Source organism: Shewanella sp. 5_MG-2023 (assembly GCF_030547465.1).
Lineage (GTDB): Bacteria > Pseudomonadota > Gammaproteobacteria > Enterobacterales > Shewanellaceae > Shewanella.
In genome coordinates this window covers 115,344-168,314 of record NZ_JAUORC010000007.1, presented here as the reverse complement: position 1 = coordinate 168,314, position 52,971 = coordinate 115,344, and the positions used below count along the sequence as shown (strand labels likewise).

41 protein-coding genes and 6 tRNA genes (1 of these 47 cut by a window edge) are annotated in these 52,971 nt (G+C 40.3%); 37 read left to right on the top strand and 10 right to left on the bottom strand.

Annotated elements, in window-relative coordinates; translation table 11 throughout:
• Positions 1 to 224: 224 nt before the first annotated feature.
• Positions 225 to 301: transfer RNA gene (locus Q4557_RS05945), tRNA-Met, on the bottom strand.
• Positions 302 to 601: 300 nt separating this feature from the next.
• Here Q4557_RS05945 and rlmKL point away from each other — a divergent pair.
• The 5 genes from rlmKL (at position 602) to rmf (ending at position 7,223) form a co-directional block, all read left to right on the top strand.
• Positions 602 to 2,749 (top strand): bifunctional 23S rRNA (guanine(2069)-N(7))-methyltransferase RlmK/23S rRNA (guanine(2445)-N(2))-methyltransferase RlmL, encoded by a 2,148-nt coding sequence (gene rlmKL, locus Q4557_RS05940; RefSeq protein WP_102476872.1) that lies wholly within the window; start codon positions 602 to 604, stop codon positions 2,747 to 2,749.
• A 17-nt stretch (positions 2,750 to 2,766) separates the two neighbouring features.
• Complete coding sequence (locus Q4557_RS05935) at positions 2,767 to 3,018, top strand: glutaredoxin family protein (RefSeq protein ID WP_102437661.1); 252 nt, start codon at positions 2,767 to 2,769, stop codon at positions 3,016 to 3,018.
• Positions 3,015 to 4,940: an ABC transporter ATP-binding protein gene (locus Q4557_RS05930; RefSeq protein WP_102476871.1), complete on the top strand. Its 1,926-nt coding sequence runs from the start codon at positions 3,015 to 3,017 to the stop codon at positions 4,938 to 4,940. The genes Q4557_RS05935 and Q4557_RS05930 overlap by 4 nt, the downstream gene beginning before the upstream one ends.
• Before the next feature lie 25 nt (positions 4,941 to 4,965).
• Positions 4,966 to 6,867, top strand: a complete 1,902-nt coding sequence (locus tag Q4557_RS05925) for a DUF3466 family protein (protein ID WP_303411341.1) — start codon at positions 4,966 to 4,968, stop codon at positions 6,865 to 6,867.
• A 179-nt stretch (positions 6,868 to 7,046) separates the two neighbouring features.
• Complete coding sequence (gene rmf / locus Q4557_RS05920) at positions 7,047 to 7,223, top strand: ribosome modulation factor (protein WP_076539913.1); 177 nt, start codon at positions 7,047 to 7,049, stop codon at positions 7,221 to 7,223.
• A gap of 128 nt (positions 7,224 to 7,351) precedes the next feature.
• Here rmf and fabA read toward each other — a convergent pair whose 3' ends face one another.
• Positions 7,352 to 7,867 (bottom strand): bifunctional 3-hydroxydecanoyl-ACP dehydratase/trans-2-decenoyl-ACP isomerase, encoded by a 516-nt coding sequence (gene fabA / locus Q4557_RS05915; protein WP_303411338.1) that lies wholly within the window; start codon positions 7,865 to 7,867, stop codon positions 7,352 to 7,354.
• A gap of 73 nt (positions 7,868 to 7,940) precedes the next feature.
• Positions 7,941 to 9,680 carry a S16 family serine protease gene (locus Q4557_RS05910; protein ID WP_303411336.1) on the bottom strand — a complete coding sequence of 580 codons (1,740 nt, stop codon included), beginning with the start codon at positions 9,678 to 9,680 and terminating at the stop codon, positions 7,941 to 7,943.
• Positions 9,681 to 10,059: 379 nt separating this feature from the next.
• Here Q4557_RS05910 and Q4557_RS05905 point away from each other — a divergent pair.
• The 16 genes from Q4557_RS05905 to Q4557_RS05830 all read left to right on the top strand — a co-directional run bounded on the left by Q4557_RS05905 (position 10,060) and on the right by Q4557_RS05830 (position 28,306).
• Positions 10,060 to 10,150, top strand: a tRNA-Ser gene (locus tag Q4557_RS05905).
• 408 nt (positions 10,151 to 10,558) lie between these two features.
• Positions 10,559 to 10,837, top strand: coding sequence for a hypothetical protein (locus Q4557_RS05900; protein WP_303411334.1), 279 nt, complete (start codon positions 10,559 to 10,561; stop codon positions 10,835 to 10,837).
• Positions 10,838 to 11,823: 986 nt separating this feature from the next.
• Positions 11,824 to 12,795 (top strand): phosphoribosyltransferase family protein, encoded by a 972-nt coding sequence (locus tag Q4557_RS05895; protein WP_303411332.1) that lies wholly within the window; start codon positions 11,824 to 11,826, stop codon positions 12,793 to 12,795.
• Between the two features lie 521 nt (positions 12,796 to 13,316).
• On the top strand, positions 13,317 to 14,498 hold the full coding sequence (locus Q4557_RS05890; protein ID WP_102476056.1) for an HlyD family secretion protein: 1,182 nt from the start codon (positions 13,317 to 13,319) through the stop codon (positions 14,496 to 14,498).
• A complete protein-coding gene (locus tag Q4557_RS05885; RefSeq protein WP_303411329.1) occupies positions 14,488 to 15,540 on the top strand; it encodes a DUF2955 domain-containing protein in 1,053 nt (350 codons plus the stop codon). The genes Q4557_RS05890 and Q4557_RS05885 overlap by 11 nt, the downstream gene beginning before the upstream one ends.
• A gap of 223 nt (positions 15,541 to 15,763) precedes the next feature.
• On the top strand, positions 15,764 to 16,882 hold the full coding sequence (locus Q4557_RS05880) for an AI-2E family transporter (protein WP_102440283.1): 1,119 nt from the start codon (positions 15,764 to 15,766) through the stop codon (positions 16,880 to 16,882).
• Between the two features lie 20 nt (positions 16,883 to 16,902).
• Positions 16,903 to 17,553: an ion channel gene (locus tag Q4557_RS05875; protein ID WP_157936096.1), complete on the top strand. Its 651-nt coding sequence runs from the start codon at positions 16,903 to 16,905 to the stop codon at positions 17,551 to 17,553.
• 155 nt (positions 17,554 to 17,708) lie between these two features.
• Complete coding sequence (locus tag Q4557_RS05870; protein WP_303411325.1) at positions 17,709 to 22,499, top strand: response regulator; 4,791 nt, start codon at positions 17,709 to 17,711, stop codon at positions 22,497 to 22,499.
• 45 nt (positions 22,500 to 22,544) lie between these two features.
• Positions 22,545 to 23,567, top strand: a complete 1,023-nt coding sequence (locus tag Q4557_RS05865) for a two-component system response regulator (RefSeq protein WP_303411323.1) — start codon at positions 22,545 to 22,547, stop codon at positions 23,565 to 23,567.
• A 276-nt stretch (positions 23,568 to 23,843) separates the two neighbouring features.
• Positions 23,844 to 24,440: a hypothetical protein gene (locus Q4557_RS05860; protein WP_303411321.1), complete on the top strand. Its 597-nt coding sequence runs from the start codon at positions 23,844 to 23,846 to the stop codon at positions 24,438 to 24,440.
• Positions 24,441 to 24,704: 264 nt separating this feature from the next.
• Positions 24,705 to 25,349 (top strand): UvrY/SirA/GacA family response regulator transcription factor, encoded by a 645-nt coding sequence (gene uvrY / locus Q4557_RS05855; protein WP_102440278.1) that lies wholly within the window; start codon positions 24,705 to 24,707, stop codon positions 25,347 to 25,349.
• 51 nt (positions 25,350 to 25,400) lie between these two features.
• The gene (gene uvrC, locus Q4557_RS05850) at positions 25,401 to 27,233 is read left to right on the top strand and encodes an excinuclease ABC subunit UvrC (protein WP_303411318.1); all 1,833 of its coding nucleotides are present in this window, start codon (positions 25,401 to 25,403) and stop codon (positions 27,231 to 27,233) included.
• Positions 27,234 to 27,278: 45 nt separating this feature from the next.
• Entirely contained in the window at positions 27,279 to 27,827 is a 549-nt protein-coding gene (gene pgsA, locus Q4557_RS05845) for a CDP-diacylglycerol--glycerol-3-phosphate 3-phosphatidyltransferase (protein WP_076539933.1), read from the top strand.
• A gap of 183 nt (positions 27,828 to 28,010) precedes the next feature.
• Positions 28,011 to 28,086: transfer RNA gene (locus Q4557_RS05840), tRNA-Gly, on the top strand.
• Positions 28,087 to 28,101: 15 nt separating this feature from the next.
• A tRNA-Cys gene (locus tag Q4557_RS05835) sits at positions 28,102 to 28,175 on the top strand.
• A 45-nt stretch (positions 28,176 to 28,220) separates the two neighbouring features.
• A tRNA-Leu gene (locus Q4557_RS05830) sits at positions 28,221 to 28,306 on the top strand.
• A gap of 317 nt (positions 28,307 to 28,623) precedes the next feature.
• On the opposite strand, the gene Q4557_RS05825 is transcribed toward Q4557_RS05830, so the two are convergent.
• Positions 28,624 to 29,337 (bottom strand): SGNH/GDSL hydrolase family protein, encoded by a 714-nt coding sequence (locus Q4557_RS05825; RefSeq protein ID WP_303411316.1) that lies wholly within the window; start codon positions 29,335 to 29,337, stop codon positions 28,624 to 28,626.
• 27 nt (positions 29,338 to 29,364) lie between these two features.
• The gene (gene yqfB, locus Q4557_RS05820; protein ID WP_102440275.1) at positions 29,365 to 29,685 is read right to left on the bottom strand and encodes a N(4)-acetylcytidine aminohydrolase; all 321 of its coding nucleotides are present in this window, start codon (positions 29,683 to 29,685) and stop codon (positions 29,365 to 29,367) included.
• 140 nt (positions 29,686 to 29,825) lie between these two features.
• On the opposite strand from yqfB, the gene Q4557_RS05815 reads away from it, so the two are divergent.
• From Q4557_RS05815 to Q4557_RS05790, 6 genes are all read left to right on the top strand, one after another.
• Positions 29,826 to 31,205, top strand: coding sequence for a leucine-rich repeat-containing protein kinase family protein (locus Q4557_RS05815; RefSeq protein WP_102440274.1), 1,380 nt, complete (start codon positions 29,826 to 29,828; stop codon positions 31,203 to 31,205).
• A 60-nt stretch (positions 31,206 to 31,265) separates the two neighbouring features.
• Positions 31,266 to 31,853 (top strand): uracil-DNA glycosylase family protein, encoded by a 588-nt coding sequence (locus Q4557_RS05810; RefSeq protein WP_303411313.1) that lies wholly within the window; start codon positions 31,266 to 31,268, stop codon positions 31,851 to 31,853.
• 203 nt (positions 31,854 to 32,056) lie between these two features.
• A tRNA-Leu gene (locus tag Q4557_RS05805) sits at positions 32,057 to 32,142 on the top strand.
• A gap of 677 nt (positions 32,143 to 32,819) precedes the next feature.
• Positions 32,820 to 33,503, top strand: a complete 684-nt coding sequence (locus Q4557_RS05800) for a hypothetical protein (protein WP_303411311.1) — start codon at positions 32,820 to 32,822, stop codon at positions 33,501 to 33,503.
• A gap of 50 nt (positions 33,504 to 33,553) precedes the next feature.
• Positions 33,554 to 34,108: an Npt1/Npt2 family nucleotide transporter gene (locus Q4557_RS05795; RefSeq protein ID WP_303411309.1), complete on the top strand. Its 555-nt coding sequence runs from the start codon at positions 33,554 to 33,556 to the stop codon at positions 34,106 to 34,108.
• Between the two features lie 183 nt (positions 34,109 to 34,291).
• Positions 34,292 to 35,257: a hypothetical protein gene (locus Q4557_RS05790; protein ID WP_102476062.1), complete on the top strand. Its 966-nt coding sequence runs from the start codon at positions 34,292 to 34,294 to the stop codon at positions 35,255 to 35,257.
• A gap of 322 nt (positions 35,258 to 35,579) precedes the next feature.
• Here the strand turns inward: Q4557_RS05790 and Q4557_RS05785 are convergent, their stop codons facing one another.
• A complete protein-coding gene (locus tag Q4557_RS05785; protein ID WP_303411305.1) occupies positions 35,580 to 37,463 on the bottom strand; it encodes a metallophosphoesterase in 1,884 nt (627 codons plus the stop codon).
• Positions 37,464 to 37,592: 129 nt separating this feature from the next.
• The gene (locus Q4557_RS05780; RefSeq protein ID WP_076539954.1) at positions 37,593 to 37,868 is read right to left on the bottom strand and encodes an HU family DNA-binding protein; all 276 of its coding nucleotides are present in this window, start codon (positions 37,866 to 37,868) and stop codon (positions 37,593 to 37,595) included.
• A gap of 239 nt (positions 37,869 to 38,107) precedes the next feature.
• On the opposite strand from Q4557_RS05780, the gene Q4557_RS05775 reads away from it, so the two are divergent.
• The 3 genes from Q4557_RS05775 (at position 38,108) to rplY (ending at position 40,709) form a co-directional block, all read left to right on the top strand.
• Positions 38,108 to 39,535 carry a murein L,D-transpeptidase gene (locus Q4557_RS05775; protein WP_303411303.1) on the top strand — a complete coding sequence of 476 codons (1,428 nt, stop codon included), beginning with the start codon at positions 38,108 to 38,110 and terminating at the stop codon, positions 39,533 to 39,535.
• 150 nt (positions 39,536 to 39,685) lie between these two features.
• Positions 39,686 to 40,234: a DUF882 domain-containing protein gene (locus Q4557_RS05770; RefSeq protein WP_303411301.1), complete on the top strand. Its 549-nt coding sequence runs from the start codon at positions 39,686 to 39,688 to the stop codon at positions 40,232 to 40,234.
• Between the two features lie 187 nt (positions 40,235 to 40,421).
• Positions 40,422 to 40,709: a 50S ribosomal protein L25 gene (gene rplY, locus Q4557_RS05765; protein WP_076539958.1), complete on the top strand. Its 288-nt coding sequence runs from the start codon at positions 40,422 to 40,424 to the stop codon at positions 40,707 to 40,709.
• A gap of 67 nt (positions 40,710 to 40,776) precedes the next feature.
• Here the strand turns inward: rplY and Q4557_RS05760 are convergent, their stop codons facing one another.
• The 3 genes from Q4557_RS05760 to Q4557_RS05750 all read right to left on the bottom strand — a co-directional run bounded on the left by Q4557_RS05760 (position 40,777) and on the right by Q4557_RS05750 (position 47,220).
• The gene (locus Q4557_RS05760; protein WP_303411298.1) at positions 40,777 to 44,721 is read right to left on the bottom strand and encodes a translocation/assembly module TamB domain-containing protein; all 3,945 of its coding nucleotides are present in this window, start codon (positions 44,719 to 44,721) and stop codon (positions 40,777 to 40,779) included.
• The gene (locus tag Q4557_RS05755) at positions 44,721 to 46,517 is read right to left on the bottom strand and encodes an autotransporter assembly complex family protein (RefSeq protein WP_303411349.1); all 1,797 of its coding nucleotides are present in this window, start codon (positions 46,515 to 46,517) and stop codon (positions 44,721 to 44,723) included. Before Q4557_RS05755 ends, Q4557_RS05760 begins: the two co-directional genes overlap by 1 nt.
• Before the next feature lie 352 nt (positions 46,518 to 46,869).
• Positions 46,870 to 47,220, bottom strand: a complete 351-nt coding sequence (locus tag Q4557_RS05750; RefSeq protein WP_303411296.1) for a hypothetical protein — start codon at positions 47,218 to 47,220, stop codon at positions 46,870 to 46,872.
• On the opposite strand from Q4557_RS05750, the gene Q4557_RS05745 reads away from it, so the two are divergent.
• The 7 genes from Q4557_RS05745 to Q4557_RS05715 form a co-directional block, all read left to right on the top strand.
• Positions 47,219 to 47,365, top strand: coding sequence for a hypothetical protein (locus Q4557_RS05745; RefSeq protein WP_157936132.1), 147 nt, complete (start codon positions 47,219 to 47,221; stop codon positions 47,363 to 47,365). The genes Q4557_RS05750 and Q4557_RS05745 overlap by 2 nt on opposite strands.
• 232 nt (positions 47,366 to 47,597) lie before the next feature.
• A complete protein-coding gene (locus Q4557_RS05740; RefSeq protein ID WP_102520246.1) occupies positions 47,598 to 48,638 on the top strand; it encodes an isoaspartyl peptidase/L-asparaginase family protein in 1,041 nt (346 codons plus the stop codon).
• Positions 48,639 to 49,410: 772 nt separating this feature from the next.
• Positions 49,411 to 50,004, top strand: coding sequence for a hypothetical protein (locus Q4557_RS05735; protein WP_102439886.1), 594 nt, complete (start codon positions 49,411 to 49,413; stop codon positions 50,002 to 50,004).
• A gap of 80 nt (positions 50,005 to 50,084) precedes the next feature.
• Entirely contained in the window at positions 50,085 to 50,486 is a 402-nt protein-coding gene (locus Q4557_RS05730; protein WP_303411290.1) for an ACT domain-containing protein, read from the top strand.
• A 270-nt stretch (positions 50,487 to 50,756) separates the two neighbouring features.
• Positions 50,757 to 51,707 carry a GGDEF domain-containing protein gene (locus Q4557_RS05725; protein WP_303411288.1) on the top strand — a complete coding sequence of 317 codons (951 nt, stop codon included), beginning with the start codon at positions 50,757 to 50,759 and terminating at the stop codon, positions 51,705 to 51,707.
• A gap of 236 nt (positions 51,708 to 51,943) precedes the next feature.
• Entirely contained in the window at positions 51,944 to 52,243 is a 300-nt protein-coding gene (locus tag Q4557_RS05720) for a hypothetical protein (protein ID WP_303411286.1), read from the top strand.
• A gap of 598 nt (positions 52,244 to 52,841) precedes the next feature.
• Positions 52,842 to 52,971: the 5' portion of a transporter substrate-binding domain-containing protein gene (locus tag Q4557_RS05715; RefSeq protein WP_102439883.1), read on the top strand. It continues 794 nt past the right edge of the window; 130 of the gene's 924 nt are visible here — the first part of the coding sequence; it begins with the start codon at positions 52,842 to 52,844; its stop codon lies beyond the right edge, outside the window.

Sequence of the window (52,971 nt, the reverse complement as noted above, 5' to 3'; positions counted from 1 at the left end):
GCGGGAGCTGGATTTGAACCAACGACCTTCGGGTTATGAGCCCGACGAGCTACCAAACTGCTCCATCCCGCGTCCGAATAAAAACTAACTTGCTTAAACTTCTCTTTAGCAACCATGATTAAATGATTGTAGGAGCTGGGTTTGAACCAACGACCTTTGCCAGTTTATATTAGCTGAGCCCGACTATTTATATGCTAACTAATTGTCTGCTTACTAAGGTTAAATGGTTGCGGGAGCTGGATTTGAACCAACGACCTTCGGGTTATGAGCCCGACGAGCTACCAAACTGCTCCATCCCGCGTCCGTTTAAGCGGGGCAGACTATAACGGCCAATCTTGTTCTTGGCAAGTCATAATGACAACTTTATTACTGCTTGCTGACTTACTGAGCACCAATAGCAAAAAATAGCGGCTTTATAAGGCAGATAGCCCTGTTATAGCCGTAGTTTTGAAACAGAAATGAAAGTTTACTCACCAATACAGGGCTATATCGGTAATGTATTGTATAAAATGTGGCAATTAACAGACATTTTCACACCTAATATCGGTTTAGGTATATAATGCATGCTTAATTATATCTGTGAGTTGATGACTGTCTATCCATGTTAAATTTTTTTGCTGCTGCCCCAAAGGGGTTTGAATATAGCTTATCCAATGAGCTTAAAGAGTTTGGTGCTACTGATGTTAAGGAAAGCGTCGCTGGTGTGTATTTTTCTGCGCCGTTAGAACTTGCCTATCGAATTACATTGTGGACTCGACTTGCTAGCCGAATTGTTGTGGTTATCTATAAAGGTGCTTGTGAATCTGCTGAGCAACTTTATAACGCAGCTTACAGTATTGATTGGCCGTCTCACTTCTCAAACGATAGTACCTTCAGTATCGATTTTCACGGTACTGGCGGCTTTATTAATAATACCCAGTTTGGCGCTTTAAAAACCAAAGATGCGGTTGTGGATCGTTTTCGCGATGATGGTTTAGATAGACCTGATGTTGGACGCGTCAATGCTGAATTTAGAATTGATGCCCATTATCGTAATAATCAATTAACGCTTTCAGTTAATTTCTCTGGCGCTTCTTTACACCAACGTGGCTACCGATCAATAACCGGTGAAGCACCTCTGAAAGAAAACTTAGCCGCTAACATGCTTATAAGAAGTGGTTGGCAAGCAAATCCAATTACATTATTAGATCCCTTTTGTGGCAGTGGTACCGTTGTTATCGAAGCGGCATTAATGGCTGCAGATATTGCTCCAGCTCTTAAACGCGCCCGTTTTGGTTTTGAGCATTGGCATCAACATGACGATACCCTATGGCAAGGGATTTTAAATGAAGCAAAAGCCCGAGCCAGTCTTGGTAAAACTCGCTGCGCATTGAAGTTTTTTGCCTCTGATATTGACGGTCACCTTGTAGCGCTTGCAAAACAAAACGCAGAAAACGCCGGTGTTGCTGATTTAATTGAATTTAGTGTTTCAGATGCACTTGATGTTACTCCACCAGTAGAAGCGGGTTTCTTAATCTCAAACCCACCATATGGTGAGCGTTTAGGTAGCATTACGGAATTATTGAAGCTGTATTACAAGCTTGGCGATAAGTTTAAAAAAGACTTTGGCGGTTGGAAAATTGCCATGTTGTGTAGTGATATTGAATTACTCTCAGCATTAAAGCTAAAAGCCGATAAGCAAATGAAGATGTTTAACGGTGCACTAGAGTGTGGCTTTAACTTATATACTTTGCATGCTAAAAGCACTCGCCGTGAAATGCCGGTGTTGCCTGAAGGTGTTGATATTGCAGATATCTCGCCTGCTTTTGCTAATCGTATTAAAAAGAATATGAAGCAACTAACCAAGTGGGCTAAAAAAGAAGGTATTGATAGTTACCGCATTTATGATGCTGACTTACCTGAATACAATGTGGCAGTTGATAAATATGTCGATTATGTGGTTATTCAAGAATACTCTGCGCCTGCGACTATTCCTGAAGCGGTGACAAAGCGTCGTTTAACCGATGTATTACTTTCATTGCCTGCAGCATTAAATATGGACCCTGATCGCGTTACCTTAAAGACCCGTGAAAAGCAAAAGGGCACCAACCAGTATCAAAAGCTTGATCAACAAAAGCTGGAGATCATTACCCAAGAGTATGGCGCTAAGTTTAAGTTAAATTTAACTGGCTACCTTGATACCGGTTTATTCTTAGATCATCGTTTGACCCGTAAATTAGTTGGTGAAAAATCAGCGGGTAAAAATGTGCTGAATTTATTTTCTTACACAGGCTCTGCATCGGTACATGCGGCATTAGGTGGGGCTAAATCTGTCACTACAGTCGATATGTCAAATACTTACCTTGCTTGGGCAAAAGAGAATTTTGATTTAAATAATTTATCAGGTAAGCAATATCAATTCATCCAAGCTAACTGTATTCAGTGGGTGAAAGATTGTGAAGAGAAATTCGATCTGATATTTATCGATCCGCCAACTTTTTCTAATTCAAAAAGAATGGAAGATAGCTGGGACGTTCAACGAGACCATGCGGCAATGCTGGTTGATTTGATTAAAGTATTAAGCCCTAATGGCGAAATTATTTTCTCGAATAATAAGCGTAAATTTAAAATGGATATCGAGCTTTTAAGCCAATATAAAATGGACATTAAAAATATCGATAGTCAAACATTACCATTGGATTATAAGCGTAATCCGCACATCCATAATACTTGGTTAATTACCCATGCTAAGTCTCCTTACGCTAAATAAGCTTTAAGGTTAAAAGTATGAGTTCTAACCCAACAACAGACAGTGCAGGCCTAATTTTATATCACACAGATGGCTGTCATCTGTGTGAAATTGCTCAAGCGTTAGTTGAGCAATTAGGCATTGACTATCAACATATTGATATTTGCGATAATGACACACTGGCAAGCCGTTATGGCATCTCTATACCAGTGTTAGTTATGGATGAAAAAGAATTGTTTTGGCCCTTTGATGCCCAGCAGTTAACAGAATTTATTAGGAGCGTCGCTTGAGTTTAGTTCGTATTAATAATGGCTCTTTAGCCTATGGCTATACCCCGTTATTGAAAAATGCTGATTTCACTATTTTACCTGGTGAGCGAGTGTGTATCGTAGGCCGAAATGGGGCGGGTAAATCAAGTTTAATGAAAGTGCTGTCAGGTGATGTATTACTTGATGACGGTGAATTTAATATTGCCTCTGATGTGAATGTCAGTCGACTACAGCAAGATCCGCCTAAAGCTGAAACCGGCACGGTTTATAAATATATCTCTTTAGCATTAAAAGAAATTGGTGAAATGCTAGAGCGTTATCATAAGCTTTCACATGACGTTGCTACCGCTGAACCTGATGAAATGAACAAGATGCTCAATCAAATGCAGCGCTTGCAAGAGTCATTAGATCATAATAACGGCTGGCATTTAGATTCTCGTATTATTCAAAATTGTGAATTGTTAGGCTTAGATCCCGATAAACCCCTTAGTGAGTTATCAGGTGGCTGGCAGCGTAAAGTGGCATTAGCAAGAGCCCTAGTTAGCGAACCGGACTTATTATTGCTTGATGAACCGACCAACCACCTTGATATTGATACCATTGAATGGCTTGAAGAGTTTTTATTAAACTTTAAAGGCGCTATCGTGTTTGTCAGTCATGACCGTGGCTTTATTCATCGTATGGCAACACGCATTGTTGATTTAGATCGCGGCGTAGTGACATCGTGGCCGGGTAATTACCATGCTTATTTAGAAGGTAAGCAAGAGTGGTTGCGTGTTGAAGCGGAACAAAATGCCCATTTTGACAAAAAATTAGCAGAAGAAGAAACTTGGATCCGTCAAGGGGTAAAAGCCAGACGTACCCGTAATGAAGGCCGAGTGCGCGCCCTTAAAGCATTAAGAAATGAACGCAGTGAGCGCCTGAATCGTCAAGGTAATGCCAAGATGAACGTCAGTGATACTGAGCGTTCTGGTAAGTTAGTATTTGATATTAATAATCTTAATTACAATTTACCTGATAAAGATTTAGTTAAAAACTTCAGTTCAACGGTTATACGTGGTGACAGAATTGCCTTAATCGGGCCAAACGGTTGTGGTAAATCAACATTAATTAAGCTATTAATTGAGCAGCTTTCGCCGCAATCAGGTGAAGTTAAAGTCGGTACCAAACTCGAAGTTGCCTATTTTGACCAATACCGTGAAGCGTTAGATCCAGAAAAAACCGTTGAAGAAAACGTAGGCGACGGTAAGAAAACCGTTACGATTAACGGTCAAGATCGTCATATATTAAGTTACTTACAAGACTTCTTGTTTTCACCTATGCGTGCACGTACCCCTGTTAAGGCGTTATCAGGTGGTGAGAAAAACCGATTGCTATTAGCACGCTTGTTATTGCGACCTGCAAACTTAATTATTCTCGATGAACCAACCAATGACCTTGATATTGAGACCCTAGAATTGTTAGAGTCCTTACTAACTGATTTTAAAGGGACCTTATTGATTGTTAGTCACGACAGGGAATTTATTGATAATACCGTGACCAGTAGTTGGTGGTTTGCCGGTAATGGTAACTGGCATGAGTATGTTGGCGGATACAATGATGCCGTCTCTCAGGGCGCTAAATTTTATTCTGAGGAACAAGCAGCAACATCTGTTGTCCAAACTCCTGCGCCAGTAGAAACTAAGCCTGTAAAGCAGACTAAAGCTGCCAGTACAGCACCTAAAAAATTATCGTTCAAACTTCAACGTGAACTCGAACAACTACCGAGTAAAATGGAAAAGTTAGAACAAGAAGTAGAAGAAATACAAAATACTGTGGCTTCAGCTGATTTTTATAGCCAACCACAAGATACCGTCAACTCAGTGCTTAAAGCATTGGCGACAAAAGAACAGGAATTGGACACTTGCTTCGAGCGTTGGGAAGAACTCGAATCACTGAAGTAAGCGTATAATAATAATAGGAATTATAATGAAGTCGAAGTTTGATAAGGCATTATCTGTCGTTGCCTTGAGTGTGCTTGGCGCTATCGGAAGTGTACATGCCGCTCCAGTATATGAAATTGTAAACATTGAAGATTTTGATCTTAAAGGCACAGTAGACGGTACCCGAAGTGGTTACGCCATGGCTGTTAATGCCAACAATGAACTTGTAGGTGTTTCTAAAGGTAAGAAAAAACTATCTGTCGATGATGACGAAGATGACAATGACGTTATTGATGTAGAAGATGGTATCGCACCTGAAGAAACCATTATTTATTCAGTATTTTTGCCTCTGGTGGCAAATAACTTTACTTTCACAGCGGAAGAAAACGATGCTGAGTCAGCTTGGTATCCAAACTTCTATAGCGTTAATGGCACTACAGCACCAACCGATGTTGATGATGAAGGCGAGTTAATTATCAATTCGGTTGATACCTTTTTCTATGGCATGAATGACAACAATTACAAAGTTGGTTCATATACTGCGCCTGAAAAAACTATCGACTATGTTGGTAGTGATGAAGACCAAGAGTTTTGGTACTATCGCGATTTTGAGCTTCGTGGTGTCGCTGTCACGCCTGACGGAGAAGAACTTGAATTAGTACCATCTTACGAAACTTATATTCGTGAAGATGATGGTTTTGAAGTTGAGTTAGGTGGCTGGTCAGCGGCTGCGGCAATTAACGATAATAATTTGGTGGCAGGTTATGCCAGTACTGACATTATTGAATTCAGCTCAGATCGTATCGATAGTTGTATTGACGCAGATTTAGACGCAGATGAAGACTCGCCAGCGCCAGTTGAAATATGCGTACAGGCAGATCAATTCCCATCAAATGGTCGTCGTAACATTCAGTATCAAACCCGCGCCCACGTATGGCAAATTGCTGATGATAATACTATTCCTGCTGAAAACGTGATTGAGCTAGAGTTAGGGTTAACCCCTGATGAAGACTCTACTTTAGTGTATACCGCTCAGGCTTTAGGTATTAACAACAATGATGTAGTGGTAGGGCGCTCACACGTTTACCGTAATGGTAAAAAAGATGACCTTTATCAAGACGCTGCCTATTGGGTAAAAAATGCCCAAGGAGAATATGAATACCAGTGGATTGATACCGATATTTTCAAAGATGATGTATATAGTTCAATAGCTCGTGATATTAACGACAACGGTATCGTCATCGGTACTTTTTATAAATATGTCAGTGGAATTTTACGGGATAAGTTCTTCTATTACGATATTAACAACCCATCTGCTGAAATCGTAGTACCTAGTGACTTTCAAGATTCAGGTATTTCAGAGCTAAGTAGTTACCCAAAAGCCATTAATAATGCAGGTCAAGTGGTTGGTAATATTGAGGTCACTTATGATAAAGATAAGCCGCGACCAAAAGCAGGTTTTCTTTATAACATCGGTGATGATGAATTTGTGAACCTTAATGCGACTTTAACGTGTGAGTCAAAAGGCTATGAGCAAGATGCTGATGGCAAATGGACTCGTTATCCGGTTGAGGTTATTGATGGTGACGGCTCAATTTTAAGCTATGACAGTGAAATATATGTGGTTGAGGCCAATGACATCAATGAAGACGGCACCATTGTAGGTACAGCATTTATTCGTAAACCTTTATACCAATTTGATACCGATGGTAATTTGATTCTTGATGAAGACACTAACCTACCGTTATTTGAAATAAATGGTAATGGCGACCCTGTAACGTCTTATTTACCGCGTATGGTGGTAATGAAACCGGTATCAGGTAACGAACAAGCCTGTACTGAAAGTGATGACGTAGAAGATGAGCCCTATGTAAGAAAAGGGGCGGCTAGCTTTGCTTGGTTATTCGCTCTGCCGTTACTTTGGTTACGTCGTCGCAAGCTTAAGTAGAGAGCATTTTTTGAACTAAAAGTCGAGGATTATTCCTCGATTTTTTTTTGCTTTTTATCTCAATACTTTAATTAAAAACACATAATTTTGTCATATTTTTGCATTGATCTTGTGTGAAATTTCACCTATTTGTAATGCTGAAGCGAACGCTTCTTGATTAACAAAATGAGGATGTGTTAATGAAAAGACAAAAAAGAGATAAGTTAGATAGAGCTTTTTCTAAGGGATTCCAAGCAGGTATTGCAGGGCGCTCTAAGGAGCTTTGCCCTTACGGAACTTTAGATTCTAAATCTCAATGGTTAGGTGGTTGGAGAGAAGGCGTAGATGGACGTATGAGTGGTTTGTTTAATAAATAAATGAAAAGGCATCATATTAATATCTTTGCCCTCAGGGGGTTGATTGAGGGCAAAATAATGCCGTTTAGCTAAGTTAACCCGAAGCAACATTAGCTAACAGTGATTACTATTCATATTCAGTGAAATGCTTAAAAGGTCGAGGTATCCTTAAAAATACCGACTTTCAAATCAGTAGCCGAGTAAATCTCACGGCCATCCACTTCCATAGTGGCATCAGCAATCCCCATAACCAGCTTACGGTGAATCTTTCGTTTTAAAGTGAGCTTATAGGTGACTTTTTTCGCTTCCGGTAATACTTGCCCGGTGAACTTTACTTCGCCAACCCCAAGTGCGCGCCCTTTACCTTCTGCGCCTTCCCAGCCTAAATAAAAGCCAACCAATTGCCACATGGCATCTAAACCTAAGCAACCTGGCATCACAGGATCGCCATTAAAGTGGCAGTCAAAAAACCATAAATCAGGGGTGATATCGAGTTCAGCGACTATTTCGCCTTTACCATATTCACCACCGTCAGCATTAATGGTTGTGATCCTATCTATCATCAACATATTATCGACAGGCAGACGTGGTGAGTTAGGCTCAAAAAGGTTGCCATTACCACATGCGATCAGCTCTTTTTTAGTGAAACTGTTAGCTCTTTTCATTTAAATATTTACCACTTTATTACGAATAGGCTGACAAGATAGCGAACACGTGTAAGCTAAACAACTCCGATCACTATAATATCTTTAATTTCATTAATATTTTTTGTAAAAAGCTTAATTCGAGCTCTTCATCATCGTGGCCAGCCATTTTTTCTAAACGTGTTTGGACCTGGCCATAAATTGATTCAGCAGGAAAATCATTGTCTTCGTTTCTTACCCCTGCTGGAGCTTTCATTAATAAATCGATAGCTTGATCCATATGCTCAATTGCATGAATATGAAACAAGCCTTTTTCAACGGCCTCAATAACTTCGGTTTCAAGGTTTAGTTGTAGCACATTCGATTTAGGAATAATAACGCTGTGCTCACCTGTTAAGCCACGTCGCTTACATAAATGATAGAAGCCTTCGATCTTTTCATTCACACCACCAATGGCTTGCACCGCGCCGAATTGATCAAGTGCGCCCGTAATGGCAAATGCTTGGTTAATCGGCTGCTCGGCAATGGCAGACATTAAGCAGCAGTACTCAGCTAAAGAGGCACTATCGCCATCAATCTCTTGATAAGACTGCTCAAACACTATATTGGCATTTAAATGCAAAGGTACATCGCGACCAAAAATACGGTACAAGGAAGCTGAAAGGATCATCATACCTTTAGTATGAATATTACCGCCCAACTCTGATTTCCTCTCAATATCAATCACTTCACCGTCACCATAATGGACAGAGGTAGTGATCCTTGCCGGCTCGCCATAACTTGAATCATCAGTGTCAATCACAGTTAAGCCATTAATCTGGCCGATTATTTCACCGCTCGTTTGCAGATTAATGAAATTATCATCAAAGTTTTGTGCTGAATAAACCTCAGAACTGTCATGGCGTGACTTTGACTGTCTAAGAGCTTTTGCTATGGCAGTTGAATTGAGCGAAGCACTATTAGAGTATGCTTTAGCTTGAGTCAGTACCGGAACTATTTGCAGCATTGATAAACTTAAGCGTTGCTGATGCTCAGTAAGTTTGGCGCTGTAATTAAATAGCGGTATCAAGCTTGATGGCTCTAATTGAATGTTATAGGCATCAGCTAAACTATTTAGCCATTGCAGATACTGAGTTTCATTATATTTAGTTAAATCAATTTCTGAGTTAACCTCGCCAAGCAGTGGAAAGTTTTTATAAAAAACTCTGTCTTCAGTTCTTAAATGAGTAAACAAGTTAGCTGAGCCCATTAGCACAATTTTACAATTGAGTGGGATTGGCGCGATATCGTTGCTAATTTTATATTGTTTATGCTCGAGGATCTGCATGACAAAATCCCACAGGCCTTCACGTTTCCATAAAGAGTTAGCATCAATAAAAACGAAATGGTTGGAGGCTAAAATGCCAGCTTTATACTGGCTAGACTTATCAGTCTTATGCATTTTACCGACTAGATCAGCGCGGCGAATAGAGCCACTAACATAGCTGTAAAGGGTATTTTGATGCGCAACAGTGCCAACATTCTCTGCCGGTAACTCAGCCTGCCAGCGGAAATTAAAATTGTGATTTTCATCTTGGCTTTTAGTCGCAACCAAAAAGGAATCTGATGGCGTATTAGCCTGACTCACAAGGGCTTTAATAAACAGTTCACGCTCAATACCCGCAAAATCAGCGACAAATAAATGTTGGTGTGCAAGTTTAGTCATTAAATTAAATGCATCTAAACAACGCTCTTGTCCCAACAATAAATGGCTTAGATAAGCAGTAGAAGGTAAAGATTGAGGTAACGTAAACTGAGGAGCAAGTTTGGGTATAGAAATTAAAGTTGTGGTCATAGCTTTAAGTATCAGAAATAGTTAAAGCGATTTTAGCATATATTATCGTCATATCATTGAAATGTTCGATGCTTTGCGGATTATCTATGGGCTTGCTGGAAAAATATGACACTGGATTGCTATATTCAAGGCCATTGCTGCTTCTTATTTGGGGTTTAGCGTAATTCTTTAAACAAAATGTAATCGCTAAAAGCGTGTTTGTTGATAGAAAAGGTGAGGGAATCCAGTGGTGTAGAAGGTGATTTTTACTCACCTGATTAGCAAATGAGCCAACAAAGGTGGAAAAATGTCTTAAAAGCTTATTTGATGAGCATTTGAATGTTTTTTTATAAATTCCGGTTTACAACGAGGTCTGATACTTATATTATTCTCGGCGTTCGGAGAGATGGCAGAGTGGTCGAATGCACCGGTCTTGAAAACCGGCATGGGTTTGTAGCCCATCTAGGGTTCAAATCCCTATCTCTCCGCCATATTTAAGATGAAAGGCTCATCAGAAATGATGAGCCTTTTTTCGTTTAACTTACTAAAAATATTGAAGATTAATACTATCAATTCAAAACTACTTTATTGTCTAGTGTTTGAAGTGCCTGTTTTATAGTCACTTATCTTCCTTGAGAGGATTGACTCAGTCAATATCCCTGCTTTTCGCATCAGCAGAGCTCCTATTAACGTGTACCTCACACGTATCTGTTTAGCCACATATTTACGTGATAAAGGCTTTCCTTTTGATGTAAAAGTATCTTTGTTAACCCTAGGCTTTGCTGAAGCCATATTAGCAATATAGGCGCTATATCGATGTAGCAAGTACACTCAAAAAAATCATCAATGCCATAGATCATCAAATCTGTATTAATGACTTTATTCGTTATGTTGATGAAGTGATTAACAGTCTTCGCAGTGAGTTTGAGAAAAACAAGTCGGCCATCAGTACAAAGCCAGCAAGTTTTAGTATCCCCATCAGAGACACTAAGCTGCCACAACACAGTGAAACTTACTCAGTAGCCAAACCACTGCCAGTTATGAGCTTGAATAATGCATTGGCAGCATTTGTTACCTCAAAAGAGAAATCAGGTTTTAGTCCACTACTTATTAACCAGCATCTATTAACCAGCTTGCGCAAAGACCCCGTCACTTCGTTGAGTTGCTGCCCAAAATAGGAAATCGATCATCAAAAAGATACCTAAGCTATTTGCGTTAACGATATTACTTCGGCTGATGCCATGAAGTATCGTGATGAGCTACTCATGCAGGGTTAACGCTATAAAGAATACTTAGCTGGCGTATTTCAGTTTTAATTCGTATGGTCGATGACATAGTAATTGAGTGGAAAAAGAGGCATTAGCACGTTATATATATGAAGTAATTTCAGTTTCTGAAAAACAAAATCATGATAGTCAATTTGAAGTTCCACAGGGTAATAAAACTCAAGATAGACAATAAAAAATAAGAAGTTCTAGAGGTTAGATTTTAAAACTGAAATTAATTAATTTTATGATTAAGATCAGCTTTAATTGGTAATTTCGAAGCTTGTCGCGATTTACTCATATTGAAGTGAATTGAACTCAACTCTTAGCTACGACTTATGGTTGAAATAATTATCATCTTGAGTCGTTAATTTGCTTTAATAAAATATATATATATAGTGTGTCTATTTTTGAATGAGTCACTTACTTATTGATTATATGAGATAATATCTGTTTTTATCTGTGGCATTTTTTTTATCCGCTTAATTGTTCATTGGCTGAAACTGTGTAGTGCTACAGGCAAGGTTGATGTTTATCCTGTTTGTTGATATTTGTAGATTTGATAATTTACTAATCTGATTTAGACTTAAAACTGTCATTTTTATGGCGTATTTTTAATTTAGGCTGTTAAAGGGTTATTTGTATTTTATTAGACCAAGCTACAATTGATAAAGCTTGCTGTTATGGCTAAATTCAATAAATTTCATTAGTTAGAGTCGAGTCTTGAGGGATCGAATCTGAACTTTACTCAAACAACATAGGTTAATGATTCGGTATGTATTGGGCGGCATAGTAGTTGCGGCTACGGACCAATACTCTATGAGTATTTAGTAGAATTTAAGCTTAACAGCGTCTGCTTTGAAGCATCAGGCTGTAATCTATGAACATTGGAGTTTGCTATGAATTATAAGTCCTTTTGTGATTTGAGTGATGATATTAAAAATAATATTCACAAAATCAATCAACAAGACTTTGATTTAATTGTAGGTATTCCAAGAAGTGGAATGGTACCTGCATATATGGTGGCGTTATTGCTCAATGCTAACTGTATCGATTTACCTGCTTTTATTCGCAATGATAAGTTAGGTAAAGGCATTACTCGTGATGCCAAAAAAGCCTTAAACTTCCCCCATGAAGCAAGCAACATTTTAATTGTCGATGACAGCATTCTAACTGGTGGTTCGATGATAGATGCGCTAGCCAAAATACCTAGCAGCTTCCAAGGCAAGGTGACCACAGCTGCGATTTACACCACTGCGCTTGTCAGTGACAAAGTTGATATCTTTTTTGAGCATGTGGACTTTCCACGGGTTTTTGAATGGAACTTATTTCATCATCCTATCGTGACTGAGGCTTGTGTCGATATTGATGGTGTCCTGTGCCAGGATCCAACTGAGGAACAAAATGATGATGGGGAGAAATATATTCAGTTTCTCGCTGAAGCGACTCCTCGATTTATCCCAACCATGAAAGTTGATGTGCTGATAACTAATAGGTTAGAAAAATTTCGACCGCATACTGAGCAATGGCTGGCAAAACATGGCGTTAATTATAACAAACTAGAAATGTTAGATTTGCCTTCAAAAGCCGCAAGACGGGCCCAAGTAGATTATTTTTCCCATAAGGCAGACTACTTTAAGCGTAGCCCAAATGTGTTATTTATCGAAAGTGATTATCAGCAAGCAATTGAAATTGCTAATCGGTCTAACAAGTTTGTTTATTGTGTTGATACAAACCAAATGATTGCGCCTAATGGTCTTAAGCGGTTTAAAAATAAAAAATACCTTGCTGAGACGATTAGAATGCAATTTTCAAAAATTAAGCCATTAAGAGCGATATACAAAAAAGTTAAAAATTTGGCTAGGGCTTAATTTATAAGCTCTAAACCTTTATCTGGCGTGAAAAATGGGCAGATTATTACCAGCTGCAGATGTTAGATTTTTAGTGGTGAAATTAAGGTCTTGATTTGTCTAATTAGGATTTTTCATTCTGTAGGAATGCCTTTTGAGTTGATCTTTATACTTGCTTTGCTTTTTTAATATTAGGCAATTAAAGCCAAGCAGCTTTTAAAGAATACACTTAATTTAAAATAGATTCTTAAGTAGTAATAGTAACAATATACATCGCAATTTAATGCAATTCCCCCGGCAAGGGCCTTCTCAAACGGCCGTTCAAATCATTAGTTAAAATCAAAATGTTAAATCAATAACTTAAGTAAAGGGCTTAAACACAGCTTTCTTGCTTGTTCATTGAGCTAGAGTGTTGAGTTTTGAGCAAAAATAATCCTATACTGACGTTAATGTAACAACTCTACTATTTATTAACATTATTGGCTCATGCAAGCCGTTAATTTAAAAAAGTAATGCAATTGATTTCAATGCAAGGGAAGGGTATGGCAGATAAGCATAACGATATTTCATCCACTGAATTACCGGCAAATACACCGGAGCAAGCCGTTTTATCAACGCCTACAGATGACATTCATGTTGCTAATGGCGCAGCGGATAAGTCCAAAAATCAGAAAATAAGAAAAGCGACCAATATCATACTGATAGTGGTCGCTTTTTTGTTTGTATTCCATCTTATTGCTGATCGTTATATTCCTTCAACTGATTTAGGTCGAGTTCGCGGTTTTGTGGTCCCCATTACCCCGCAAGTCTCAGGGGAGGTAATTGAAATTTTAACCACGCCAAATACCTTGATCCGTAAAGGGCAGGTGCTTGCGAGAATTAACCCAAGAGATTATGAGATTGCATTATTTACCGCTGAGCAAAATGTGACGCAGGCTGGGCAAAATATGGGAGCTTTAACCGCTAATGTCACCGCTGCAAAAGCAAAGGTTGTTAATGCGGAGGCAAACTTTACTAATGCAAAAGTACAATCTAAGCGTATTTTTACCATGGTTGAGCAGCAGGTGATGTCAGAGGCTGATGCCGACAATGCTAGAGCGGAACTTGCTAGCGCAGAAGCGGGTGTCGCTAGTGCTAAAGCAGATTTAGCCAAAGCAGAAGAAAGGTTGGGCTCAGAAGGTGAAAACAATACCGCGGTAAAATCAGCGTTATTGGCCTTAGAGCAAGCTGAACTTAACCTGGCACGCACCGAAATTAAAGCGCCCACCGATGGCGTGGCATCAAACTTTCGTTTAAAAGAAGGTTTTTATGCTAACGCTGGTCAACCGGTAATGACCTTTATTTCATCTGAAGATGTGTGGATTGAAGCGAACTTTAGAGAAAATAGCTTAGGCAATATGCAAGCGGGCGATAAAGTCGAGTTTGCACTGGATTATGCTCCGGGTGAGGTTTTTACTGGGAAAGTAGCCTATATCGATTATGGTGTTGATTGGGGACAAAGTGAACAAACGGGAAAGCTGGCTCAAACAACAGGCCAAACAGGTTGGTTAAGGCAGTCTCAACGATTTCCTGTAACCATTCATTTTGATGACGAAGAGGCTAAAGGGTTGCGACGTGTCGGCGGTCAAGCGGATGTCATGGTGTATACCGAAGAAAGTTCACTGATGAACTTATTTGGTAAGTTTTGGATCCGAGTCGTTAGCTGGTTCTCCTATGTCAGATAGCGAGCTAGCCTTTAAAGCCATTAATGCTCAATTTGCTGAGGCGATATTTACCCGTCGAGTATTACGCTTCACTTTGGGGATAGGCATTGCAGTGGCCATAGCTGCGGTGTTTGATTGGCAATTAGCTTTTATACTACCGGTGTTTGTCGCTAAGTTTTTAGTTGATAGAGTGGTGCCGACAGTGCAAACCATTTACGAATTGCTTATTTCAATGGTGGTCACTATTGCCATTGCTTGGATGGTGAGTTTTGGGCCGGTTCAATATCCATTTGTACTGTTGCCATTACTCGCATTAATGATGCTATGGGCCTATTACCTGTTTTCTGATCCCAAGTGGAATTTTTTCGCCACTATATTAATTGTCTCGACATTAGTATTACCCTATTTAGGGGTTTTACATCCAGGTGCGGCGATTTTTTTTGGTGTCGGCTTAAGCTTTTCAGGCGTGGTGGCGGTCATCATTTTTACTTTATTGCATATTTTGTTGCCTGATTTAGCACCAGAAAAAGAAACTCATTCTGAGTCAGAATTATCTAATGACGAGCGGCTTTACGAGTCAGTTAGGGCATTAATTATTTCATTTCCGGTGATCACCTTTTTCTTTTTATTTGAGGTGACCGGCGCATTACTGACCATGATATTTATTGCAATTTTATCTTTGCAAACGGCCGGCACTAAGAGCGTTAAAGTGAGTTTGTTTTTATTACTCACTAATGGCATAGGTGGTGTGCTGGCGATTATTTTTTATAACATGTTAGTTGTCGTGCCTGAGTTAGCGTTTTATATCGGGCTCACTATGATAGCTGCGTTATTTTTTGCACAAAAAATTTATGATGATCCTGCTAAAGCGCCTATTTTTGCGGGGATATTTTCAGCCTTGCTAGTGGTTGTCGGCTCGACGGCTTCGTCAACAGATGCCGATGTCGCAACCAACTTCTATATTCGTATTGCGCAGTTATTTATTGTCGGTGTTTATATGGTTGTGGCTTCATTTTTTTTAGAAACCAGAAATTGGAAGTTCTTACAAACTAATCATGATTAGGCGGTTTTATTGTAGCCGCTAGGCTATATTTTATTGAACGCTAAGTTTTGATTTAATGGCGGAAATCAAATTTTCTCGTTTATCAATACTAGGTTTATTGAAAAATAACCTATTGTTGTGATGGCTTTTCACTGCAATAAGTTCGATGTTCATAAAGGTGTTAATACATTAACTAAGGTTTAATTTTAAAACGCAACAGCATTTAATTAGGGATAGATAAGTTATGAGTGATAAACCAATATCAAGCTCGAAAGAGTTTACTCATGCGGCAGTGGATGCCGCGATTAAAATAGCCCTGATTTTTATCATGGTCATATGGTGTTTTAAGATTATTCAGCCTTTCATTATGCCCATTTTATGGGGCGGTATTATCGCCATTGCACTGTATCCAGTGGTGTTATTTATCAGTAGCAAGTTGCGATTGTCGGTGAGTAAATCTAGCCTGTTAATTACCTTGCTGGCCTTAGCCATATTATTGGTACCTACCTACTTATTTTCAGGTGCGATAGTTTCAAGCACGCAGGACTTTGTCGCAGAAATACATGACGGCACTTTAGTTATCCCCGCGCCGAAAAGCTCTGTAGCTGAACTCCCGATTGTTGGTGAGAAACTATATGAATTCTGGTCAGACGTCTCTGCAGATCTCGAGCATGTGGTAAAAACCTATGCCGATGAAATAAAAAGCTTTTCGACTAAGGCTGCCAGTGCTTTTGGTAGTTTTGGTATGACAATTTTGCAATTTTTAATTTCAATCATTATCGCAGGGGTGTTTATGGGTAAAGCATCTGGCTCAAGCCAAATGTTCCATAAAGTCTCAGTCAGGCTAGCTGGCAAACATGGTGAAGAGTTTTCTGAATTGGCCGTTGCAACCGTCAGAAGTGTGGTTCAGGGGGTGATTGGGGTAGCCTTTATTCAATCAATATTAGCAGGTGTTGGGCTTGCTTTAGTCGGGGTGCCAGGAACCGGGATTTGGATGTTACTGGTGCTAATACTCGCGATTATTCAATTGCCACCGATTTTGGTTTTAGGTCCTATTATTGCGTATGTCTTTTCTGTTGAATCATCAACCACCGCGATTATTTTTATGATTTGGAGCATTTTAGTGAGTGCCAGTGATGCATTTTTAAAACCGATGTTGATGGGCCGTGGCGTTGATATACCTATGTTGGTGATTTTGTTAGGTGCTATCGGTGGGATGATCCTCTCGGGTATTGTTGGCTTGTTTGTTGGCGCGGTGATTTTAGCTTTAAGTTATAAATTATTTTCAGCATGGCTAGTGGTTGAAACGGCTGAAGTTGATGGTGATGAAGTGTTACCGAACTCAGAGAACTCACAAGGGTAGTTGTTGCAATGGTTAAACCTATGTCTGAAGAAGATAACTTCAGCTACCTACTGGGGTCGTTGGTGTTAGTGCTGTTAAGTTCAGCTTTTGTGGAACAGTTTTTTGAACAGGGCCAGCTCATTGTTGTTTCGACAACTGTGATGAGTTTGTCTATTTCAGTGATTGGATTAGGCGCGAATAAACACTGGTTTCGCTCAAGTTTCGGGGTGATGTTTACTATCTTAGTGGTAGCCAGTATCGGCTCAGTTTTTGAATTGTTGAACCTTGATATTATCGCGCTATTTACCATTTTAACTTTTTTTATTTTGGCCACCTGGCGCGCCGCTAAGCAGGTCTTGTTTAGCGGGGTTATTTCAACTAATCAAATTATCGGATCTATTTGTATATTTCTGTTACTAGGGCTTATTTGGGCATTTATTTATCTATTGCTGATTGAGATTTTTGGTGTGGCTTTCAATGGTATTGAAGCCCAAAATTGGACCGATAATTTAACGACTGTGATTTATTACAGTTACATCACTTTGACTACAGTCGGTTATGGTGAAATATCACCAGCAGTGCCAATGGCGCGTTTTTTCGCTTTTTCTGAAGCGATTACAGGTCAGTTTTATATGGCGATCATTGTTGCCAGTTTAGTTGGAGCCAAAATGTCCAACCACGAACCGAAATAACCTGGAGTGACTTATCATCAACTGTACGCAATATTTATAGCGATAACTGCAATAAAGCTGAGAGATTACGCAACTAACTATTACTCAAAAAGCACTCATTGCGACGTGATATTCAAGGTCAACCGTCTCGCACAACAGTATGGGGAACAATAAACATGAATCTATTATTAAGCCTCGTCATTGTTGGGTTATTGCTATTACTAGGTTGGTGTTTTTGGCGTCTAAAGGCGCAAGTTAATCATGATATTGCCCGCTATTTTGAAGGCGATAAAAATAGGATTTACTTTAGCCTCATCATTGTTTCTTTCTTACTGCTCATCTCATCTATCGCTGCAATTAGTTTGAATGTTGCTTATAAGCATGACTTGCAAAAAAGTGGCTTAGCCTTGGAGTCGGTGTCTAAAACCACTGATGCAGCCTTGGCATCTTGGTTTTTGGGCTGGCAAAACCGAGTGAGTGCAGTGGCTACAAATCCTTTATTACTTAAGCGCACTACAATGTTAGCTAAGTTAGACTCGAAAAAAGCGCCACTTGTCGGAAATCAACATGTGCTTTGGTCTCGCGAAGCTTACGGGCGTTATAGTCAGGCCTTTGGCACCTTAGGATTTTTTGTTATCTCAGTTGATGGAGTCAATATATCTTCAAGTCGTGACAGCAATTTAGGTCAAATCAATATCGTTAAACAACAGTATCCGATGCTATTTAATCAAGTCTTGGCCGGTAATATTGTCATTACTCCACCTATGCCATCAGAAGTGGCGTTATCAAACCCATTTGGGTTGAAGCAAGCTGAAACACTCACCATGTTTGCCTTAAGCCCCATTACTCAAGATGATGGCAGTATCAGTGGCATTTTGTCACTTCGTATTGACCCTTACATTGAATTTGCCAAGCTGACTCAAAGTGGCGCGGTGGGTGACACTGGTGAATCATACTTTGTCGATGCCCAAGGAAGAATGCTGTCTCACAGTCGCTATGAAAATGACTTGGTGTCACTGGGTTTATTAAAAGCAGGTCAGGTATCAGTACTTAATTTGACTGTGACTAATCCGCAGAGATTATTATCAGAAAAGCAACCTGCTAACGGCCGTCGGGGCAAGGGAGCGTTAACCCTAGCAGCAAAAGAAATTAGCCTTAAACACGATGGTTATAGTTATCAGCCTTATCGTAATTACTTGGGGCAATATGTTATCGGTGTCTGGAAATGGGATGAGCGCTACGGTTTTGGTATTGTGACGGAAATGACCCTTGAAGAAGCCAGCCGAAACTATTTATTTTTTCGAAATATTGTCGTGATGCTGATTGGTATTATTGCCATTTCTTGCTTGCTTCTGACATTTGGTGGTTGGTGGCTAAGTCGTCATGTACATCGGCGCTTTAAAGCTGATAATGAAAGGTTAGAAAAAACTATTTCAATACGAACCCAAGATTTACAAGAGCGTGAAGAGCGCTTATGGGATTTATATGAAAACTCTGCTGTAGCTTATGCCACATTAGATCTTCAAGGCCGCTTCACTAAACACAATAAACAATTTGCACAGATTACTGGTTATGACCGCAAAGACTTCTCGTCGTTAACTTGGCATGACGTACTCGCCACTAAGCACGCTAAAGGCGAACAAATCTTTAGCCAAGCGTTGCAAGGCATTGATACGTCTGATGCACGTGTAGAGCTTGTTAATCATTCAGGTCATACCTTAATTGTTTCATTATCGACCCGTGTTGAAACCGATGTTGCGGGTGAATTTAGTGAAATCCGTTTATCTCTATTAGATATTAATGAGCAAGAAACTGTCCGTGCTGAGATGCAACAAAATCAACATCAATATCAAACATTGGTTGAGAATATTCAAGGCGCAGTATTTAGATATAAAGTCACTAATTTTGACATAAACCATTACCATTTACAGTATATTAGCCCCAACATAGAACCAATAACTGGCTATAAAATGGCAGACTTTATCGGTGAACATCCAGTTAGAAGACTTGCTGATATTGCTTTTGAAAATGATATAGAGCATTTAAAAGTCATGGTTGAACAAACCATCAAAGCGCAAGATAAAATTGTCGCGGAGTTTAGAATTATTAATCGCTCAGGTGAGCTACGCTATTTACAAATGAATGCTCAGTTTGACGGTAATGGCAATAACATGTCAGGTTTTTTTGATGGCATTGTGTTTGATATTACCGAACAAAAAATTGCTGCCAATCGGTTACTCGCATCAGAAGAAAAGTTAGAAGTGGCCTCAGAAAGTGCGCAAATGGGAATGTGGGACTTTTATCCTAATGAGCAACAAGTCGTGGTTAACCGCATGTATTCAAAGATGCTAGGTTATGAACCAACTGATTTATGTCAAGAGGATGACAAGTGGTCGCCATTAATCAATGGCGCGCAAACCTTTATTGATTTAGTCCACCCCGATGAGCAAAACTTGATCTCCAATCCGCAACAAGCATTGGCTGCAAGTGACAATAAAATTCTTCGCCATGAACTGAGAATGCGCAGAAAAGACGGCAGTTACGATTGGATTTTAAGCGTTGGACAACCTTACTCTTTTGATAAGCATGGGGTTCCCGATCGGATCAGTGGGGTTCATATCAACATTAATGAAGCGCGAGCATTACAAACTAAACTTGCCGCCGCTATTTCAGCCGCTGATAGTGCAAATCAAGCAAAAAGTGATTTCTTAGCCAATATGAGTCATGAAATTCGTACACCGATGAATGCCATAATTGGCATGTCCCATTTAGCATTAGACACCCAGCTGACCCCTCAGCAACGCAATTATATTGAAAAAACCCATCGCTCGGCACAATCCTTATTAGGGATTATTAATGACATTCTCGATTTTTCTAAAATTGAAGCGGGTAAGCTAGCTTTAGAACATATCGAATTAGATATCGAAGCAGTGTTAAACAATGTTAATAACCTCATTGGGATCAAGGTCGCAGATAAAGGTTTAGAGCTGCTATTTGATATTGATAATACTATCCCTAAAAACCTATTAGGAGACCCACTTCGCCTAGGGCAAGTGCTCATTAACCTCGCCAATAACGCGGTAAAGTTTACTGAACGTGGCAATATTATTATTGCAGTCAAACTCGAAAGGTTAACCAGCCAACAGGCTTTCATTCGCTTTTCAGTAACAGATTCCGGTATCGGAATGAGTCAAGAACAACAATCAAGATTGTTTAAAGCCTTTTCCCAAGCTGATGCTTCAACTACCCGAAAATACGGCGGCACAGGCTTAGGTTTAGCCATTTGTAAGAATTTAGCCGAATTAATGCAGGGCAGCATAACGGTAACAAGTGAGCTTGAGCAGGGAAGTACGTTTAGTTTGTATTGTCCTTTTGAGTTAAGTCGTTCAACGTCAGTGACTCTCGATACCTTGGAAAAACGTCGCTTTGATGGGCAATCAGTGTTGCTGGCTGATGATAATGATATCGCTCGCTCGATACTGACTAACCTATTGGGCTCAATAGGTTTACAAGTAGTAGCCGTTGCCAGTGGCCGTGAGGCTATACAATATATTGCGGCAGGTAATAAGCCAGATTTTGCTTTAATCGATTGGCAAATGCCAGGGGTTGACGGTGTTGATGTAGCTAAGTTTATTGGCGAGCTTGCGCCCGAGCTTAAACCTAAACTCATCATGATTACCGCTTTTGGTAGAGAAGAGCTACTCATGAGTGTAATGTCTGTTCACATCGACCATATTTTAACTAAACCTATTACGTTAACAACATTAACCCAAAGCCTATCTTCATTAGTGTCTGGGAAATCTTTAGCAGATCCTCGAACTAAGGTTCAAAGCCCATTCGATAAGGCGATCACCTCTTTGGTAGGAGCAAAGGTGCTTGTTGTTGAAGATAATGATCTCAACCAAGAGTTAATTGAAGAGTTATTAATTAATAAGCAAATTGATACTGTTTTGGCTGAGAATGGTCAACAAGCCATTGAGTGTTTAGCGCAGCAAGATTTTGATGGGGTGTTAATGGACTGCCAGATGCCGGTGATGGATGGCTACACTGCGACCTCGTTACTCAGGCTGCAGCCACAATTTCAACACTTGCCCATTATTGCCATGACAGCGAATGCCATGGCTGGTGACCGTGAAAAAGCGTTAGCCGCTGGGATGAATGATCATATCTCTAAACCTATTGACGTTGAGTCGATGTTTATCACTATGGCCAAATGGATAAGCCCAACGGTTGCCACTAACACTACTAAGCCAGCGAAATCGGCAATAGAAACGACAGATGCCGATGTCGTTAAGTTTGCCCTAAACCTCAATTCAATTGCCTGTGATCATATTGACGTAGCCCTAGGCTTGAGCCGAATTCAAGGTGATATAAGCTTGTATCACAAATTATTAGTAAGATTTATCCGAGGGCAAAAAGCTTTTCCGCAGTATGTTGAACAAGCTGTTATAGATAATGATACCGAACTGACTCAGCGGTTGGTACATACCTTAAAAGGGGTTGCTGGCAGCATTGGCGCACAAATGCTTGCCACATTGGCAGCAAAGTTTGAACAAACGCTTGATAGTCTATCTGAAGCACACTATGAGCGGGTTTTTACAAAACTATCAATAGAGTTACAAGGAGTATGTCATGACATTGAACGGCTATTGCCTAAGCGACTACAAATATCAGAGCCATTGCAATTATCAAAGCTACAACCAATAGGTGCTGATTTCGCCCAAACTGCATTAGAAAATCAAACTTTGAATAAGTCATTAGCAATTGAAACCTTAGAAGTCCTCATTTCAATGCTATCGAATTTTGATATGGAAGCCACAGAGTATTTTATTAGCCACGGACAATGCTTAAACTTAAAACCATTAATACATGAGTATCAACAGCTTGATTATCAATTGTCGGAATACGAGTTGGATCGTGGTCTCGAAATTGCCAACCAAATGCTTGAGAAAGTAACAGCCATGTAATTGAGGCTTATTCACTAAAAATTTTTGCGTTTAATAGGAGTTCAAATGGAAAGGCAAACCATTTTAGTGGTCGATGATACCGCTGAAAATATCGATGTGTTGGCCGGTGTATTAAAATCTGACTATCAGATTAAAATTGCCAAGAACGGCAAACTCGCGTTAAAAATTGCTAAGGCAATGACATTAGACCTCATTTTGCTCGACATTATGATGCCCGGTATTGACGGTTTTGAAGTTTGCAGGCAATTGAAACAAGATAAACGCACCCAGCACATTCCGATTATATTTGTTACCGCAAAAATATCTGCGGCAGATGAATTAAAAGGGCTCGAGTTAGGGGCTGCAGATTACATCACTAAACCCTTTAATCCACCGATAGTATTAAGGCGAGTGCAAACCCAGTTAGCCTTAACCAGTCAAAGCCGCTTGTTGGCCTTACAGGTAAGGCAAAAAACAGCTGAAATTTCCCAAAATCAATTGAACGTGATCCGCCGCCTTGGGCGCGCTGCTGAATATAAAGATAACGAAACCGGCATGCATGTTATCCGTATGAGTTATTACACCCATATATTGGCCCTTGCAGCAGGGCTAAGCGAAGACGATGCCGAGCTATTAATGCACGCCGCCCCCATGCATGATGTGGGTAAAATCGGCATATCGGATGCCATCTTAAAAAAAACCGACAAATTAGATTTTGACGAATTTGAACAAATGAAAAAGCACTGTGAAATCGGCGCTGAAATTTTAGGCGAGCAAGACTCTGAATTAATGGATGTTGCGCAAACTATAGCCTTAACCCATCACGAAAAGTGGGACGGCAGTGGCTACCCCAATGGTTTAAGCGGAGAGGATATACCGCTTTATGGCCGTATTGTGGCAGTGGCAGATGTGTTTGATGCACTCACCAGTAAGCGTCCTTATAAGGAAGCCTGGCCCGTTGAAAAGGCGCTTGAATTACTTAAAAAAGAAGCTGGAACACACTTTGATCCGCAGCTTGTGCCACTTTTTGTTGAAAAATTAGATCAAATTCTTGAAATAAAGGCTAAATTTAATGAAAGCGATACATAGTAGCAGTTTAAAAGCATGCAATAAAAGTTGAGGTGTTGGGGGTGTTTGTTAAAATTTTGCTATGAATTAGGTGCTGTTATCGTCAGTTATTGTTGGATTCACAAGCAGTTATTGGCTAAATAAGCCATTTGTGATTTTAAACGATGAATAGCGAGTATGATCCGAATATAAGCGGCTCATATTCTTGATGTGCCGTTAAATGCCGTCATTAAATACACTCGATAATTGCTATGGCTAAATACATATCGCAATACTTGTTCAACAGAGGAAATATCAATGTCTAATACGCTTTTCAGTAAAAAAATGCTGCTGACTGCGGTTATGCTTCCAGCACTGTTAACCGGCTGTGCTACAGGTGATACACCAGAGGCTAAAAAAGCCAATGCCCGCAAAGAAACCCAAGCCGCATTGCAAGAAATTTATGCTGAGCACAATGAAGCTAAAGCTGCGGTAGCGAGCTCTGTGGGATATGTCGTGTGCACTGGCAGCAATAGTTACTTATTTGCATTATCAACCGGTGGCGGTGTTTGCGTACTCACCTCTAAAGGCCAAAACTCCTATTACCGTTTTGCAACCGGAGGCGTCGGTGCTGGCATTGGCTGGAAGCAAATGGCATTCGTGCAAGCATTTATGAATAATAATGCTATGACACGTTTTAAAGAGTCAGGCTATGAAGGCCAAGCTCAAGCAGAAGCGAGCGCTAAATATGAAGACAGTGGCGATCAAGCTTCAGCTAACCAATCAGTTGATGTAACAGGTGTAAAAACCTATCAAGTTAACTTAATGGGCGCCGCAGCTCAGGCAACCGTACAAGGTTATAAGTATTGGGAAACCGATTTTTCTGATGATTTCATGGAAAATAGTGAAGACTAATTTTTTCTAATGACTTGAAGCACAAAAAATTAAAAGCCGTAGTAGGCAAATGCTACGGTTTTTTGTTGGTTGTTATATTTGTATATCGCAACAGTCTAATAATTAACCGCCAACAGGGGCTAGTTGTTAGTGGTTGCATAAGGAGTGAACAATTATGCCATTATTGTGGTTAATATTGCTTTGCGATACTCGTTCAATAGGCTAAATTACAACGGTAAGGATATGATAAAAATTCAGGAAGAATACGCTTAAGGTGGGTTGAAGTTGATTTCAGTATATTTAGTTGATGATCATGAGCTAGTGAGAACCGGTATTCGACGTTTATTGGAAGATGAGCGTGGTATAAAAGTGGTTGGCGAAGCGCCGGATGGCGAAACCGCCGTGCAGTGGTCACGTCAAAATGAAGCTGATGTTATTTTGATGGATATGAACATGCCCGGTATGGGCGGTTTAGAAGCGACCCGTAAAATTTTACGTTATCAACCTGAAGCTAAAATCATCGTATTAACCGTACAAACTGAAGACCCTTTTCCTACCAAAGTCATGCAAGCTGGCGCCTCTGGTTATTTAACCAAAGGGGCAACACAGCCTGAGGTATTAAGAGCCATTCAGCAGGTATCTCGGGGGCAACGTTATTTATCTCCAGAGATTGCCCAGCAAATGGCCTTGAGTCAGTTTAGTCAAACAGACGAAAACCCTTTTAGCAGCCTGTCAGAACGTGAGCTTCAAATTATGTTGATGATCACCAATGGTGAAAAAGTCAACGACATTTCTGAAAAGCTCAATTTAAGCCCGAAAACCGTTAACAGTTATCGCTATCGTTTATTTGCCAAGTTGAATATTGGTGGTGATGTAGAGTTGACCCGTTTGGCGATTCGCTACAAAATGCTTGATGCCAGTTCTTTTTAGTTAATAGGTGTTGAATCAAACTGGTATTTCACACCTATTTTAGGATAGTTGATGCCATCTCGTTTTAATCCAAAGTTATTTCTCAAGAATGTTTCTTCTTCGCCAGGTGTTTATCGGATGTACGATGACAAGGGCGAAGTCATTTATGTTGGTAAAGCAAAAGATCTTAAAAAGCGCTTATCATCTTATTTCAGAGCCAATATTCCCCATGTAAAAACTCAAGCATTAGTGGCGCGTATTGCCAATATTGATGTCACACTGACCCACAGTGAAACCGATGCGTTATTGCTCGAAAATGATTACATCAAGCAATACATGCCCAAATACAATGTATTGCTGCGTGATGACAAATCCTATCCTTACATTTTGCTCAGTGGCCATAAGCATCCACGACTTGCTTATCACCGTGGCCCTAAGCGTGAAAAAGGCCATTATTTTGGCCCATATCCAAATGGCGGTGCAGTTAGAGAAAGCTTACATCTGATGCAAAAGCTGTTTCCTATTCGTCAGTGTGATGATCTTTATTATAAGTCGCGCTCTCGACCTTGCTTGCAGTATCAATTAGATCGCTGCAGTGCACCCTGTGTTGGTCGCGTAAGCGATGATGAATATTCCGAGCAAGTGAAATTAGCCAGCCTGTTTTTAAAAGGCAAAGATCAGCAAGTGATCAGTGAGCTAGTGGTGAAGATGGATAAGGCTGCCAATGAGCTAGAGTACGAACATGCAGCGCAATTTCGCGATCAAATCACCGCCCTAAGGCGAGTGGCTGAGCAGCAAGAAGTGTCTAATCACAAAGGCGATATGGACGTGATAGGGGTACATTACGCATCAGGTATCGTTTGTTTTCATTTATTATTTATTCGAGATGGTAAAATCTTTGGCAGTCGCAGCTATTATCCAACCGTGCCAGCACAAACTGAGCTTGAAGAAGTACTCGTCTCTTTTATGGGGCAGTTTTATTTAAATGCCGACATCCAGCGCACAATTCCTAAAGAAGTATTATTAAGTCACTCCTTTGAAGAACTAACTAGATTACAACAAACTATATCTGCGGCATTAGAACGAAAGTTTGAAATCAAAACACATGTCAGAGGTGAGCGAGCAAACTTTTTACGCCTAGCACTAACCAATGCCACCAATGCGGTTAATACGCGCCTGTCCCACAAAAATACCGTTGAGCAGCGCTTTCAATTATTAGAAGAAGCATTAGAGCTAGGTCACCCAATCCAGCGGATGGAATGTTTTGATATCAGCCATACCATGGGCGAAAGTACCGTTGCCTCTTGTGTGGTGTTTAACCGTGAGGGGCCTCACAAGTCCGATTATCGCCGCTACAATATTAATGGCATTACCGGTGGTGATGACTATGCTGCCATGGAACAAGCCTTAAGTCGCCGATTTGATAAAATTGATAGCAAGGGTAAGGTGCCAGATATTGTATTTATTGATGGTGGTTTAGGCCAGTTACGTATTGCACAGCAAATAGTTGATGAAAAATGTATGCATTTAGATAATGCGCCTTTACTGATCGGGGTAACGAAAGGCGAAGGTCGTAAAGCAGGGCTTGAAACCTTTGTGTTTGGTGGCTCGGAAGATACCTTTGAATTACCCAGTGATTCACCAGCATTTCATTTAATTTTGCATATCCGTGATGAGTCCCACCGCTTTGCAATTACAGGCCATAGAAATAAGCGCCAGAAAACCCGAAATACATCGACGCTAGAATCCATTGCTGGCGTGGGGCCTAAACGGCGCAAACTATTGTTACAACATTTGGGCGGTATTCAAGAAGTGAAGGGCGCAAGTGTCGCTGAATTAACAAAAGTTCCTGGAATTAGCCTAGAAATGGCACAAACAATCCATGATGCATTGCGAGGGGGATAAAATTAAGGCAAGATTGGCGCTGCTTCTGACTATTTGGTTTCGTTCATGCCTTTTAATTTACCTATAGCATTAACTTTATTTCGGCTTGTTTTATTGCCGGTATTTGTTGTTGTGTTTTATCTTCCCTATTCGTGGGCCCCTTTTGCTTCGGCATTTATCTTTTGGCTTGCTGCGGTAACTGATGCGTTAGACGGTTATGCGGCGCGAAAATTAAAGCAGTCGACTCGCTTTGGTGCTTTTCTTGACCCGGTTGCCGATAAAATAATGGTGACCACGGCGTTAGTATTACTAGTGCAGCAAAATGATAATATTTATCTAACCTTAGCGGCATTATTCATGATCGGCCGAGAAATTGTGATTTCTGCGCTACGTGAATGGATGGCAGAAATCGGTAAACGCGGTGTTGTCGCAGTATCATGGATTGGTAAATACAAAACGGCGGCGCAAATGGCGGCGATTGTTGGTTTGATCTGGCAGCCGAATGAATTTTTGACCGATGTGGCTTATGGCTTGTTTTATATTGCTGCAGTGCTGACTTTCTGGTCGATGATGAGCTATATTTCTGCAGCATGGAAAGACTTAACGGCTGAGTAGCGCAATAAAACTTCAATACGTTTACTTAGTGTTCACTCAGTTAATTTTGTTGAAAACAGCAATTGACACCGACACTGAAATCGGTAGAATGCACCCCCGTAGACAAGGATGCTTCGGCTTATAACCAAAAGGTTTTAGCTACAAGACATCAGGTTTATTTGAAAAGATAAACAAATGATTTACGCGACATTAGCTCAGTTGGTAGAGCGATACCTTGCCAAGGTATAGGTCATCGGTTCGAACCCGATATGTCGCTCCAAATCATGTTTATATCGGCGCGATGGCAGAATGGCTATGCTGCGGATTGCAAATCCGTCGACCTCGGTTCGACTCCGGGTCGCGCCTCCACAAATTTTGTTTAGTTGTTATATTAACAATTAAAACAACACTTATGCCCGAGTGGTGGAATCGGTAGACACAAGGGATTTAAAATCCCTCGCTTAATAGGCGTGCCAGTTCAAGTCTGGCCTCGGGTACCATCATTTACATACGACTTAGTATTAAGGTGTATGGTACAAAAAAGCCTCAATGTAAGTTGGGGCTTTTTTGTATCTGAAATTTGTTGGAATGAATGATTTTACTAAAAAATCCCTCGTCGTTTTAAGATAGGGCGTGCCAGTTCAAGTCTGGCCTCGGGTACCATTATTCTTCTATAAAGCGCTTACATACGACTTAGTATTAAAGAGTATGGTGCGAAAAAGCCTCAACATTAGTTGGGGCTTTTTTGTGTTTGCAATTTGGCTATATCAATTTCATTTCTTAAAGTTATTTTGAAGGGGTGTGGTTGAAGTCTGGCTTACGCTTTCACCTTAATCATGTCGCATGCTTGTTGTCCCCAGTGGGCATAAATAACCTCACTTGGATGAAACCCATCAATGGCCATTGGCGCATCAGCTAACGTCAATTCCATATTAAGTTGTTCGCATGGCAGTGAGCTTGTTTGAACCCAATTAGAAAGAGCTAAGTTGAACTCTCGGCTTCTTGCGCCTAAAAACCACCTAAAAGGCTGTGGTAACGCTGGAAATCGATCCATTGGAGGCACATTAGTAATGATAATTTGTGTTCCACCTAACTTTGATGTGATCAATGCGCACAACTCACTTAATTGTAATATCCATGTTTTTGCCGATATTGGACTCAGCACATCATTTACGCCCAGAGAGATAACAATAACATCTGCTTTTGTTAGCTGATTTTGATGGGTCATGAGTTTGACTTTATTGAGGCAGTTTTGGGTGCTATAGCCACTTTGGGCCACCAGTTGCCAATTGAGCTGATAATCATTAGAGAGCCGCTTAACCATGTTTCCCGCCAGTGCTTGTTGCTGGTGGCTTACCCCAACTCCCGCTGCAGCAGAGTCACCTAGGATCAGTAGCGACAATTGTGGCGAACGGCATGAGGCATTAACGCGCTTGCCGCTTGGCTCTGGTAATTTTATGGTGGTTTTTTTTACCCAAATAGCCTGTACTAAATAAATAGGCCATAAAAATATTAGTGTTAGATAGTGCAATGTTACATTCCTTTGTTATGTGCTTATTTAAGGGGTTACGACCTTAAATTTGATTTCATAAAGCTGTTCAATACCCGGATACACTTCCTGTATTAAGGCTTTTAATACTGCCAAGGGCATATTTTCTTGCTGCGCATGCAAGTCGGTTAATTGTGTAAATGGCACTGTATTAACGGAAATAACCTTGATGTCGCAAAACCATTTATCTTCCTCAAAGGTGGATACGGTTAACGTTTCACCTGCAATAAAGTGGGATTCACTGTCATCGCGTAAGGTAATAGTTTTAGCGCCTGACAGAATGTCTGTTTCAAAGCGGCTGAAAAAAGTGATGCTGTTAAGTGCTGGCATAGTGGCTTTGAGCCTTTATTAATTGCAGGTTTATTGTGCGTTATAGTAAATCAGTTTACTGAGGTTTGCCTTAACTTGTTTATCTGTTTGGCTTATCATGAGCGCCATTGCGACTTACTGCTTATTTTAGGATATTTCCATTGCATACTTTGGCTCAATTACAGTCTGGTGAATTACACCAAAACAAGATAAAACGATTACAGATAGCTGAAGGGTTAACCAGTTTTCCCATGGAAATTATTAAGCTTGCTGATTCCCTTGAAGTGCTTGATTTGTCGAATAACCGTTTATCATCGCTACCTGATGAGTTTGAGCAGTTGCAACAGCTTAAAATTTTATTCCTATCGTTTAATTGTTTTACTGACATCCCAGATGTCATTGCTAAATGCCCAAAGCTTGAAATGATCGGTTTTAAAGCCAATCAAATAACTACAGTTGCCGAAGATTGTTTTCCTGTTGATACCCGCTGGTTAATTCTCACTGACAATAACATTGAGCAATTACCTCAATCCATTGGCAAGCTACATCGACTACAGAAGTTTGCCATGGCAGGCAATAAGCTCAACAATTTGCCGCCATCAATGAGTCAATGTACATCACTAGAGCTATTACGTATTTCAGCCAATGAATTGACTGTTATTCCAGATTGGTTATTCAAACTGCCCAATTTAGCTTGGTTGGCATTTAGTGGCAATCCTATAACAGCGCCTGTTATCAATAGTGATGACGCTGCTGTTAATAGTGGTTGTGCGTTAACGCCAATGGCGCAGTTATCATTAGGGGAGCAATTAGGCCAAGGCGCTTCAGGGGTGATTTATCAAGCACAATGGCAGCAGGACTCTGGCACAGCACTGGACGTAGCGGTGAAAATATTCAGAGGTGCGGTGACATCAGATGGTTACCCAAAAGATGAATTACATTGCTGTTTGCAAGCAGGCTTTCATCCTAATTTAATTGGCGTACTTGGCTTTATTGCTGATGCTGACAATCTTGGTTTAGTCATGGAGCTCATTCCTCAGCGTTATTACAACTTGGGTTTACCGCCGTCACTGGAAACCTGTACTCGCGATACCTTTTGTGATGACATGGATATATCCCTAAGGCAAATCGTCACCGTTATGCGCAGTATGGCAGCTGCGCTAGCCCATTTACATCAACATAAAGTCAGTCATGGCGATATATACGCTCACAACACCATGATTGATAGTGATGCCAATATGCTATTTGGTGATTTTGGCGCAGCAACGGACTTGTCAGCGCTTGCAGTAGAGCAAGCAGCGTATATGCAAGCCATTGAAGTCAGAGCATTAGGTAATATGCTAGATGACGTATTGGGGCATTTTAATGAATTTACAGGCCATGATAATAACCAGCTAAGGTTAGCAACTGCAGATAGTCAGATCATTAGCCAATTAAGCCAAATAGTGTCTAGTTGTTTGCAGGCTGACGTAGCGATGCGACCTCAGTTTATTCATATCCAGCAGCAATTAGCCACCATTCAACAGCAGTTATTGGATTAACAATCGTCGCTTATATTTAGGCCCAGATAGTTAAATTTATAAACAGGATAGGGGAGCGTTATGCCTGCAGCGTCATTAACGTCGTTAGTTGCACAAGTACGTCAATGCCAGCTTTGCCTGCATGCGTTGCCCCATGGCGTTAACCCAGTGATTCAAATTGATCCGCTAGCGCGTATTCTTATTGCTGGGCAAGCTCCAGGCCTTGCGGTGCATAAGTCTGGCATCCCGTTTGATGATAAAAGTGGTGACAGGTTACGAGATTGGTTAGGCATCGACAAAGACACCCTTTACGACCCTAAACAGATTGCGATTTTACCCATGGGCTTTTGTTATCCCGGTAAGGGGAAAAACGGTGATTTAGCGCCAATGAAAATGTGCGCCCAAACGTGGCGGCAACCCTTACTTAACCACTTAACTGATGTGAAGTTAACTTTGCTTATAGGCAAGTATGCTCAAGACTATCACTTGCCAAACAGGCAACAAACGCTGACAGAAACTGTTAAACATTGGCGTAATTTACCTTCGGGCATCATTGCATTGCCTCATCCAAGTCCTCGCAACAATATTTGGTTAGCAAAAAATCCATGGTTTGCTGAAGATTTATTACCAGTAATAAAATCGACAGTGCAGAATATTTTGCATGCTTAAGTGAAATATTTAATTGAAAGGGCTAATTTAGCTATGTTTTTAGACGAATTGATTGCAAAGTCAGCACTTGAACAATAAGTTTCATTTTTTTATTGATCCATTCTGAAAAACCAGTAAAGTATGCACCAAGTTCAGCGGCAGCAAGCAATTGCAGCAATTGAAAACAGATTCCGTAGCTTGTTTCGACAAGTTACAACAAGTTTGCCCGAGTGGTGGAATCGGTAGACACAAGGGATTTAAAATCCCTCGCTTAATAGGCGTGCCAGTTCAAGTCTGGCCTCGGGTACCATATTACATACGTAAGTATGGTGCAAAAAAGCCTCGACATTAGTCGGGGCTTTTTTGTGTCTGAAATTTGCTCAATGAATGACAAGATATAACAATCCCTCATCGTTTTAAAATAGGGCGTGCCGGTTCAAGTCCGGCCTCGGGTACCATCAGTTTTATTATCAAAAATATACGTCAGTATGGTGCCAAAATGCCTCAACATTAGTTGAGGCTTTTTTGTATCTGAAATTTGCTAAATGAATGACAAGATATAACAATCCCTCATCGTTTTAAAATAGGGCGTGCCGGTTCAAGTCTGACCTTTTTGTATCTGAAGTTTGTGAAATAGTGATATTTGCTCGTTCAAGTCTGGCGAGTACCACGAGTGAACACAGCTAAATTTAGCCGCGTTACATTGAAACTTTGTGTTGAAATCCTGATCCGTATCAGGTGTGTTAAAACGACGAAATCAATCAGATTCATCGACTATTGTTGACGGACTTATTTGAATTGTTCTTGCTAAATTAATGTATTAAATCAATTAGCCATATCGGATTTTTAGACGATAAAAAATCCTCTCAATCAATATCTTTACGTCGCTGGGATGAGTGTTGCCTTTAGCTTTACATATTTGACAGTACACATGCCTCTGCTAAGCTTTTCGATACCCTGAAAGTAAACAAGGTATTATTTACAGGTATGGAAGCAAACAGCAGGAACGACTTAAGTTACCTAGAACGCTTAATGAGATTGTTTACTCATGTGCAACCGGGAGAAGGTAAGTCAACCTTGATGCTCTCCGCTTACGCCTGTTTGCTACTGTTGCTGTATTACATTTTAAAGCCTATCCGTGAAGCACTCATCCTCTCTGAACACACCGCTGAAATACGCACTTACACAATAGCGATTCAAGCTTTGGTGTTAATGATATTGGTTCCTTTATACGCTAGCTGGATCAGGACTCAGGGAACGAATGCAATATTGCCCAGAGTAACCTTAGCGGTGGCAATGAGTTTATTGCTATTTTGGGGACTTTATTTGTTTAAGGTGCCTATTTCAATTCCTTTCTTCGTTTGGCTGGGCGTGATCAATGTACTGTTAATTGCCCAGTTCTGGGCCTATGCTGCAGATATTTACAGTCCAGATGAGGGTAAACGCTTGTTTGCTTTTGTTGCAGCAGGGGCATCTTTAGGATCATTATTAGGTGCGCAAATTAGCAAACATCTATTTAAGCTTGTTGGTGCTGAAGGCTTGATGCTAGTCGCTGCAATTTTACTGTTCACGACGATGTGGTTGCCCAAATTAGTAGGATTGAAATCTAAAAAAAAAAGCCGAGTGGCTATCATGGTCATTCATTCAAAGCAGGTTTTGATACCGTACTGAATAATCGTTACTTGTTGGTGATTGCTGGGTTTGTAGTGTTACTCAACTGTGTGAATACTACAGGAGAATACATTCTGGCCAAATGGGTGCAAATTCATGCGCAGCAGGGAGCCGATGTCAAACTGATTATAGGTGAGTTTTACAGTGACTTTTACACTTGGGTAAACTTATTCAGCATGATAATTCAGCTATTACTGGTTTCTCGAATATTCCAGTGGATCCATATACATGGTGCCATTCTAATTTTACCCTTTGTCGCTTTTGTGGGCTATGGACTAGCGACTTTTATCCCTATATTCACCCTATTTAAGCTAATAAAGATTGCTGAAAATAGCATAGATTATTCATTACAAAATACTGCCCGGCATGCACTGTTTCTGCCTTTAAATCAGCAACAAATTTTTGAAGGGAAGACTGTGATCGATGCATTTTGTTGGCGTTTGGGAGATTTGGCTCATGTGGTGATCATCTTTATTGGCCTTAAAGTATTCAAGCTTGATCATTATGAGTTTGCGGCGGTTAATCTGGTGCTTTCCCTGTTTTGGATAATATTGGCATTTAACCTTGCTCGCAAGCATAAGCAATTGGTCAATGAGCATGATTAATACCTGTTTTAATTCTGATGTCTTGCTAAGCGCTAACTAATTTTAAGTAGTTGCATTGTCATAAACGGATTTGTTATCTGTGGCTTAAAGAGCCTAAATATATCGATATAAGTGAAATCCATCGCCCTTAAAAATAGACTTTACCAGCGTGATATCTCATCGATTGAATAGAAGGAGCGCAATATGCAATATTTGAAGATGGCTTTTTTTCTGACGATATATTTAGTCGCTTTCTTGTCTCACGCTGTAACCGTTCCTTTAATCCGAGATGAAACGGTTATCTTTGACTTATTAAATGATGGCGATATTAATCTTTCTAAAAGTGTTGCTAAAGCGTTCACGACAAAAGAAAGTATTATGGAAATTCGCAGGGTAGGTTTAGTCAAAAATAGTGTACAGATACGTGCCGCCTTTCGAGATAAAACAGTAAAAGATTATGCTAGAGGTAACGTTGGTTTAATGTATTACGATAGCTACTATAATGAATTAGCAGCATATATTATTTCAAAATACCTTGGCCTTAATATTATTCCTGCGACAGTGCTTCGAAGTATACCAATAGGGAAAAAAGGGCTAAAACCGAGTAAAAAATTGAGAAAAGGCAGTTTGCAATTATGGGTAGAGAATAGTGTCGTGCTTTACGATTTAACTGCTCTTAGCCTGCCTTACCCGGGATCCGCCGAATATAAAAATCACCAAATAAAAGAAATCAAAACATTCGATTGTATTATTGGCAATGTTGACAGGCATGCTGGCAACCTTTTAGTCGATCTGAATGAAAGATTTGAAGACCCAAATGAAGTGACGGACAGGAAAAAAGCTTATCTTGGTAAAATTTGGGCCATCGATCACTCTAGATCTTTTTATCGAGGGCCTCGGCTAGACATCCGAACTTGTAAGCTAAGTAAGTTAAAGTCAGATGCTATTAGCATGCAGTTTATGCAAGGGATGAGAGATTGGAAAATTGAAGAACTAGAAAAAAGACTCCGAGCGAGTGGTCTATCTGAGCAACAATTAGCTCACCTCAGATTGGAATCTATTGAGCATCGCTTTCAAAAAGTAAAACAACATTTTGAGGAGCAGCAGCGAAAGAGTGGCATGACTGATGAAGAATATTACAGCTCGGGGCTTTGGCATCGGGTTTGGTGAAGGTTAAGCGATTAAGTTCGAAGACGGCTTAAAAGATGACATGTCAAACCCGCTGTAATATAGCGCTATTTACAGGGGCTTACAATCTCTTGGTTACAGCCTCAGTAAATCTACAATCATTTAAGTCAATATCAGTATCTTGCCTGTTATCCTCTCTATGAGTTTGGTTAACTCTTTATCTTAATTAGAGTATTTGGCGTTTATGGGCTAGTACAGCGCTTTTGCTTAAGCTCTTATATTGAAAATAAACACGGAATTACTGACAGGTATGGCATAAATCACTTAAGCGGCTTAAGGTAGCGAGCGTAGTTAATGAGGATTTTTACTCATGTTCTGCCAGCTTTTTTAATAACAGATCACGACGTTTGAGTAACGCCTTGATTTGTTTTCTCTTGAGTAGGCCATTAGTGAGTTTATCTAGGCTTTGATAGTCTAAGTTTTTTAATTGATGTTCAATTTTTAGCGAGTGACGCAAACGTGCCGCCTTTAAATATTTTGGTGCGTGTTTGCCAGTTCTAAAGCTTCGAGAGTGGTCTATCATCCACATCATCCAATCCGCTTCTGTATAGAGAATATTGCTTTGGGTTCTATCTACATTGAAAATTAAAATATCAAACATATTCATCAGGCTGGCTTGGTATGACAGAACGCAATACTCGCTTGGATAACGTTCATCCTCGATGCGATTTTTTTCGTTAAAAGTGTCATCTATCCACAATTGTAGCGAGCCCTGTTTATTTTTGATGGTTCGAAGTACCGTTGGCGGGATCATATTCAATCCAAGGTGACGGGCTATCCTGTACGCTGCTATTTCGTATTTATAACTGTCGGTATTGCGATATTTATCTTTAGAGGCATTTCTGGGGATGATATTTTCAGTTTTAAAAATAGCTTTGAAACGCAGTCCGTTATGTTCCAAATAAGCTTTTTTCGACTGTGTCACACCAGTCCCTATAGGCTCAAGTTTAGTGATAATTGCCTGTGTTAATAACTGTTCCCAGTCCTGATAGCTGTGGCCTTGGTAAATCTCACGGTATTGACCATCGTCAACCTCAAAAGGACGCCATTGATTACCATCAAATTGTTGAAGTTCATCTTTGTTAATGGCTAATAACATTGGATTGCCCTGATAATATTTTCGGTACAGTCCAGTGTCAGTATTGATCACCTTGCCCTTCATTCTGCTTTCAAAAACGCGGCTACTCGTGGTTGTGTGACCAATCACCAATTGTTTGGCCTTATAGTGTTGCAAAACGCGATCAAGTATCTCTTCCTCAAAGATTGGATGGCAAAGAGCTGAGCCTCTATACCAGAATTGACTTTCTCCATCGAGGTAAAAAGACTGGCTGAGATTAACAAAGCTTTGGTACAAGGATTTATGTTCGTCAGAGCCTGCAGATAGTAACCGCCGTGCTATTTTTTCTTGGCGACTAAAGAAATCATCAAGGTGACTTAATGCGCCTTGGAGTTTTAATTGCTCAAAAGCTTCCATGTAATCATGTATTACTGTTGCTGATTCGTTGTTTACTTCGGCTAAGGTTGACAGAGGGAACTTGGCAGAAAGTCCACCATGGAGAAATAGCACCTCATTGATCTTTAATATACTGGGCTTGCTCAACAGCCAACGGCCATATTTACCCTTGGTAGAAAAGAGCTGCATATGGCCAAAGTAGCCGGGAGGGTATTCAGTGTTAAAGGTCGATAATAGCGATTGCTGACTCATTCCGGCACTGGTTTCAGTTGCATATGAAAGGTATTGCTGCCAGTAATTTTCGCGTACGTCCGCAGATTCATCATCCAGGTAGTGTTTATATTCATCAGTGGGTACGTAGTTAAGTTCACGGATAAGGTTCATCAATTCATGATTACCCAACACAAGATGTACTGCGCCTCCTGCTGCGGTGGCCTGTTGCTCTAAACGCATAAACAAGTCCATTACTTTGCGGGAGTCAGGGCCTCTATCCAGCAGATCGCCTACACTGACTAGCTGAGTGTCGCCAGCTTGCCAGTTCAGTTGGTCATCGATAATGCCTGCTGCACGAATTAATGTTTCAAATTCACCATAGTCGCCATGGATGTCACCAACAACAATAATTTTTGCTGTTGTTGATAGCTCAAAGCTCTCGTAGGAGGCTGAGGTTTCCTGTAATGGAATAAAAGTGCATAGCAGTAGAACAACACTTATCACAGCATGGTTAAGGTTCATGGTTGAGCGCTGGGTAAGGTGACTTTGACTTTAAGTTTAGAAGATGATTATGAAATGGTGTAGTTATTGGTAAAAGCCTTGCTGCTATTACTAGTAAAACAAGGCCTTTGAAATGGGATTATGGCTTTATTACTGATTGATGAGTTTTTTCAATCCAGGCGCAGCTTTAAAGCTTGGTTGGTTAAATCCTGGAATTTCCATTGCTTCACCGGTTTGTGGGTTGTAGCCATTTTTCGCTAAATGGTAGCGTAATTCAAATGTGCCAAATTGCGGAATGTAAACTTTTTCACCTTCGGTAAGTGCTTTATGGATCTGAGAAACAATTTGATCGATTTGAATTTTCGCTTGAGATTGTGAGATACCGATGTCCGAGGCCATCACTTGCATGAGTTGTTTTTTATTCATATTAACTGCTGTGAAATTAACGTAATAAGTATTGCGGAGTTTGTTTATAGCAGTTATGCCCATCGTTTAACAGAACTCGACTTATCACAGCTCTACCACTGTCGAATTGCTGCGCTAAATCCGCTATCTATCTCCAACTTTCGTATTATCTTTTAACAGTGTCATATTTTATGTAACACAAGGATGGTATTTCTTTGCCATACTCAAAAGCTCGTAGTCAGTATTTAGGAGGATAATTCATGGTGAGATGCTGTTTTCATCGAGTTGCGTTAACTTTTGCAGTGATATTATTCTTGTATTTTACGCCAATGACTAAGATTGCGGCTTCGGATGCGGTTTATAACACCCTTGCGCAACATGTATTATTGATTTCGTTGACTGACTCCAGTGTTCAATGGCAAGCATATTTAACGATTCTGCGCCAGGGTACAGAGGCTGAAAAGCTTGAATATATCGACACAATACAAAATGAAGTTGATAGGTTTTGGGCTGATAAGTCTGTTGAACTGCAGTATCACAATCTGGCTTCCAACGCTTCACTTCAAAACAAAGTTTTTTCTTTAGAGCCTCCGGTAGATGATTACTTGAGAGTTCTTAACCATATTAGACGATTAATGTGGCTTGATAACCGCCATGAATGGCAGCCAATTGTCCCCGGCGGTTTTTTACGGCCTGGCGATAGTCATCAGACTATCAGTGCTATTTCACAGCGTTTATGGTTACTTGGGGACTTATCATCTCGTTCAGAAGCGCAACATATTTATGATGACACTATAGCGAACGCGGTGGTGTCATTTCAGCAGCGTCATGGCTTAAAAGCCGATGCTGTTATTGGTCCCAATACCTTACATTGGTTAAACCAAACACCTAAACAGCGCGCCATATTACTTGCCAGTAATTTTGTGGCTAAAACCAGTTATCAACATCAACTGTCAGAGCGTTATTTATTGGTAAATATTCCCGCCTTTGAAATGGTGCTAGTCAATGATAGTCAAATCGCCATGACCTCTCGAGTAATTGTCGGCAAGGCCTATCGAAGAACCCCTGTGATGTCAGGACAAATATCCAATGTGGTCATTAATCCTACTTGGACAGTACCTAAAAAGCTGTTACGACGGGATATCTTGCCTAAAGTGGCTAAAGATGGTGATTATTTTCGCGATCGACAATTTGATGTTTTTGATCGAGCTGGGATTAAAATTGATAAAACCGCTGATGAATGGCAAATGGCCGCAACTGCAGCCTTTCCATATCGTTTGGTGCAGCGACCCGGGGAAATTAATGCGTTGGGGCGTTATAAATTTCATTTTAAAAATGATCTGAATATATACTTACATGACACACCAGATAAATGGCTTTTTAATAAGGCAAATCGAGCGCTTTCATCGGGCTGTATTCGCATTGAAAAAGTGCAGCAATTGGCTGAGTGGTTCGCGGATAATGTGGTAATAGATAAACGCACTTGGGCGCGTATGCAGTCTAATCAAAAAAATACTCAATGGTTTTCGCTGTCACAGACCATTCCTGTGCATATAGTGTATTGGAATGCTTGGGTTGGTGAAGATAACTTGGCCCAATATCGAAATGATATTTATCATTTAAATAACACAGATAAAACAGTAGTGGCAAATAATGCAGCAAGCCCATTACAGTTGACGTCACGTTAAGTGCCTGACCTTATTAGAAGTTGCTAAACTGCACATGATTTATACATAACTTATGTTCTTTTAGAGTTGCTATTGTTTGCCATAAGCTTTAAATTCATCCTCGTTTGTGCAAAAAGTGCACAGTTTGAATTTTTAAAAAGTGGTGAGTTAATGTCGTTAGTTTGTCCTTCGCGTAGGCAGTTAATCCTTGGAATTAGTGGGGTGGCTGTCGCTTCAATGTTTTCTAATTCCGCTCAAGCAAGCCGATCTACAATAGGGCAGCGTGATCTGAGCTTTTACAACCGTCATACTGGTGAGCGCGGGCAAGGCAGTTTTTGGGTTGATGGTGAATATAGCAGTGATACTTTAACGCTTTTTAGCAATGTATTACGTGACCATAGACAAAACCAAGCGGCGCCGATGGATAAGCGTTTATATGAAATCCTGTATAAGCTTCAACAGACACTGAATAACTCAGATGAAATTCATGTGATTTCTGGTTATCGCTCTCCGATCACCAATAATATGTTAGCGGCCAACAGTAATGGTGTTGCCAAGAAAAGTTATCATATGAAGGGAATGGCAATGGATTTAGCCATACCCGGCATTGCTCTTAAAACCTTACGTGATGCAGCAATGTCGTTAAAAATGGGCGGGGTTGGTTATTACCCTCGTTCTGGTTTTATTCACCTTGATACTGGCCCGGTAAGAAGCTGGTAAAACCCACGGCCTGATATTTAGCATGATTTAAAGGCTATATAGTTAGTTCATGTGGATAAAATACCGGCGTGATGCTTGTTGACGCTATTTAGCTGTGTTAGAATCCGCGCGCTTAGTTTTATAACGAGCACGAGTTGTTATTGGTCGAAAATAACAACAAAAATTATTTTATATAAGTGAGAATTACATGTCTTATACTATCAATGCTGAAATCCGTACTGAAATCGGGAAAGGTTCGAGCCGCCGCCTACGTCATGCGAATTTAGTTCCTGCTGTAATCTACGGTCCAGGTAAAGAGCCTATTTCTATCAAATTCGCTCAAAAAGATATCATCAACCAACAGTTGAATGAAGATTTCTACACAAGCGAGTTAACTATCGTAATCGATGGCAAAGAAATTAAAGTTCGTGCACAAGCTGTACAGCGTCACGCGTACAAAATGCTTATCGAACACATCGATTTCAAATTTGCTTAATTGCTAATTTGAATGAAAAAAGCGCCTTAAGGCGCTTTTTTTGTGACTAAAATTTGGTTTATAACGCTTAATCAATATCAAAGCTATAGTAAATATCTAAGGATTGATTTAAGTTGCCTGATACGGTTTCTAGGTAAAGCTGTGAAAAAATATAATACCTTACCGTCATTTCATAGCCGGGGTTAAAAACACCAATACCGTATTTCACCATCAAGTCTTCGCCAATATAACCGCTAATGGCAAAGCGTCCTTCATCGTTGGCATCAAGTTGTACATTAGAAAAGCCCATTTTTTCAATTAAGCCCGTCGCTGTTGAGCCAATGTTGTTCATTGCGCCGCCGCCAAACTGTGAGCCTAAGCTTAACGCCGCGCTCATCATTAAAGCATTATTTTGATCATTACCAGAGTTCGCAAAGCCTGTGCCGGTGACTATGTAGGATAGAATTTCGGCTTGCTCTTTGGCAGGGTTTGAAAACAAGGTCACTACTGGCTGCATGGCTGTGCCTGTGACTCTCACGCCTGCGGTGAGATCTTCATCTTTGATTTCTTTTACTGCTTCAATATTTAAGTTGGGTACTGAGCTTGGGCCAACAAACTGCACTTCACCAGTACTGATGGTTAGGGTTTGCCCCATAAATTTATAACTGCCATTATTCACTTTAATATCACCAAATAACAGCGGTGGTTTGAAGGCTTGTTGCTGTAGCAATAATGTTCCTTCTAACTTGCCGTTTAAGCCCATGCCATCAATGTTAAGGTTCTTGCCCACATTAATATTGAGATCGGCGACGATAGCGTAAGGGCTGACTTTTTCTTCTTGTTCTGAAATCGAGTCTTTAAATACCACATCGCTAGATATCGCTACACCACCCTCAGCTAGTTGAACTAATGTAATTTCCCCGCTAGGAATATCGACAGTGCCCGTGATCGCCAGCTGATTTTTACTAAAGTTAATTTTTACATCAGGAGTAATATCCAATATTGCGATAGGGGGCTGAATAAAGGCGAGCTTTTTACCTTTTATATCAATTTCACCATTAAAGTTACCCTCTGGCCAAGCCAACTTACCATTGATATTTGCCTGGCCTTTCCCCATGGTTAAATCGCCTGTTACATTACCTTGTTGGCCAGCGAGCTCCATTATTAAATTGATATTTTCAATCAAAGTCGGGTTGTTTGTAGTGGCAATAGCTGCTTTTGATAGTGTCATTTTGCCACCGACTTCAGGCTCATTTAAAGTGCCTAATAAGGTTAAATCAGTGGAAAACAGTCCTTGTAATGTCGCCAGCTCAGGGAAGAAGCCCTGTAAGCCAGTTAAATCTAACTCGTCAATATTGATATGCCCTGATAGCTCTCTTGAAGGCTGGGTGCTGATGTTAACTTGGCTGCTGATATCTGAGATGCTATCTGCTTGCACTGATAATTGACCCGTTAGTTGCTGCTCATCTAATGTGACATGTAAGTTAACTAAGTCGTAAATGATATCGATGCGATCATTCTCTGAGCGCTTTAATTCTAATTTGCCCTCAGATAAGGTTAAATCAACATCTGCTTGTAACTTTTCAACCTCAGACCAATTCAGTTTGGCATCAAGGCTAGAGTCACCAATCCATACCAAGCGTTCGGGTAATATTGGCTGCAGTAGGCGGCCAGGTGTGCCTTGTGCAAGAATATGAATATCCCCTTGGGTACCAAAATTTGCAGGTTCAATCAGGCACAGGCTATTGCTGGGGTGATTAATGCAAAAAGGACTGGCGCTGCCAAGTTGATTGAGTTGATCCCAAACGATCGTGATGGGCTTATCTAACTGCCAATCTCCGAGCATATTGGTTAAGGATAAGGCGTTAACTTCAGTATCAAAGCGTTGTTTATCTGCCGTGTATATATTGCTCAATTGGGTGTTAATGGCTAGCTCTCCACCCGTAGACAGTTGCAATGTTTGCTGGCCAAGATCTCCTGAGGCGATTAGCTCTACGTCAGTTAAGTCCAGTTCGCTCCAGCTAAAAGCAGTACTGGCGAGATTCACGCTAAATTGATGCTCATTTAACGGTAAGTAGTGACCCGTTAATGTCAGTCTGTCGAGCTTCATATCGGCAAAATCAAAATCGGCCACTTGGCCGTTAATATCAACGATAGGTTGTTTGGCATCGCCAGTGACATCGATTTTTGCGGTAATTGACCCTTTACTATCTGGTAGCCACTGGCTGATGTCAGGTACATCAAGTAATGCATCTACATCCCATACTGTATCTGCTTGACCATTGATAAGTAGGGTTGTGCCGAGGGCTTGTGCTTGTAGGTCTTTGGCATTGATGGCGAAGTTATTATCAAATTGTACCTGACCTTTAACGCTAAGAGGGTACTGATTTAAACTGCCGCTTAAATCACTGTCTACAATATTTACTTCCCAGCTAGTATCAGAAACCTTACCTGTGGTGGTTAATATCCCACTGATGTGGCTGCTAAGCTCGGTGAGTTCATAAAGATAATCGATTTTTTCTAGCTGTAAATCAGTGGTGTCGAGTTTGGCTTGCCAGCTAAAATCATTGCCCCAATCAAGACTCGCTTGACCTGCGATATCCCCCGCATCTGAGCTAATGACAATATCTGCAATATCCACATTGGTATGTGATAGCTGCATTGCGCTATTAACTTCAAGCTGCGGGTGATAGGGGCTGAGGAATTGCCCATCAAGGACAACATGTTGTTGGTTGAAGTCACCGGTACTTGATAATGTTTTGATATCAGTGACATAGTCAGGCTTAATCAAAGGCCACTGAATTTGGGCTTTGCTTATATCAATTCGATAAGGCATTTCGGGCTTACTCAAAGTGATATTTGAGTCAAAATTAATGGTAAAGTCACCTTCAGCGGCAAGGGTAACGGCTAAATCATCAAAGCCGTTGTGTGCACTGAGTTTGATTTTTTGCTGGGTTAATTCAGGAATTTCGGCCACATTGTTAAGGCTAAAATCGGCGTTAATATTCATTGGGTAATCGTGATTTAAACGGATATCGCCTTCTAATGTTGCCTCACCGTAATCATGAGTGATGGCTAATTGCTGCACATCAATTAAGTCATCAACATAGCTGCCTGCTAAGGTTATTTTTGCGAAATCATCGGTTCTTGCTCCCAAGACCATCACGCTGTTATTACTAATCAGTTGTTCAAGGTAAATAGGGAATGACATATAAACCACTGGTAATGCTGCCATAGCCCAGTCGTCATTTACCTCAGTGGTATTGTTCGGCGCTGCAACATCATCACTGGCAAGAGGAATATCAACCAGCAAACCGTCACTATAAAGGTAATTAACTCTTAAGCCTTTGCTATTCCATAGTGCTTTGCCTTGCAAGCGGCTGGCGTTATAGCGCATGTCATTTACGCTGACCTCAACTGAGTTTAAGTCTAATTCGTTAAGGCCAATAACTACAGGTAAAATCAGCGGTTCAGGTACTTCATCTTTACTTTCATTAGTTTTATCAGTGTTAGCTGGCTGATTATCTGCTAATGCAGCTTGAGTTGTTCGAGCGTTTGCAACGGTACTTTCACTAGGCACATCATCGGCAAACTCATCAGTAGCTACTCGTACCCGCACGCCACTTGCGTGTAACTTATCGACACAAATTTGCTTGTTAAACAAACAGGTTGGCAGCCAAGATAAGCTTAAGTCATCAACCTCTACCGCTACGCCATCCATTGACCAGCTTGCATGGTTAAATTCGAGTTGCTTATTGATGGTGCCAGAGCGTAAGTCTAATGCGAGATTAGGCACAAATTGATTGGCTAACATCACTGACATACGTGCGCCGAAAGGCGTGCCAATGAGCACTGCTAGCAAAATTAAAATCAGCAGTGGAATATAGATAATCACTCGAGTGGTATGTTTGAAGTATTTCCATAATCGCGCCCAAAGCGTTAATGGCGGCTTTGCTGGCACTTTATCTAGTGGTGTAGCGTCATGGGCTTCATGGTCGTTATGATGCTGGGGTAGCTTGGATTTTTCTGTCATTACAAATCCGTCCCCATGGTTAAATGAATTCGCCAAGATCTATCGACCGTTTCTGTTTCTTTCAAGCCGACACCTAAATCGAATCTAATGGGCCCGATAGGAGAGATCCAGTGAACGCCGCCGCCGACGGAGGCAATAGGTTCAAATGTTTCTGTATCAAAAGCGTTACCCGCATCCACAAAGCTGGCAAGTCGCCATGTGTCAGTTAAATAAAATTGATACTCTAAACTGCCCACCATCAAATAACGACCGCCGACAACCTGACGTGACGTGCTACCGTCTTCGTTGGTGTATTCAATGAATGGCCCTAGCTCTTGGTAGCCATAACCGCGAATACTCTGATCGCCACCGGTAAAATAACGTAGCGAAGGTGATATTTGGGCGATATCGTCACTATCAGCAATGTTGGCGCCTAAGTCGAGTCGGGCTACAAAACGATGCCGCTCGAAAAAGGTATCAATCCATTTAAAGTTAGCTTCAAATTTTAACAGTCGAATTTCAGAGCCTAAATTAGGGTCACCATATTGCATACTGTAAATATGACGGTAGCCCGACTTGGGGTCTAAGGTGTTATCGCCGCGAACGGTTTTGCCAATACCAAAGCCTGCAAGAAGGAATTTTGAATCGTAATCAATATTGGATTGATTATAAAGCTCTTGGCTATATTCAAGTGAATAACCAAATAGCCATTGGTCGGCTAGGGTTTGTTGTCTGATCACCCCGAGTAAACGTTTCTCTGACTCTAGCTGGCCAGTGTAATCGTAGCTTCTATCTTCTTCATTATAATCTTGGGTAACGCCATATTTATCTCGCAGTAATCCAATCTTAAATTGTAGCTGATCATCTAACGGGTGCTTTAACGGAATAGTATAGGTGGTTAAAAACTTAGGCCTGTCAGGTGACCATTCCATAGTAGTTTCTTGAGTATGGCCATAGCTGTTAATTTGCGGCATCCGCCAAGTGAGCCTGACCCTTGGCTCAATGGTTTTTTCGGCATTGGTACCAATATCGGCACCCAAACCTAATTCAAATGAGTGTGTTGGTCTTGGGCTTAAGTCAACTCTGATGGGGACATCGACGTCGGTCATGGCATCAACTTGTGGTAACACTTTGATATTACTAAAGTAGCCAGTATCGATAAGGTTGCGGTTCAATCGATTTAACCGCCGGGTTGAATAATTTGAATTGGGTTTAAACGGGATGAGTTTTTTCATTAACTCATCATTGAGAGTATGACCATGAAACTCGACGTTACCCAGTTGATAGCGTCTACCTGAGTCATAATGCAAGTGGATTTTAGCGGTATTCACATCCCGATTAACCACCACTTCAGCCCGTGAGAATTTTCCATCGAAGTAGCCTCTGGCCATAGCTAATGTAACCAGCTGATTTTTTAACTCTTGGTATACGCCGTGATCTAACACATCACCAGGTTTGATAGTTAACTGATCAAGCCAACGATTAAAGCTGTTATCTTCAATCATTTGCTCACTGAATTTAATGTCTATCCACTGAACAATGGTAGGCGCACCTTCATCGATATCGATGTTAAGTTTCCAGGGGCCCTTGGTCGCTTCTTCAACGTTAATCGATACTTTTGCGTGATAATGGCCGATGGATTCCAGCGCGGCGTTAACATTGTCTTCTACAGTAAATAAATAGGCTCTGCGTTGTACTTCAGAATCAGGGTTATTGCCTAAATGCGCTTGGATATTTTTGGTTAACCGTCCTGATGCGCCCGTTACCTTGACCGTTAACCAGTTATCTTTTGCCCAAGCGAAATTAGGTACCATCATGACAATGGCAGCAAAGGCGACAACGCAATATTGAAAAGATTTAAATAACAATTATAGGATGCTTATAAAGGCCATAAACTCATACTGTATTGTCGCTAGAATATGTGAAACAGGCAAGTTGTGGATTAAAATTAACCTTTGAAATGCATAGAAAGAATCGTCTGATTAAAGCATTAATATAAAAACCAGTCATTCCAGTGCTCGGCTTAAGATAGGTTTTGGCCATGCAAGGTCAAAGCTACCTTGATTTTACCTTAATGTTGGAGTGATTTAATCGTCCAAATAAAAAAGCAGAACTAATTACTGTTCTGCTTTGTTGTTTAGTGTTGGTGAAGCTATTAAATTAAGGTTTTTAGAGTTGTCTTAACAAAGAGAATGCTTGTTGAGTACAATCTTGAGTCACCACAAATCCCACCATGTTATCAGCGCTGTCATAGCCTTTGGCGACAATGCCTTGAGATTGAACATCAAGATTCCAACGTGATACTGAACTAGAGTCGGTTTTACCACCTATTTGAATGGGGTAATTAGGGGTTTTAACCTTGACCATCATATTTAGCAGTGTCACCTTGGTTGCTTCTCCCAATAATGTTTTCCCTAATGCAGCAGCGCTAATTAAGGTCGGTTGTAAATACGCTTTTACTTGCCCTTCAAATTCAGCGCAATCCCCTAAAGCGTATATATTAGCATTAGACGTTTGCATGAACTCGTTAACACATATGCCGCGGTTAACCTCAAGCTTGGCAAGTTATTTAGCTAATAGTGAAAAACTGACTGCGATCGCCAAACCGCTGGGCTTGAGTGCAGGTAAATTACATCGATTAATGAAGCGGCTTAATTTAAAGTAAATAATGCCTTCATTAATCTAAAACGATTTAAGGATTTCTGTGGGTTCAAAATTACCCCGTAGGGTGGAATATGGCGCATTTGTGCTGGCAGGGCTTATTATCATGGCTTCGTCACTATCACTATCTCAAAGTGATGAGTTGCAGCTTTGATTAATATTACTTTTCCCATAGAATCAATTCACTTAGAGTATAATTTAGGGCTATAACTTAGACTGTAAGCCCCTTGATAAATATGAGAATAACAATGAATAAATTAACCATGTTGTCATGTATCACCTTGCTGGTTTCGTCTTTTGGCAGTGTTGCCAATGACAAGCCGTTTGCCATTGCGATCCATGGCGGAGCAGGCACGATAAATCCCAGTAGTTTTACTCCTGAGCAAGAACAAGCCTATCGCGCTAAATTAAAAGAGGCCGTTGATACGGGTTATGTGGTGTTAGAAAAGGGCGGTTCAAGCCTTGAAGCAGTAACTCAAGCTATTAATGTTTTAGAGGATTCGCCATACTTTAATGCAGGCAAAGGGGCGGTTTATACCCACAATGAACAGCATGAAATGGACGCCTCTATTATGGATGGAAAAACCATGAATGCAGGCGCTGTATCGGGGGTTAAGCACGTTAAAAATCCCATTGATTTGGCGCGTTTGGTGATGGATAAATCAGTACATGTGATGCTCTATGGCGAAGGCGCTGAAGAGTTTGCCTTAACCCAAGGGGTGCCGCTGGTTGCCAATGAGACTTTTAATACTCAACACCGCTATGAATCATTGCAACGGGCTAAAGCTAAAATGGAGCAAGCAAAATTAGATAATAAAGACTATATCGCTTCCCATAATGCACTCGATGTCGAATTTAAAGTGGGCACAGTGGGCGCGGTAGCTCTGGATAAAAGTGGCAATATTAGTGCGGGTACATCAACAGGAGGCATGACCAATAAGCGTTATGGTCGTATTGGTGACGCACCCGTTATTGGCGCAGGCACTTATGCTGAAAACGGTGTCTGTGCAGTATCAGCAACTGGCCATGGTGAATATTTTATTCGCTACCATGTGGCTGGGGATATTTGCGCCAAAGTGAAATACCAAGGTAAATCCATTATTCAATCTGCCGATGAAGTGATTAATCAGCGCCTTATCACTGCGGGTGGCACCGGCGGGGTTATCGCTATTGATCATCGCGGCAATATTGCCACACCATTTAATACCGAAGGTATGTACCGTGCGACCCGTAAAAAGGGTGAACAAGCCCAAGTGATGATTTGGCGAGATAAGTAAGCCCTTTAGTGCGTTTTTTAATACAAGTATTAAGCACTAGCTAAAAAGGCATCAAGTATTCACTTGGTGCCTTTTTTCTTTTAAGCCTTGTTTAAAACTGTTTAAAACTGTTTAATGTGATTGTGCTTGATTATTAATCACTTGAGGCGGGCAAATATTCCCTTTATCTTAATAGGGTTATTCAAATGTTGAGCTTGTGGTGAATTGTATTAGCAAGATCAATGCTAATAGGTATTACATAAGCGTGAGTCAGCGGTAAGCGATTAAAGTTTCTATAGTGCAAATAGAAAGTGATTGATGGTAACTCGTTAGCTGTTGTTGGACTATAGTTAATAATTCTATTTTTGAAATAAAATGGTCGTTGCTTTGTGTTTTTGTTGCAAAGTTTACAGCTTGTTTTGTTACTGCTTTATGGCTGTTGTACATAAGTATAAAAGTCGAGTTTATATGAGCTAAGCCTCAAATTATCCGTGAGTTAGATACACAAAACCGTATAGTTATACTGAATTATGATTATGTACCAGCCTCAATAACAAGCTAGCTAAGCACAACACTAAACATAGGTTGTGAGACACAAGCTAAGTAAATGAATATTGAAGGTAGGCGATTAATGGGAAAGTCATTTTTTACATTGAATTTGAATGAATACACGCAAGTTGTGATTTGAAGTCAAAAGGCTACAAATACCTAAACGGCGCTGTTAGCCAGTAATGCAAAGACGATATGTAGTATTTAGGAATTTCTTTAAGATTAAGTATTATTAAGGCTAGTTATGAAAGTGGTTAAAGATGGTGTTTACGAGACGGCAAAAATGAACGTTGTGATTGAGGCTAGCTCTGTCATTAAAACATTCAAAAAGGTGAAGGATTACAAGAAGCGCTACTTCAGAGAAAAAATAGCCTTACAACGATTAATCGGGCTCGATAATTTCCCAAAACTACTTCATTTCGACGATGAAAATACCACGCTGACCATGAGTCGTTTAAAAGGTACTGCACCAGAAACCTTATCAGTGAAACAAATTATCCTGTTACGGGAAATGGTTGCCAATATGCTCGCTCAAGGTGTCGCGCGCCATGCAATGCCTGTGCGAGATTTATTAGCAGACAGTGATGAGAACCTGGGCATGGTTGATTTCGAAAGAATTACATTTCGAAGCTTTGAATGGTCGCCAATTTGGTTGATTGCCAAAAAGGTCAGTCATTACCATTTATATCGTTTAATACGAACTTATCAGCCGCAACAATTAACTGAACAAGAATATGCTTTTCTTGCAAAAACTGACACTATTCGTGATTATCTAATGAAGCTAAAACCATTAAAATTAAAACTAAAAAACATGTTTAAAAACCGCAGTAATAAGTAAGTATTAACTTGCCCCGTGATATAGCGATTTATGCCAAGCTTTAGGTTTAATAATAGCGTGTCAGCAATAGAGCGGTCATCATGTCAGGTATTACAGAATTAAATGCACTATTAAAGTCGATGGAGCCACAACTGCTGCCAGCAGAATTTGTGTTCTGTAAGGTTTCAGGTACGTTAGTTGATTATATTTCCCTTAATCCTGTCGCCACATTTTGTGAAGCAGAAGGATTAACGTTAGTGTTGGAAAAAACTGCCGCCCAACAAGCAGGTTTAGGGTTTGAAGGCTCATTTCGCCAAATAACCTTAACAGTGCATTCAAGTCTTGAAGCTGTAGGGTTAACCGCGGCGGTATCTGCCAAATTAACGGCTTATGGTATTAGTGCTAACGTCATTGCGGCTTATTATCACGATCATATCTTTGTTCCATCAGCTAAGGCCGAGTTGGCTCTTTTAGCCTTAAAAGAGTTTAGTGCAGTCACTTAAAGCAATTCTATCAACTTGCTTTAAGTTAGTTGGCCATCGCTACTATATTTAACTTAGCGTAGTATTAAACTGCCTTGATACGATTCAACAAACTGCAGCTAAAGTTGCAATTCCTAATCTAGGTGTTAATGTTATTTTTAAATCTTTGATTGGTATGGATCATAGCTTGAATTGTGATAATTCGAGCTTTGTTTAAAATGGATAAAGGCTGAGAAGACATCTTGCTTCGACGTTTTATAGCTTATATTTAACTAAAGGATTAAGCTAATAATGATAGGTAAACACAATAAAATGTCAGGGAATGACTATTTTCTTTTCTTTTTAGAAAGCAGCTCAGATTTTATTTATTTTAAAGACAGTGATTTTCGATTTACCTATGCCAGCAGACCTTTTCTGGATCTTCTGCAAATAAAAAACCTTGAAGATATTATCGGAAAATCAGACTTTGATCTTTTTGATGAGGAGCATGCCGCTCATTATCGACAGGTTGATAAAGACATATTAGCGGGTAAAGTTATTGATTCATTGCAAGAAACTTATTTTGATCAACATGGGAAGCTGTGCTGGATAAGCACCAGCAAAACCCCGATTTTTAATGATTCTAACGAAATAATAGGCATGTTTGGGATTAGCCGAGATATCACCCGAATAAAAGAATTAGAAGCGGAAACAACCAAGCTTGCCCAAACTGATAATTTAACCGGATTATGCAACCGTAACAGCTTTTTACAGCAGTCAAGATATACACTCAACCTTGCTCAGCGTAGCGGGAGCCATGCTTATTTATTCTTTATTGATGTAGATAGGTTTAAAGGCATTAATGACACCTATGGTCACCCATGTGGCGATGCTATTTTAAAAGAGATAGCGAGTCGCTTACAGCTTTCATGTCGAAAATCAGATTGTATTGCACGATATGGCGGTGATGAATTTTTAATATTGGTGACCGAAAATGATAGTTTAGGCATCCAAACTTTAGCTCGCAAAATTCATGAACTCAACAGTGAAACAATTACATACGAACAAACTACTTTTAATCTGTCATGCAGTATTGGGGTAGCCAAATTCCCAACAGATGCAGAAAATGCAGAAGGTTTAATAAAAGTTGCAGATGATTTGATGTATGAAGCTAAGAAATTAGGAAAAAATCGAACAGTGTTTTCACCTCAAATCGTCTTTACTTCAAATGATAACGAATGGGACGGTAAAGTCATTGGCTAGTCCTACCTTGTGCCTTGCTGGGTTAATGTGGCAAAAATGCAACGCAGTAATTAAAGTCGCTGTGATTTTTATATGAAGTCTCTATATCAGCAATTCATGCTATGACTGTTATAGCCTGCCATCGCTTAACTCAGCGCTTAATTGACCTGATCCATTAACTGCTCCATGCTATTGCCAATTAATTTAAAAGCCCTATTACAGCAATCTAATTATTCAATCTGCTGATGTTGTTAAATTTGACTACACTAAATACTTCGGCTACAGACTTTATTGGCATTGCACGAACTATGGCGGTAGACCCTGATTTTCCCAATAAGTTAATTGAAAATCCAAACTATGGCATGCCGCTAACTGTTCCAACTACTGGCAAACCTGCGCTAGACAAAATAGGCATGGTTGGACTGGTGTGGTATGAACACCAAATGTGGCGTATCGCCGCAGGTAAAAAAGCCGACCCCAAATTAAGTGCCCTTGGTGTGGTGTTCAAAACTATTCTAAGTGCTGGTTTACATGCGTTTAAAAAGCGCCGGGCATAGGCAGAAAGCACATAAAAGAACAGGGCTTTATTCATCGATGTCGTGACTCTACCCTCAACGAAAATGTTGCTCGGACATGTTGTAACGTCGATGAGTTCAGCTCACATTTATGTAAGCGGGGCATGTTAAATTCTAAACATCGACCCTAAACTCTAAACATTAGCTGAGATAGGTAATGGATTAGATTAAAGCAAGAACAATTAAGTACAGCTTTGGCTAGCCTCGAGCATAATCATCGAGCTTTCCATTTCGGGAAGCAAAGCCCTTTATAATGATGTGCTAATCAAATCTCTGATAAATTTTATTTTGAATATCTTGTATTAGCTTTTTATCTCCTGTCTGTATACATCCTAAGTAACCTTCTGTTTTTAAGTTATTTAATTAATTTTAAATGAGCCTAAATTAATATTTTTTGTCAAGAAAGCATGAAGCTAAAATAAGTTTTTGTTACTCCGGGAACAGAAAATAATTGACTGATGAACCATAATGTCATTTGAAGTGACATTGTTATCAAAGATAACAAGATGAATATCGTCTATATTGATGTGGTGAGTATCTATTTGTATTAAGTGGGTAGTTTAAATTAGTTGGAAGTAAAATGTTAAATAAAAGAAGCCATATAAACTTATTAAATACATTATGGTTGTTTTGTATTGTTATTTTTAGTCCTCAGTCTCTTGCGTATGATCTTCAAGAGGTTAAGGAATCAGGGGTGCTCAGGCATATTG

Excerpts from the sequence above, each read along its gene's own strand:
- Q4557_RS05780 (WP_076539954.1), bottom strand. The coding sequence starts at position 37,868 with ATGAATAAAAAACAACTCATGCAAGTGATGGCCTCGGACATCGGTATC.
- Q4557_RS05860 (WP_303411321.1), top strand. The coding sequence starts at position 23,844 with ATGTCTAATACGCTTTTCAGTAAAAAAATGCTGCTGACTGCGGTTATG.
- Q4557_RS05740 (WP_102520246.1), top strand. The coding sequence starts at position 47,598 with ATGAGAATAACAATGAATAAATTAACCATGTTGTCATGTATCACCTTG.
- fabA (WP_303411338.1), bottom strand. The coding sequence starts at position 7,867 with ATGAAAAGAGCTAACAGTTTCACTAAAAAAGAGCTGATCGCATGTGGT.
- pgsA (WP_076539933.1), top strand. The coding sequence starts at position 27,279 with ATGCCTTTTAATTTACCTATAGCATTAACTTTATTTCGGCTTGTTTTA.
- Q4557_RS05910 (WP_303411336.1), bottom strand. The coding sequence starts at position 9,680 with ATGACCACAACTTTAATTTCTATACCCAAACTTGCTCCTCAGTTTACG.
- Q4557_RS05890 (WP_102476056.1), top strand. The coding sequence starts at position 13,317 with ATGGCAGATAAGCATAACGATATTTCATCCACTGAATTACCGGCAAAT.
- Q4557_RS05735 (WP_102439886.1), top strand. The coding sequence starts at position 49,411 with ATGAAAGTGGTTAAAGATGGTGTTTACGAGACGGCAAAAATGAACGTT.
- uvrC (WP_303411318.1), top strand. The coding sequence starts at position 25,401 with ATGCCATCTCGTTTTAATCCAAAGTTATTTCTCAAGAATGTTTCTTCT.
- Q4557_RS05790 (WP_102476062.1), top strand. The coding sequence starts at position 34,292 with ATGCAATATTTGAAGATGGCTTTTTTTCTGACGATATATTTAGTCGCT.
- Q4557_RS05730 (WP_303411290.1), top strand. The coding sequence starts at position 50,085 with ATGTCAGGTATTACAGAATTAAATGCACTATTAAAGTCGATGGAGCCA.
- Q4557_RS05785 (WP_303411305.1), bottom strand. The coding sequence starts at position 37,463 with ATGAACCTTAACCATGCTGTGATAAGTGTTGTTCTACTGCTATGCACT.
- Q4557_RS05750 (WP_303411296.1), bottom strand. The coding sequence starts at position 47,220 with ATGCAAACGTCTAATGCTAATATATACGCTTTAGGGGATTGCGCTGAA.
- Q4557_RS05880 (WP_102440283.1), top strand. The coding sequence starts at position 15,764 with ATGAGTGATAAACCAATATCAAGCTCGAAAGAGTTTACTCATGCGGCA.
- yqfB (WP_102440275.1), bottom strand. The coding sequence starts at position 29,685 with ATGCCAGCACTTAACAGCATCACTTTTTTCAGCCGCTTTGAAACAGAC.
- rmf (WP_076539913.1), top strand. The coding sequence starts at position 7,047 with ATGAAAAGACAAAAAAGAGATAAGTTAGATAGAGCTTTTTCTAAGGGA.
- Q4557_RS05775 (WP_303411303.1), top strand. The coding sequence starts at position 38,108 with ATGGTGAGATGCTGTTTTCATCGAGTTGCGTTAACTTTTGCAGTGATA.
- Q4557_RS05745 (WP_157936132.1), top strand. The coding sequence starts at position 47,219 with ATGAACTCGTTAACACATATGCCGCGGTTAACCTCAAGCTTGGCAAGT.
- Q4557_RS05885 (WP_303411329.1), top strand. The coding sequence starts at position 14,488 with ATGTCAGATAGCGAGCTAGCCTTTAAAGCCATTAATGCTCAATTTGCT.
- Q4557_RS05935 (WP_102437661.1), top strand. The coding sequence starts at position 2,767 with ATGAGTTCTAACCCAACAACAGACAGTGCAGGCCTAATTTTATATCAC.
- Q4557_RS05810 (WP_303411313.1), top strand. The coding sequence starts at position 31,266 with ATGCCTGCAGCGTCATTAACGTCGTTAGTTGCACAAGTACGTCAATGC.
- Q4557_RS05770 (WP_303411301.1), top strand. The coding sequence starts at position 39,686 with ATGTCGTTAGTTTGTCCTTCGCGTAGGCAGTTAATCCTTGGAATTAGT.
- Q4557_RS05875 (WP_157936096.1), top strand. The coding sequence starts at position 16,903 with ATGTCTGAAGAAGATAACTTCAGCTACCTACTGGGGTCGTTGGTGTTA.
- Q4557_RS05925 (WP_303411341.1), top strand. The coding sequence starts at position 4,966 with ATGAAGTCGAAGTTTGATAAGGCATTATCTGTCGTTGCCTTGAGTGTG.
- Q4557_RS05755 (WP_303411349.1), bottom strand. The coding sequence starts at position 46,517 with ATGATGGTACCTAATTTCGCTTGGGCAAAAGATAACTGGTTAACGGTC.
- rplY (WP_076539958.1), top strand. The coding sequence starts at position 40,422 with ATGTCTTATACTATCAATGCTGAAATCCGTACTGAAATCGGGAAAGGT.
- Q4557_RS05725 (WP_303411288.1), top strand. The coding sequence starts at position 50,757 with ATGATAGGTAAACACAATAAAATGTCAGGGAATGACTATTTTCTTTTC.
- Q4557_RS05895 (WP_303411332.1), top strand. The coding sequence starts at position 11,824 with ATGAATTATAAGTCCTTTTGTGATTTGAGTGATGATATTAAAAATAAT.
- rlmKL (WP_102476872.1), top strand. The coding sequence starts at position 602 with ATGTTAAATTTTTTTGCTGCTGCCCCAAAGGGGTTTGAATATAGCTTA.
- Q4557_RS05800 (WP_303411311.1), top strand. The coding sequence starts at position 32,820 with ATGGAAGCAAACAGCAGGAACGACTTAAGTTACCTAGAACGCTTAATG.
- Q4557_RS05760 (WP_303411298.1), bottom strand. The coding sequence starts at position 44,721 with ATGACAGAAAAATCCAAGCTACCCCAGCATCATAACGACCATGAAGCC.
- Q4557_RS05870 (WP_303411325.1), top strand. The coding sequence starts at position 17,709 with ATGAATCTATTATTAAGCCTCGTCATTGTTGGGTTATTGCTATTACTA.
- Q4557_RS05865 (WP_303411323.1), top strand. The coding sequence starts at position 22,545 with ATGGAAAGGCAAACCATTTTAGTGGTCGATGATACCGCTGAAAATATC.